A 55,686-nucleotide genomic window follows, 5' to 3' on the forward strand; every position below is an offset into this window, starting at 1 on the left:
ATGGTGGCAAGAAAGCCCAGGTTACGTTCAGCCTGAACAACAGCGAAATGAACGCCATCCACCTGGCCAAACTGTCGGACGCCAACACCAGCGCCGGCTGCCACGGCCGCTGCCGGCTGACGCAGATCGGCCACAAAGGTGCCGGCGCCCACCCGCCCCTCGATATAGCCCTCGGCGTAGAGCTGGTCGAAGGCGCGCGTCACGGTATTGCGCGAAATGCCCAGCAGGTCCGCCAGATCACGGCTGGCCGGCAGGCGCGTGCGCCCGGCCAGACGACCGTCGAGGATGCGCTCGCGCAGGGCCAGGTACAGCTGGCGCGACAGCCCCGCAGCAGGATCGAGGCGGATGCCGGACAGGTCGACCGGCAGTGGCGGCGTCTGGCGCATCAATTGGCACCCTTAAACTGGCTGAAAGTGGATCTTATAACAGACCAATCCTGCGCCTAGCATGGGGCCATTCCCAGCGAGGTAAACGCCATGTACCGACCCGCCGCCTTCCGGCAGGATGACCTGACCGCCCTGCACGACCAGATCGACAGCACCGGCCTGGCGCTGCTCACCAGCAACGGCCCCACCGACCTGCAGGCCAGCCATCTGCCGCTGCTGCTGGCGGCGGAAGAAGGAGAGTTTGGCACCCTCTACGGCCACTTCGCCCGCGCCAACCCGCACTGGCAGGACCTCGAAGGGCAGGAAGCGCTGGCGGTGTTCGCCGGCCCCGATGCCTACGTGCACCCCGGCTGGTACCCCGGCAAGGCCGAGCACGGGCAGGTGGTGCCGACCTGGAACTACATCGCCGTGCATGCCTGGGGGCAGGTCGAGACCTTCGACGATCCCGAGCGCCTGCGCGAACTGCTGACCCGCCTGACCGCCCGCCATGAAGCCGGCCGGCCCCGGCCCTGGGCGCTGGACGACGCCCCGGCCGAATACCTGGAGCGCATGCTGCGCGCCATCGTCGGTTTCGCCCTGCCCATCCGCCGCCTCGAAGGCCAGTGGAAGCTCTCGCAGAACCGCCAGCCCGCCGACCACGCCGGCGTGCGCGAAGGCCTGGCCGCCTCTGCCAACCCGCGCGACCGCGAGCTGGCCGCGCGGATGAACCCTCGATAATCAGTAAGGAGTAGTTGATGAACACTCTGGATATCCGCCCCATTTCCGCCGCCGACCACGCCGCCTGGCTGCCGCTGTGGCAGGGCTACCAGCGCTTCTATCAGGCCGAAATCCCGGCCGAAACCAGCGCCCTGACCTGGCAGCGTTTTCTCGACCCGGCCGAGCCCATGCACGCGGCGCTGGCCTGGCGCAACGGCGAGGCCGTGGGGCTGGTGCACTTCATCTACCACCGCAGCTGCTGGACACCGGGCAACTACTGCTACCTGCAGGACCTGTTCGTCGCCGAGGGCATTCGCGGCGGCAGCATCGGCCGCGCGCTGATCGAGCATGTGTATGCCGAGGCCGGCCGCGCCGGGGCCAGCCGCGTGCACTGGCTGACCCAGGAAACCAACTACCCGGGCCGCATGCTCTACGACCGCATCGCCGAGCGCTCCGGTTTTATCCAGTACCGCAAGCTGCTGCCATGAGCGCCGGGCTAAGCCAGTGGCAGCCACGCGATTTCCCGCCGCATGAGCCGCTGCAGGGCCGCTTTATCCGGCTGGAGCCGCTGGACGCCGCACGGCATGGCGACGACCTGTGGCCCGCGCTGCAGGGCCCGGACCCGGCCCTGTGGGACTATCTGCGCTACGGGCCCTTCACCACGCGCGCGGCCTTCGACGCCTGGCTGGCCGCCAATGCCGCCAGCCGTGATCCGCAGTTCTATGCCGTGGTGGATCAAAGCAGCGGTCGCGCCCTTGGCCTGCTCGCCTACCTGCGCATCACCCCGCAGGAAGGCTGTATCGAGATCGGCCATATCGCCTTCGGCGCCGCCCTGCAACGCACGCCGGGCGCCACCGAGGCGGTGTACCTGCTGGCACGCAATGCCTTCGACGGCCTCGGCTACCGCCGTCTGGAATGGAAATGCGATGCCCGCAATGCCCGCTCGCGGCGCGCCGCCGAGCGCTTCGGTTTCGCCTACGAAGGGCTGTTTCGTCAGCACATGATCGTCAAGGGCGAGAACCGTGACAGCGCCTGGTACTCCATCATCGACGGCGACTGGCCGGCCTGCCGCACGGCCTTCGAACGCTGGCTGGCGGTGGGCAACTTCGATGGCGAGGGGCGGCAGGTATGCAGGCTGGCGGCGCTGCGCGACTCAGCGGATTAGGCAGCGCCCCTCACTGAGCACCTCCAGCTCGCGCTCGCGCGGCCGGGTTTGTCCGTCGAAAACGGCCACCGGCGAACGCTCCGTGCGGGGCTGGAGGAAGTCCACCCGCACCAGCAACTGGTACTGCCGGTTGCGCGTGCGCACCTGCCGGGTGCCGGGGCAGTCGGGGAAGTAGTCGGTCACGTACACCGGCTCCTGCACGCAGTTGGCGTCGTCCAGATGCTCCTCGTAGCGTTCGGTGCCCGGGCGGTAGCTCTTGCGGTCGCACACCAGCCGCGCCACCTGTTTGCGGCAGTAGCCGGCCGTGGTGCAGTCCTCCCGGTTGTCGCGCTCGGTCAGCAGGCCACGCTCCTCGCGCCAGCTGGCACGGATGTCATAGGCCAGCCCGCTGTCCTGGCTGCGCAGGAGGAAGCCATTGCCGGCATAGGCTTCGCTCGCCACCGGGGTGCTGAAATCGACCCGCTCGTTGTACAGGCGCAGCCGCGACCACAGCCCGGGCTCGGCATCGAACACCAGATTCATATGCCCCTGGGTCAGGGTGACCTCTTCATTCAGGCGCAGAGCTTTGCCCCCCTCGGTGAACAGATAACCCTGCCCCTTGATCCCGCCGCAGCCGCCGAGCAGCAGCGCGGCCAGCAACAGAAGCGGCCCAGACAGAGCACGGAGAAGGGTTCGCTTGGGCATGTTCGGTATTCCAGTGGTGACAGCATTCATGTGGGGGTTACTCGATCTCGAACAGGCCGTTTTTCAGCGGCGCATCGGCCAGCCGCTGACGCACATCCTCGTCGATGCGCGGGTCGTCCGGGGCGTACAGGCGCACCTGGCGGTAGGCCTGCACGCGGTTGATCTCGGGCCCCAGGTACTCCCAGACCACGCGGGTGCAGGCCGGGTTGCGCCGGTCGCCGCTGGAGACGCCGGTCTTCAGGCCGTTGAGGCGGGTGATGACGCTCTTGTAGCTGGGAATGAGGATGGTCTGGCTCATCTCGTTGAGGGTGAGCGACTCGTAGTCGGTGAGGAACAGCCGGTCATGCAGAGCGAAGGCCGCGCCCAGGTAGCGGCAGCGCACCCAGTCCTCATCGGCACCCGACGCGGCCCGCTCCTGACGTTCCTGACGCTCGAAGAGGAATACCCCGTCTTCCTCCCACAGCTGGACCAGCGACAACAGCACGCAACCGGGCACAGACATGCAGTTGGAGTACTCGAAGTAGTAGCCGCAATAGCGGCGCAGGTCGCCGGTGTGCTCACGCAGCGGCTGCAGCAGCCGCTGCAGGGGGTCGCGTGCCGGCAGGCGGGCGGCTTCGCCGGCGCGGGCGCCGATCAGACGGGCAAACTGCTCCGGCGGCAGCGCCAGCTCGTAATCCTCAACGCCGAAGAAATCACCGATACGCTTGAGGTTGTAGGGCGTGGGCCGGCTCTGGCCGCTGAGGTATTTGTTGAACTGGGCGCGGTTGATCGCCAGTTGCCGGCACACCTCGGCAATCGAGCGGTAGTGGCTGCAGAGCAGCTTGAGGTTGTCGCCCAGGTGTTCCGTCATGGCACCGCTCCGGATGATGCGAGTGACGCGAGTCTAGCATCAACTCGCGCCAACTCGCCGCGACCTGCGAAATTGCCGGAACGCCGACCTTGTCCAACCATGCCAAGGTCACCCCGATCGGCACTGCCACCACTACAACAAGAGAGACATTCCGCCATGCTTGATCTACTCAATGACCTGCTCTGGAGCAAGGTCCTCATCGTCGCCCTGGTCGGTCTCGGCCTGTATTTCTCGATTGCCTCGCGCTTCGTGCAGTTCCGCTACTTCGGCAACATGTTCAGCATCTTCGCCGAGGCGTTCAAACGGCAGGATGGCCAGCTCAGCTCGTTCCAGGCGCTGATGCTTTCGGTGGCCGGGCGCGTGGGTGCCGGCAACATCGCCGGGGTGGCCGTGGCCATCATGCTCGGCGGGCCGGGCGCAGTGTTCTGGATGTGGCTGGTGGCACTGCTGGGCATGGCCACCAGCTATTTCGAGTGTTCGCTGGCGCAGCTGTTCAAGCGCCGTGAACCGGATGGCAGCTACCGCGGCGGTCCGGCCTTCTACATCCAGCACGGGCTGGGCCTGCGCTGGCTGGCGATCGTCTTCTCAATCCTGCTGCTGGTGACCTTCGGCTTCGGCTTCAACGCGGTTCAGTCCTACACCGTGGCCACCTCGCTGCATGACACCTTCGGCCTGCCCACCCATTTCAGCGGTATCGCTCTGGTAGTAGTCATCGGCCTGATCATCTTCGGCGGCATCAAGCGCATCGCCAGCATGGCCGACGTGCTGGTGCCGATCATGGCCTTCTCTTACATCGGCATGGCGCTGGTGGTGCTGGGCATGAATATCAGCGAAGTACCGGCGGCCCTCACTCTGATCGTCAAGAGCGCCTTCGGCCTGGAGCCGGCTTTCGCCGGCGGCATCGGCGCGGCCATCCTGATGGGCGTGAAGCGCGGCCTGTTCTCCAACGAGGCCGGCCTGGGCAGTGCGCCGAACGTGGCCGCCGTGGCCGAGGTGAAACACCCGGCGGCACAGGGCATCGTGCAATCGCTGAGTGTGTTCATCGACACCATTCTGGTGTGCACCAGCACCGCCCTGATCATTCTGCTGTCCGGTGTGTATCAGCCGGGTATGGAGCAGGCTGGCGTGGTGCTGACTCAGACGGCTCTGGCCGCCGAGGTGGGCGAGTGGGGGCGCGTGTTCGTCAGCATGGCCCTGCTGCTCTTCGTCTTCACCACCCTGGTGTACAACTACTACCTGGGCGAGAACGCGCTGGGCTTCTTCAGCAGCAAGCGCTGGCTGGTGCAGGTGTACCGCGTGCTGGTGATGGCCCTGGTGCTGTGGGGCTCGATGCAGGACCTGTCCACCGTGTTCGGTTTCGCCGATGTGACCATGGGCCTGCTGGCGCTGGTCAACCTGGTCGCCGTGTTCCTGCTGTTCAAGGTCGGCCTGCGCCTGATGCGCGATTACGACCGGCAGATCAGCGCCGGCGTGCAGAACCCGGTGCTGGACGCCAAGCAGTTTGCCGATCTCGACCTCGATCCACAGGTCTGGAATGGAGCCGCGGAGCAGACTCAACGCGAGCCGGCACCGGGCAACGCCCAGCTGCAACGCTGATAAGTCCAGCGTTATCAGAAGGGGGCCGAGCGCCCCCTTTTGTTCGTCCAATGCCCGCCGATTCCCCGTTACACTCGGCAAGCCACCGCTAACCCCTGGCGCCCGCGCCACACCGCCGATCAAGGACCCTTGTCATGCCCAGTCCGCATAAGCTGCTGATTCTCTACACCGGTGGCACCATCGGCATGCAGATGAGCGAGAACGGGCTGGTACCGGCCGGCGGTTTCGAAGCGCGCCTGCGTGCCGAGCAGCAGGCGAACCCCGAGCGTCCGGTGCCGCACTGGCTGTTCCGCGAGCTAAGCCCGCTGCTGGACAGCGCCAACATGACCCAGCGCCACTGGCTGGCCATGCGCACGGCCATCATCGAGGCGGTGGAGGAGGAAGGCTGCGATGCCGTCTTGCTGCTGCACGGCACCGATACCCTGGCCTACAGCGCGGCAGCCCTGAGCTTTCTCCTGCTTGGCCTGCAGATTCCGGTGGTGCTGACCGGTTCCATGCAGCCGGCGGGCGTGGCAGGCAGCGACGCCTGGCCCAATCTGTTCGGCGCCCTGGCTGCCCTGCAAGACGGGCTGCAGCCCGGTGTGCGGGTGTTCTTCAATGGTCAGCTGCTGCATGGCGCGCGGGTCAGCAAGGGCAAGAGCGAGGCCTTCGATGCCTTCAGCGAAGCCCTGCGACCACGTCATGGCCAGCACCTGGCTGCACTGCCGGCCAACCTTGACTACCTCCATCCGCGCCACGCGGTGAACCTCGCCGTGCTGCCGCTCTACCCCGGCCTGCAGGCCGCGCAACTGAACGCTCTGCTGACCAGTGGCGTGCAGGGGCTGCTGCTGGAGTGCTACGGCAGCGGCACCGGCCCTTCGGACAACTCCGAGATTCTCAACGCGCTGAGCGAAGCCCACGGGCGCGGCGTGGTGCTGGCGGCGATCAGTCAGTGTCCGCAGGGCCATGTGGAGTTCGGCGTGTATGCCGCCGGCAGCGCCCTGGCCCGGACCGGACTGGTCAGCGGCGGCGGCATGACCCGTGAGGCCGCGCTGGGCAAGCTGTTCGCCCTGCTCGGCGCCGGCCTCTGCCAGCAGGAATGCGAGCGCCTGTTCGCCCTCGACCTGTGCGGAGAGATGGCCGACATCATCCCCTGAGCACCACCCTGTGTGCGTGTAATTCCGGCCATTTCCAACCGGCTGAACCATCCTCCAGCACAAAGAATGGCCGGAATTATCCCTTTCTGGCCGCCTCTATCGTTCTCCTGAAGCACGTTGCAGCCCAAAAATGCGGCCACAGCAACGACGGAGAACCACCCGATGCTCACCTTCTACAGCGACGACCACCGCCTGCACCACGCTCAGGGCGAGATGGTCGGCGGTGAATTCAAACCCTGCTTCGAAATGCCTGCACGTGCCGATCATGTGCTTGCCCGGGTGCGCGAACGCAGCCTGGGCGAGGTGCTGGAGCCACAGGATTTCGGTCTGGCCCCCATCGCCCGTATCCACACTGCTGACTACCTGGACTCCTGCAGAAGGCCTGGGCCGGCTGGGCAGCTCAGGGCCACAGCGCCGACTTCGTGCCCGGCGTATTCCCGGCCCGTCACCTGCGCGCCAAGCGGCCGAACGACCTCTACGGCCAGTACGGTTTCCACAGCTTCGACTGCTTCGCCCCCATCACCGCGGGCACCTGGCAGGCGGCTTACACCTCGGCCCAGGTCGCCCTCAGCGGCCAACGTGAAATCGCCGCCGGCGCGCGCAGCGCGTTTGCCCTGTGCCGTCCGCCGGGCCACCATGCCAGCGCCGATGTCATGGGTGGCTACTGCTACCTGAACAACGTGGCCATCGTCGCCCAGGCCTGCCTCGATCAGGGCGCCAAGCGCGTGGCCATCCTCGATGTGGACTACCACCACGGCAACGGCACTCAGTCGATCTTCTACAACCGCGCCGACGTGCTGGTGGCCAACATCCACGGCTGCCCGAGCTTCGAGTACCCGCATTTCCTCGGCTATGCCGACGAAACCGGCGAAGGCGCTGGCGAGGGCTTCAACCTCAACCTGCCGCTGGCCGCCGGCAGCGCCTGGGATGTCTGGGGCGCCGCGCTGGAGACGGCCTGCCAGCGCATCGCCGCCTATGGTCCGGACGTGGTGCTGGTATCGCTCGGCGTCGACACCTACCAGAACGATCCGATCTCCAGTTTCAAACTGGACAGCCCCGACTACCTGCGCATGGGCGAACGCATCGCCACATTGGGCAAACCGACGTTGTTTGTGATGGAAGGCGGCTATGCGGTCGCAGAAATCGGCATCAATGCTGTGAACGTGCTCGAAGGTTTCCAGGGCCGCTAGGCCCTCACTCGGAGAACAACAAGATGAAGAAACTGCTTGCCACCACCCTCTGCGGACTCAGTCTTTACGGGGCCCTGGCCGGCGCCGTGCAGGCCGCCGACCATCCGCGCCAGCTGCGTGTGTACAACTGGGCCGACTACATGCTGCCCGAGGTGCCCAAGGCCTTTTCTGCCCGTACCGGCATTCAGGTGACCTGGGACGTGTTCGACACCAACGAAGCGCTGGAGGCCAAGCTGCTGACCGGCAACTCGGGCTATGACCTGGTGGTGCCCTCCAATACCTTCCTCGACACCCAGATCAAGGCCGGCGTGTTCCAGAAGCTGGACAAGTCCAAGCTGCCCAACTGGAAGAACCTCGACCCGGCGCTGCTCCAGCTGATGACCGCCAACGACCCCGGCAACCAGTACGCCGTGCCCTACATGTACGGCACCACCCTGATCGGCTTCAACCCGGACAAGGTCAAGGCGGCGCTGGGCGATAACGCCCCGGTGAACAGCTGGGACCTGATCTTCAAGGAAGAGAACATCGCCAAGCTGGCCCAGTGCGGGGTCACCCTGCTCGACTCACCCAACGAGATCCTGCCGATTGTGCTGGATTACCTGGGCCTCGATCCGAACAGCAAGAACCCGGCGGACTACAAGCAGGCCGAGGCGCTGCTGACCAAGATCCGCCCGCACATCCGCTACTTCCACTCGGCCAAGTACATGAACGACATCGCCAATGGCGAGATCTGTGTGGCGGTGGGCTACTCGGGCAGCTTCTACCAGTTCGCCAACCGCGCCAAGGAAGCGGGCAACGGCGTGGTGGTCGACTGGCGCCTGCCGAAAGAAGGCGCACCTCTGTGGTTCGACTCCTTCGTGATCCCGGCCAGCTCGCAGAACGTCGCCGAGGCCCATGAGTTCCTCGACAACCTGCTCGACCCCAAGGTCGTGGCACCGATCAGCGACTTCCTCGGCTACCCCAACCCCAACCTCGCGGCCATGCAGCAGGTCAGCCCGGCGATCCGTGATAACCCCAACCTGACCCCGACCGCCGAGGCGCGCCCCTCGCTCTATGTGCTGCAGCCGCTGCCGCGCAACATCGAGCGCATCCGCACCCGCCTGTGGACGGCCGTGCGCACCGGGACCTGAACCAGCCATCACATCGGGGCCGCAAAGGCCCCGATGCTGATCAGGCCGCGCCGCGGATGTACTGCTCCAGCGAGTGAATCAGGCCGTCCTGCTCGGCGAGGGTGGCCTTGATCAGGTCACCAATCGACAGCAGGCCAACCAGACGCTGCCCCTCTACCACCGGCAAATGACGCAGATGATGCTCAGTCATCAGCTCCATGCACTCGCGGATTCCCTGCCGGGCAACCACGGTCAGCACCGGCTTGCTCATCACCTCACGGACCAGGGTACCGATCGATGAACGCCCCATCAGGACACCTTTGCGGGCGTAGTCACGCTCGCTGAAGATGCCCACCAGGCGCCCCTGCTCATCGCACACCGGCAGGGCCCCGACGTTGTACTCGGCCATCAGCCACAGCGCATCGAGCACGGTAGCCTCCGGCGAGATGGTATGGACGGTCTGACTGGACTTGGTATGAAGCATCTGGGCTACGGTTTTCATCTGCGCTCCCCCGCGCAATAACAATCACGGGGCAAGCATTGGCCAGACTCAGTCTATTGAGCAAAGCAATCGATTAAATGAGGGCTATTGATAAAATCTTGATTCAGCGCTCGACAGGTACCTGACTGATTTCCTCAATCAGGCTGTCGGCGTAAGTGCCCCGGTAATGGCGAGCCAGGCTGCCATCACTCTTCATGACGTCCAGCGTGGCTTGCCAGCGGCGAACGGTGGCATCAGGCGTGGCCAGGGAAAAAGCGATATAGAGATCAAGACTGTCGATGGCGAGTACCTGCCGCAAGGTCAGGTCAGACCCGCTGACGATATTGTCCTTTTCAATGTCACTGGACAGCCACAGAGTTTCACGGCCCCGGCGCAGCATATCGAAGCATTGCTGCGACTTGGCAGGTCGGAACAGGTTGGTAAAACCGCGCTGCGCGAGCAGGTCGCCCTTGCCATCGCCAATATAGGTACAGATCGACTTGGCCTGCCGCGCCTGCGCAAGGTCGGCCAATGGCCTGGCCCGCTCCGCACGGTCATACAGCCCCCAGCGAATGCGCTTGATCGGCCCTACCCACTTGAACTGCGCCTCCCGCTCCGGGGTACGCGATGTCTCGAACAAGGCTACTGGCGACGAGGAGTTGCTGGCGATCTGATACGCGCGCATCCATGGCAGCAGCTCGATCTCGGCCGACTCGCCGGCACGCTGCAACAGCTAACGGACCATCTCAGCGGTAGGACCGGTAACGCGACCATCGGCAGCCAGATATTCACCCGGCGGCGAATGCTCGGTCAGCACACGCAAGGGTTCAGCCGCCTGCGCGCCCTGCAACAAAAGCCCTGCCAATACCGCCATCCAGCCAAGTTGCGCCATCCCGACACTCTCCCAGACTGCGGTCCCGTCTGCTGAGTGCAGACTAGCAGAGCGAGATCAGAAGCGCTCCGGCCGCAGCACCTCGACCTGCGCTAGGTAGCAGACCATGGCGTAGTTGGCGTAGTACTTGGCCTGCAGGTGCGAGGCAATGCGCTCGGCCACATCGCGGGCGCAGATGATCTCCACGCGGATATTGCCCTCGGTGTCCCAGCCGGCGCTGCGCACGCCGCGATTGCCGCGGCCACGGGCATCGGAAATGGTCCAGCCGGGCGCGCCCAGCTGTTCCAGATCGGCCACCAGTTTCTTCTCCAGCGCGGCCTCACAGATCACCGTGAGCAGGGTGCGTTGATGGATGCTCATGTCATAGCCCCCAGGCGATCAGTTGTTCGGCCAGCGCCAGATAGAGCGGGATGCCGACCAGAATGTTGAACGGAAAGGTGATGCCCAGCGAGGCGGTCAGCGACAGCGACGGATTGGCCTCGGGTACGGCCAGGCGCATGGCCGCCGGCACCGCGATATAGGAGGCCGAAGCCGCCAGGGTGGCGAGCATGGCGGTACCGCCCAGCGACAGCCCCATGGCCCGCGCCAGCAGCGCACCGATCAGGGCGCCGAGCAGCGGCATGCACAGGGCAAACACCGCCAGACGCACACCATGCTTTTTCAGCGCGCCCAGTTGCCCGGACGCAATCAGGCCCATCTCCAGCAGGAACAGCGCCAGCACCGGCTTGAACATGCTGGTGTACATGGGCTCGAGCGGTTTGATCGCCTCCTTGCCGGCAATGGCGCCGATCACCAGACCACCGAGCAGCAGCATGATCGACTTGCCGAGGAAGATCTCCCGGCCCAGCTCTTTCCAGTCGGTGTTGCGGCTCACGCCCTTGGCCAACAGGATGCCGACCAGAATCGCCGGAATTTCCAGAATGGCGACGAACAGCGGCATGTAGCTTTCGTATTCGATGGCCTTGCTGGCCATGTAGGCCACCACCACGGCGAAGGTACCGGCGCTCACCGAGCCATAGTGCGCCGCCACGGCAGCGGCGTTGACGCGGTCGAAGCGCAGGCCGCGCAGCAGGCCGAAGGCCAGCACCGGCAGCAGCACGCCAAGGCCCAGCACCAGCAGCGACTGGCCCAGCAGGGTCGGGCTGGCCTGCTCGGCCAGCTCCACACCGCCGTGCAGACCGATGGCCAGCAACAGGATGATCGACAGGGTTTCGTAGAGTGCCGGTGGCAGCTTCAGCTCACTTTTCATCAACCCGGCCAGCAAGCCGAAGATGAAGAACAGTACAACCGGATCAAGACCCATCACGCACTCCACAAAGAAATGAAAACCCTGCCCTCATGAGGCAGGGGCGGCGACCCGGATCGGTTCGATCCAGGCGTCGTGCAGCGGCGGTTGCCTATACACGCCCTCCGCCAGCCGGAGGGTGGGAAATGGCTTCACGATGCACGACGGGAAGATGCTGCAGCCGCTCCCTGGCGTCACATCGCAATGCTTACAAAACATGTCCGCCACCCTGACGGCGGCGGACATGGCTTTCATACCGGATCAGCCCTCGATCTCGATGAGCACTTCGCCCGGGTTGACGCGGTCGCCCTTAGCCACATGGATGGCCTTGACCTTACCGGCCAGCGGCGACGGCACTTCGGTTTCCATCTTCATCGCCTCGGTGACCAGCAGCGGCTGACCGGCCTTGACCACGTCGCCTTCCTTGACCAGCACATCGACGATATTGCCCGGCATGGTGGTGGCCACATCGCCCGGCGCGCTGGCCTGCTTGCGCTTGTTGCCGCCACCGGCGACGAACTGGTTGAGCGGCTCGAACACCACCTCTTCCGGCATGCCGTCGATGGCCAGGTAGAAGTGGCGCTTGCCGTCGGTCTTCACGCCCACGCCGGTAATGTCCACCCGGTAGGTTTCACCGTGCACGTCGATGACGAACTCGGTCGGCACACCTTCGCCCGGGGTCGGGCACATGCCGGCCACGTCGGGCACCGGCAGCAGGACTTCGGGCTTGAGGGTGCCGGCGGCACGCTCTTCGAGGAACTTGCGGCCGATGTCCGGGAACATGGCGTAGGTCAGCACGTCTTCTTCCGATTTGGCCAGCGCGCCGATTTCCTCGCGCAGCTTGGCCATTTCCGGCTTGAGCAGGTCGGCCGGGCGTACGTCGATCACTTCCTCGCTGCCGATGGCCTGAGCACGCAGCTGCTCATTGATGGTACCGGCGGCGCGGCCGTAGCGGCCCTGCAGATAGAGTTTCACCTCGTTGGTGATGGTCTTGTAGCGCTCGCCGGCCAGCACGTTGAACACGGCCTGGGTGCCGACGATCTGCGAGGTCGGCGTGACCAGCGGCGGGAAGCCGAGGTCTTCGCGCACCTTCGGAATCTCGGCGAACACTTCGTTGATGCGGTTGAGCGCGCCCTGCTCTTTGAGCTGGTTGGCCAGGTTGGACATCATGCCGCCCGGCACCTGATTGACCTGCACGCGGGTATCCACGCCGGTGAATTCGCTTTCGAACTGGTGGTACTTCTTGCGCACGTTGTAGAAGTACAGGCCGATCTCCTGAATCAGCTCCAGGTCCAGACCGGTGTCGTACTCACTGCCGCGCAGGGCGGCGACCATCGACTCGGTGCCGGCGTGGCTGGTGCCCCAGGCGAAGCTGGAGATGGCGGTGTCGATATGAGTCGCACCGGCCTCGATGGCCTTCATCTGGCACATGGACGCCAGACCGGCGGTGTCGTGGCTGTGGATGAAGATCGGCAGGCTCTGCTCAGCCTTCAGCGCCTTGACCAGCTCGAAGGTGGCGTAGGGGGTCAGCAGGCCGGCCATGTCCTTGATCGCCACCGAGTCGCAGCCCATGGCTTCCATCTGCTTGGCCTGATCAACGAAGGCCTGCACGGTGTGCACCGGGCTGGTGGTGTAGCAGAGCGTGCCCTGGGCGTGCTTGCCGGCGGCCTTCACCGCCTCGATGGACACGCGCAGGTTACGCACGTCGTTCATCGCGTCGAAGATGCGGAACACATCGATGCCATTGACCGCTGCCTTGGCTACAAAGGCGCGCACCACGTCGTCGCTGTAGTGACGGTAGCCGAGCAGGTTCTGCCCGCGCAGGAGCATCTGCAGGCGGGTGTTGGGCAGCGCCGCCTTGAGCAGACGCAGGCGCTCCCACGGGTCTTCCTTGAGGAAGCGCACGCAGGCGTCGAAGGTCGCGCCGCCCCAGACTTCCAGCGACCAGTAACCGACCTGATCGAGCTTGGGGCAGATCGGCAGCATGTCTTCGGTGCGCATGCGGGTGGCGATCAGCGACTGGTGGGCGTCACGCAGGATGGTGTCGGTCACATGAATCTTGTTCGGCATGGTTGTGCTCCTCACAGGCCGGCGTGGGCGGCAATGGCGGTGGCAATGGCCAGCGCCAGGTGGGACGGGTTGCGCTTGATCGAGTAGTCGAGCAGTTCCGGGTGGCTTTCAACGAAGCTGGTGTTGAACTCGCCGCTGCGGAACTCCGCGTTACGCAGGATTTCCTGGTAGTACGGCGCGGTGGTCTTCACGCCCTGCACGCGCATGTCGTCCAGCGCGCGCAGGCCACGGTCCAGCGCCTCTTCCCAGGTCAGCGCCCAGACGATCAGCTTCAGGCACATCGAGTCGTAGTACGGCGGGATGGTGTACCCGGTGTAGATCGCCGTGTCGGTACGCACGCCGGGGCCGCCGGGGGCGTAGTAGCGGGTGATCTTGCCGAACGAGGGCAGGAAGTTGTTCTTCGGGTCCTCGGCGTTGATGCGGAACTGCAGGGCATAGCCGCGGTGGATGATGTCTTCCTGCTTGACCGACAGCGGCAGGCCGGCGGCAATGCGGATCTGCTCACGGACGATATCCAGCCCGGTAATTTCCTCGGTGATGGTGTGCTCCACCTGCACCCGGGTGTTCATCTCCATGAAGTACACCTCGCCCTCGGCGAGCAGGAACTCCACAGTACCGGCGTTCTCGTAACCCACCGCCTTGGCCGCGCGCACGGCCAGATCGCCGATGTAGGCGCGCTGCTCGGGGGTCAGCTGCGGGCTGGGGGCGATCTCGATCAGCTTCTGGTTGCGGCGCTGGATCGAGCAGTCGCGCTCGAACAGGTGCACGGTATTGCCGAAGCTGTCGGCGAGAATCTGCGCCTCGATGTGCTTCGGATTGACGATGCATTTCTCCAGGAACACTTCCGCGCTGCCGAAGGCCTTGGTCGCCTCGGAGATCACCCGCGGGAAGGCCTGCTCCAGCTCCTCGCGGCTGTTGCAGCGGCGGATACCGCGACCGCCACCACCGGAGGTGGCCTTGAGCATCACCGGGTAGCCGATGCGGTCGCCTTCACGCAGGGCCTCGGCGATATCCGCCACATTGCCCTCGGTGCCCGGCGTCACCGGCACCCCGGCCTTGATCATGCTGCGCCGCGCCTCGGTCTTGTCGCCCATGCGGCGGATCACCTCGGCGCTCGGGCCGATGAACTTGATCCCGCGCTCGGCGCAGATCTCGGCCAGCTCGGCGTTTTCCGAGAGGAAGCCATAGCCCGGGTGCAGCGCGTCGCAGCCGGCTTCAACCGCCAGATTGACCAGCTTGCGCGGGTTCAGATAACCGGCCAGCGGCTCTTCGCTGATGCAATGCGCCTCGTCGGCACGCTTCACATGCAGGGCATGGCGGTCGGCTTCGGCATACACCGCCACCGAACGGATACCCATCTCGGCGCAGGCACGCACAATGCGCACCGCGATTTCGCCACGGTTGGCGATGAGGATTTTCTTGATCACGAGCTCTGGTCCTCGCTCATGTGAACAGAAGGCCGCCTGAAGGACGACACACGACCGCCGGGGCCCGGGCGGTACTGGTCATACCCTACTCCCGGCAGTGAGATAATCCAAAATCAATAATTATTGGGCTGGCCATTAGTAATGGCTAATATCCCAATCTTTCACACCGGTTGAGGATAGATGCTGATGCGCAAATCGCTGATGCGTATGACCCTGCGACAGCTTCAGGTATTCCGCGCTGTCTGCGACAGCCGCTCCTACAGCCGCGCCGCGGAGGAAATGGCCCTGACCCAGCCGGCCGTGAGCCTGCAGATCCGCCAGCTGGAAGAGCTGGTAGGGCAGCCGCTGTTCGACTACATCGGCAAGAAGCTCTACCTGACCCAGGCCGCCGAAGCCCTGCGGCGTGCCAGCAGCGATATCTTCCAGCGCCTGGAAAGCCTCGACATGCAGCTCTCCGAGATGCAGGGCTCGCTGCAGGGCCAGCTGACGCTGGCAGTGGAATCCAGCGCCAAGTACATCGTGCCGCACCTGTTCGCCGCCTTTCGCCAGCAGAACCCCGAGGTGATCCTCAACCTCAGCGTGGTCAACCGCGCTCAGGTGATCAAACGCCTGTCGGACAACCGCGACGATCTGGTGATCATGTCGCTGGTGCCACCGGACATGGCGCTGGAATTCCTGCCCTTTCTCAACAACCCGATTGTCGCCGTGGCGCCGCCCGGCCACCCGCTGGCACAGGCCGAAAGCCTGCGCCTGCAGGATCTGGAAAGCTATCCGCTGCTGGTGCGTGAGCGCGGCTCGGGCACGCGCAAGGCGTGCGAGGAATACTTCCAGCAGAAGCGCGTGCACTTTGCCGCCGCGCAGGAAGTCAGCTCACTGGAGGCGCTGCGCGAATGCGTGGTCGCCGGGCTGGGCATTGCCCTGCTGCCGCGTCACGCGGTGGGGCTGGAGCTGGCCGCCGGACTGCTCAGGGAGCTGCCGGTAGAAGAACTGCCGCTGTACCGCACCTGGTGCGCGGTACACGCCCGCGGCAAACGCCTGTCACCGGTGGCGCAGGCCTTCCTCGACTTCATCCGCACCGAACGGGCGCAGATCAGCGCCCTCAGCGAGCGCTTCGCGGGAAGGGCGCCAGAGCAATATTCAGGTAGTTAGCGGCGATCTGCTGCGGAATATCGTCGAACTCGCTCTCCAGACGACGCAGTTCGGCGCGGTCCTCGATGGCCCGGCGATACGCCATGCGGCGCTGGTCTTCCAGCTTGCGGCGGGTCTTGCTGTCGAGGATCGGTTCTTGATGATGCATGGACATCGCAGGTACTCCCCTTCGAGTGGCAGGAGCACCAGCATCCACCGCGCAGGTGACGCTTTGTCGACAGCGCCGTGAATAGCCCGTGACGCTGCGATGTCAGTCGTCGTGGCGCACGCTCTTGGGCGACAGACGCAGGCTGCGCAGGCTGCGCTTGACGCTCTTGAGGTGATTGACCAGATCCGGGCCACGGGCCATGGCCACACCCATGGCCAGCACGTCGATCACCACCAGATGGGCGATGCGCGAGCTGAGCGGGGTGTAGATATCGGTGTCTTCCTGCACATCGATGGCCAGATTGACCGTCGCCAGATCGGCCAGCGGGGTCTGCCCCGGACACAGGGTGATCAGCGTGGCACCGCTTTCACGCACCAGATTGGCGGTGATCAGCAGGTCCTTGGAGCGCCCCGACTGGGAGATGCAGATGGCCACATCGCCCGGCTGCAGGGTGACCGCCGACATCGCCTGCATGTGCGGGTCTGAGTAGGCCGCGGCCGACAGCAGCAGACGGAAGAACTTGTGCTGGGCATCGGCCGCCACCGCGCCGGAGGCACCGAAGCCATAGAAGTTGACCTGCTTGGCCGCCGCAATAGCCTGCACCGCGCACTCTACAGCGCTGGTGTCCAGATGCTCGCGCACCTCGATCAGGGTGTGCAGGGTGGCATCGAAGATCTTCAGGCTGACATCGGCCACCGAGTCGCCTTCGCTGATCGAGAACTGACCGAAGCTCGAACCCGAGGCCAGGCTCTGCGCCAGCTTGAGTTTGAGGTCCTGAAACCCGGCGCAGCCGATGGCACGGCAGAAGCGCACGATGGTCGGCTCGCTGACACCCACCTCGTGGGCCAGGTCGGCCATGGAGCTGTGCATCACCGCGGAAGGGTCGGCCAGCACATGCTCGGCGACCTTGAGTTCGGATTTGCGCAGCTCCTCACGGGACTGGGCGATATGCTGCAGAAGGTTCACGGGCGGGACTCGGTTATGATCGGCAAAGCCGGAATGTAGTTCTTATGTAGTTATACTACATGAAACCGTCAAGCAACCTCGAATTCCTTAGTACCGCGGGCCGGAAACGCGGTGGAGATGCTCGTGAATACGCCCCCTTGCGACATGCTGGTGCTCGGCGGCACCGGTGACCTGTCTCTGCACAAGCTGCTGCCGGCGCTCTATCACCTGCACCGCGAAGGTCGCCTGCCCGGCGACATGCGCATCCACACCGCCGCCCTCGACAGCCTCAGCCGTGACGCCTACCTGACCCTGGCCGAACGCAACTGCCGCGCCCAGGTGGCGCGCAGCGAATTCGACAACGACACCTGGCAGAGCTTTGCCGCGCGTATCGACTACTTCAGCATGGACCTCAGCCAGAGTGCCGACTTCAACCGTCTGGGCAAATGGCTGGGCGACGGCTGCCAGCGCGGACGCGTCTACTACCTGGCCACCGCGCCCGACCTCTTCGAGCCCATTGCCGAGCACCTGCACAACGCCGGCCTCGCCGGCCCGCACACGCGCATCGTGCTGGAAAAGCCGATCGGCCATTCGCTGGAATCCGCCCGCGAGATCAACCGCTCCATCGGCCGCGTGTTCGAGGAATCCCAGGTCTTCCGCATCGACCACTACCTGGGCAAGGAAACGGTGCAGAACCTCATGGCCCTGCGCTTTGCCAACGCCCTGTTCGAACCGGTCTGGCGCGCCGGCCACATCGATCACGTGCAGATCACCGTCAGCGAAACCCTCGGCGTGGAAAACCGTGGCGCCTACTACGACCACACCGGCGCCATGCGCGACATGCTGCAGAACCACCTGCTGCAACTGCTCTGCCTGGTGGCCATGGAAGCGCCGGTGCATTTCGACGCCGAATCGGTGCGCAACGAAAAGGTGAAGATCCTCCAGGCGCTCAAGCCGATCAGCGGCCTCGACGTGCAGGACAAGACCGTGCGCGGCCAGTACAGCGCCGGCCATATCGGCGGCCAGGAAGTGCCGGCCTACTACTTCGAGAAGAATGTCGATAACGACAGCGACACCGAAACCTTCGTCGCCGTGCAGGCCGAAATCGACAACTGGCGCTGGGCCGGCGTGCCCTTCTACCTGCGCACCGGCAAACGCATGGCGAGGAAATGCTCGGAAATCGTCATCCAGTTCAAGCCGGTGCCGCACCGCCTGTTCGACGGCAGCCAGGCCAACCGCCTGCTGATCCGCCTGCAGCCGGAGGAACGCATCAGCCTGCAGCTGATGGGCAAAAGCCCCGGCAAGGGCATGCGCCTGACACCCATGGAGCTGGACCTGAACCTGGCTCAGGTGTTCCCGCAGAAGCGCCGCTGGGATGCCTACGAGCGCCTGCTGCTGGACGTGATCGAGGGCGACTCGACCCTCTTTATGCGCCGCGACGAAGTGGAAGCCGCCTGGGCCTGGGTCGACCCCATTATCAAGGGCTGGGACAGCTACTACCCCAACTCGCGCCCCTACCCCGCCGGCAGCAACGGCCCGGAACAGGCCCAGAGCCTGCTGGAACTGGCCGGCCGCGAGTGGCATGACTGACGCCATGAACACTCAGCTACCGCTTCGCCACTTGCTACTGGCCCTGACTGTCGTAGCGGTATGGGGCACCAACTTCGTGGTGATCAAGCTAGCTCTCGGCCACCTGCCTCCACTGCTGTTCGCCGCCCTGCGCTTCACCCTCGCCGCCCTGCCGGCCGCGCTGTTCCTACCGCGCCCGGCGGTGTCCTGGGGCAATCTGGCCGCCTACGGACTGCTGATCGGTGTTGGCCAGTTCGGCGTGATGTTCATCGCCATGCACGGGCATATCTCACCCGGCCTGGCCTCGCTGGTGATCCAGTTGCAGGTGTTCTTCACCATCGGCTTGGCCATGTACTTCTCCGGTGAACGCCTGTTGCGCGCGCAGTGGCTGGCCCTGCTGCTGGCCAGCGGCGGCATCGGAATCATCGTCGCCCACACCGATGGCAGCACCAGCCTGCTGGGCCTGGGGCTGATGCTGCTGGCCGCACTATGCTGGGCTGGCGGCAATCTGGTGGCACGCCAGGCCGGGCGCATCAACATGCTGGCTTACGTCGTCTGGTCCAGTCTGTTTGCCGCTCCACCGCTGGCGCTGCTGTCTCTGCTGCTGGAGGGCGGGCCAGCAATCAGCCACGGCCTGCAGGCAGCAGATACCTGGACCTGGCTGGCGGTGGCCTGGCAGGCACTGGGCAATACCCTGTTCGGTTATGCAGCCTGGGCCTGGCTACTGGCCCGCCATCCGGCGGCCAGCATTACGCCGACTGCCCTGCTGGTGCCACTGTTCGGCATGGGCGGGGCAGCGCTGTGGCTGGGCGAGGCCCTGCCAGCCTGGAAGCTTGGCGCCGCAGCGCTGGTGATCGCGGGACTGGCGTTGAACCTGCTGTGGCCGCAGTTGCGCAACTATCTGCAGGCTCGTTGACGAGTTTGCCAGATAGGCTGAAAAAGCCTTGTAGGGCTGCTCATTTGACCCGCGCTGATCTGTGCTTACCTCTACAGGGTGCTGCTGATCAGCACGGCGGCACAGCCCCCGATGCGGGCCGCTATATTGCTCGGCGAGTTATGCCTCCGGCTAACCCGCCCTACGACCTTCACTCTGGGTAACGCCATGTCAGACGATTCGTTCAATGCCCGGCGGTTTTTCCTGAAGCTGGCCGCCAGCGCGGGGCTTACTGCGCTGGCGCTCCCCGGGTCAGCCCAGGCGTTCTTCGGCCGCGCCAAGGAGTTCGAGTGGCTGCCCTCCGAATGTGCGGACGAGCGCTACCCGATGCAGCTGATTAACGGCCTGCTCAAGAGCCCCGAGGGCGCGCTGATTGGGGTTCCTGCCGGCAAGATCATCAACAATGGCTGGGGCGAAATCGGTTCGCGGCGCCTGATCGGCCCCGCGCAGAAGCCGGTTCCGGAGAAGCTGGAACTGGCCTGGTTCTCCTACACCGAGGACAGGTTCTACGGAGGCGAGGTAGCGCTGCCCCATGCCCTGCTGACCCAGCTGTTCGAAGAGGGATTCACCATTCCGCTGACACAGGAACACGGCACCTGGCAGAAGATCATCGTGGGCATGGGGCTGGGTGGCTGGACCAGCATCTGGATGGCGGGCAGCGGCCTGGTGCGCGAGGTGGCCCGCGCCCGGCTTGAGCCGGTGGAAATGGACTGGTCAAGGGTTGTGGATAATCCGGCGATCCCGCGCCAGGAGTTCATCCGCTCGACCCTGACCAGGCGTCTCAGCCCGGATGCGCTCGCAACCCTCAGCAAAAACGGCCCGCCGGTGTCGTCGTGGCCGCGCTACACACAGCGCGAGCGCTGGCGCCTGGCCGTGGCAGAAGGCGTCACGCCTCAGTACCTGTTCTTGCGCGGCTTCAACGGTGAGCGCCAGTTCCATGATTTCACCCGCACGTCACCCGGCCTGTTCGACACGATCCCGAAGCACGTACAGATCGCCTACCGCAGCCCAAGCGGAAGTACCTTGCTGGCGGAGATCGGCTTCGATGAGAACGAAATATTCAGCGCCTTCGGGCAGGCCAAGGCTGCCGGAAGCACGCCCCCGACGCTGCACTTCAACCTGAAGTACCACTCGCGCATCGTCATCGCACTCGAAACGGCGGCGGGCCGGACTGCACTGCAGCATTCGCGGATACAGGTCGGGCGGTTAAGCCCGTAACGGCAAGAGAAATAAGAGCCTGCTGTGCACGCATTCAGGCTTAGTCATAAACCCATTGTTCATGCCCTACCAAATCCGTTAACGCTGCTAAGGCAATGGAGAATGCCCCGATGACCGTAACCCCTCACACTGAACCGGGCCTAGCCCGGCGATTCCTCCGCTCGCCGCCAGTACGCGTGCTGCTGCTCGGCTTCATCCTGCTACTCATGATGGGGATGAATCAGGATGTGATGACCAGCTATGCCAGCGAACCGGTGAAAGCGGTACAGCACATTGTCGCGCTGGCCATCGCCGGCTTTGCGGTGTATCTCGGCTATGCCCACTTCATCGAGCAACGAGCTGCCTCGGAGCTCGCCTTACCGGGCATGGGTCGTGAACTCGGTATCGGCCTGGTCATCGGTGCAGGTCTTTACGCCACCTGTGAACTTGTTCTGATGGCCATGGGCATCTACCGCATCGATGGCCTGAACCCCTTGAGCTTCATGATCCCGGCGATTGCCATGGCACTAGCCTCCGGCATCTTCGAAGAGTTGCTGTTCCGCGGAGTACTGTTCGGCGCGGTCGAGAGCTGGTTCGGCAGCTGGGCGGCTCTGGTGGTGTCTTCGCTGGTGTTTGGCCTGACCCATTTGATGAACCCTGAGGCCACGCTTGAGGGCGCGCTGTTTATCGCCGTGGAAGCGGGCATCCTGCTAGCCGCTGCTTACATGCTGACGCGCCGGCTGTGGCTGAGCATGGGTTTTCATGTCGCCTGGAACTACACCCAGTCGGCCATATTTTCCAGCATCGTCTCTGGCAATGAGGCCGCATCTGGCCTGATCAGATCGACCATTGATGGTCCCGACTATCTGACAGGGGGTAACTTTGGCGTTGAGTCGTCGGTACTCGCGCTGGTCGTATGCACCGCAACAGGCATCGCAATGGCGGTCATGGCAGCCAAGCGCGGAAAAATCGTACCGCCAATATGGAAACGCGCGATCTGACTCAGGGCCTCCAGCCTTGTGGGGCGTGGCTTGGCGCGGGCCGATAGATCGCTCGGCGGGTTACGCCTCCGGCTAACCCGCCCTACGATCTGGGTGCAACCTCGGCGCGAAACTGCAGCACCCTTTCTACAATCGCCTGCGCTGTTTGCTCGATATCCTGTTCGGTGGCCTGTTTGTCCAGAGCAAACTTGGCGACCGCAACATAGGGATTGCGGGTGACGATAGCGCCGGGCAATTTGCTCGGGTCCTTGGCCGTTCCGAGATACAGAAACGGACTGATGGGTGGCGCCAGGCTCAGGTCGCTCACCTGCAGCTGGATGTCCATGCGACTGGCATGACGACCAAAGCCAATCACCGCTCGGCCGATCCGGCTGCCCTCTCCCACTTCGGTGAACATACCCTGTACCAACCAACTCGGCTGTGGCATCGATATGCCCGGCTGCCAGCGTGAAGCAGGCAGTCCCTGCTGCGAGAACTGCCGGATCAGCTCATCGGTCATCTGCGTGACGATGCGGGCGGCCTGCTGCTGGGGCGAATCTTTGCCTGGCAAAGCCTTGACGCGTTCGGCCAATCGTCCGAGCACCGGTCTGTCGGCAGAGTCGGATGTCGCGGCAGCATCCAGAGAAAAATCAGCGATGTAGATACGTGACGGCTCAATGGCCAGCGCCGCGCCAGAGGACCGCTGAGTGCTGATATCCACACCACCCAGCAGCGACCGTTCGCCAGCAACCAGCACGCCACTGCCGAGTGCCAGCAACATCACCAGGCATTGCCTCAACGTACGGGTAACGCGGAGTGGTTCAACGCAATGGAACAGGCGATTGTGCTGGATCATCGATGGCTCACTCAGGGCAAACTACGACCGATTCTAGCGAACCCTCTGAGCAACCACGATCCGCAAGCGCAAGACACCCGGAAGGCAAGTAGATGCAATCAACCCTTAGTCGCCTCGCGGAACTCGCACTACCTTCAAATTTATGGCCTCGCCTTAAATGACGTATCAATCAAGCCATCCACTTTTCAGGTAGGAAAAGCCGATGTTGAAATTTCGTATCTTTCTCGCAGTTACCTGGCTGACGCTCATGGGCTACACCGCCGTCGTGATCTCACATCACGGTTTGGGACTACTCCCAATCTTCTTCGGTGATATGGCGGCTATGACCTGGCCTGGCCAGTTCAACCTTGATTTCTTGCTTATGCTGTCGCTGTCAGCATTATGGGTTTCTTGGCGACATCAGTTCTCAGCAGGCGGCTTGGCTCTGGGCATGCTCGCGTTCTTCGGCGGAGCCTCTTTCCTTATGGCCTATCTGTTCATTCTGAGCATTCAGACCAAAGGCGATATGAAGGGTGTCCTGCTTGGAGCACGCGCCTGACAAGCCATCCAAACGCCCAGTACAGAGAAACTGCGCATCTGCAGACCTGGCCTCTAGAGGACTGACCATGCACTATCTTGTGTCAACGATGCTGATCGTGGTCGCTGTGATTCACTTGCTGCCGCTGACCGGCGCACTCGGAAGCGAAAGGCTTGCAGCTCTGTATGGCCTGTCCTTCACCGAGCCAAATCTCGCCATTCTTATGCGCCATCGCGCAGTGCTCTTCGGTCTGCTCGGCGCGTTTCTGCTGCTCGCTGCTTTCCGTCCTGCGCTACAGGCAATTGCGTTCATAGCCGGATTTGTAAGTGTCTTGTCATTCCTTTGGCTTGCTTGGTCAACAGGCGGTTACAACGCTCAGATTGCACGCGTTTTTACCGCAGATATTGTTGCCCTGATCTGCCTGTTAATCGGTGGAGCGGCGTATCTGTATGTTCAATTCGGTGCTGAATCCTGAGCAGCAAACGAGGACCATTTGCGCGAGAAGATACGTATTGCCCCCAGATAAGGGATCGGACAGCCAATCTCCTTAACCACAACACAGAGATCCCCCCACACATGGACGTAACCGTGAACATCTTTGAAAACCGGATGGTTCTGACCACCGGCGGCAAGTCGATTACCGTTGAGCCATCAGCGCCGTTCACCAGCACACGCCTCTTGGTGGGTACCTTCGTGCCCGCCGTCGAATGCCTGAAGGATGGTCTTTCGAAGCTTGGAGCAACGGGGTTTCTCAAGGGCAGGCCAAGGCTGCTCATCCTCCCTCAAGCCATGACCGAGGGAGGGCTTTGTGAAATTGAAGAGCGCTGTTTGCGCGAGGTTGGGTTTTCCGCAGGGGCAGGGAAAGTCGAAGTCCGTATAGGCTAGCGTGCAAACAACCGACTCAAATACTCCCGGAACAGAGCATTCAAGGGCTCAGGCGGTGTTATCCGCCCAGCCACCTGCGTGGCCAACGTGTTTATCCGCACTCAGTCTGGCTGGGAGCCGTTGTTCGGAACAACGGCGGCCGCTGGCGGCACCGCCGGCTGCGCGGGTTTATCCGCCGCAGCCAAACGCGCCTGCAACTGGGCCAGCTGACTGTCCTTGAGCTGCACCAGACGCTGCAGCTTCTCCAGTTGCGACTGCAGGTCGGCGAGGCGGCTGTTCAGCTCCTCGCGCTCACGGCGGGCCTGGTCCAGGCCTTCCTGAGTCAGTGCCAGCTGCTGCTTGAGCGCCTCACTGGCAGCAGCCTTGTCTTTGCCCTGCGCGGCATCGGCTGCGCCCTTGCCAGTCGAAGCACCCACCAGACTGAGGGTGTCACCCTTGGCCACCGTTGCAGGGGCTGCCGCGGCAACAGGTCGCCGGGTCGCATCCATCTGCGCCTGAACCGGTGCGGCCGGCGCGCGCCAGCTCTGGTGCTGCTGTTCGACCTGCGCCAGCGCCTCGCTGGCCGAGTGCTGCTGTATCTGCTCGGCCGTCGGCAGCTGCAGGGTCTGGTTGCGTTTGAGGCGGTTGATGTTGCCGCCATCGAACGCCTGCGGATTCAGGCGCTGAATCGCCAGCATGGCCTGCTGTGGCGTGGACTGAGGACCACGAATGGCGCGGGCGATATCCCACAGGCGGTCGTTCTCGCGGGTCTGGTACTGGCCGCCCGGCTGCGGGCCGCTGCCGCTCGCCGGCGGAGTCTGAGGTGCGGCGGCCTGTGCCTGAGGGCGTGGGGCGCTGGCAACAGCAGGCGCGGCTACAGGCGACTGGAAACTGTAGCTGGGCGGGTCGAGCAGCAGATTGAATTCGCGCAGCTGGCGACCGTTGGGCCAGGTCACTTCCAGCAGCAGGTTGAGGTAGGGCTCGCGCACCGGCTGGCGCGAAGTCACGCGGATCACGCTGCCGCCCGTGGCGCGGAGTTCTGGGCTGAACTGCAGATCAGCGAGGAACTGACTGCGCTCCACACCTGCCTTCTGATACTCCTCGGCCGAGGCCAGCCGCACCAGCACCTCGCCGGCAGACAGGTCGCTGATATCACTCAGCGGGATCTGCGCGCGCAACGGCTGGCTCAGGGCCGACTGAACCTGAACTTCGCCCAGCCCCAGCGCCCACGCCGGAGCGCTCAGGGAGCTGGTGGATGCCACGGCCAGAGCCAGCAGCAGACGATGTGCCTGAATCATGGGAAACCTCTCGACAATCAGCGCTCTCCGGGGGGCTCACCCCGGCCTGCCACACGGCAGCATGGCGCCGATTATTCGCGGCCGCTGCGCCAGTCGACAGGCGCAAATGGCGCAAGCGCAGAACCCGTCACAGATGAATTGGCAGAACTGCCGATCAGTCGGCACTGCGCAGCGCCAGCGCCACCTCGTCGGCCCAGGCCAGCCAGGCCTGCTCGCCGAGAATGCCGCGGCGCAGGGTGAGGTAGGGCAGACGCCAGGCCAGGCGTTCAGCCTCGGGCAGGGCGAGCAGTTCGCGCTCGATGGCCAGCAGGCTGTCCAGGGTCTTGCGGTGGATGGCCACATGCCGGGCCATCTCCTCGCGCAGGTTGGCTTCATCCGTGAGCGAACCGCCATAGAGTTTGACCAGCAGGGCGTCGTTGATCTTGTTCGGCGCCACCGGCTCGCTCAGCCAGCGCAGCAGCTCGGCGTGGCCTGCCGGGGTCAGGCGGTAGATCTTCTTGTCCGGCCGGCTGTCCTGCGCCTCTTCCTCAAAGGCCAGCCAGCCGGCTTCACTCAGCTTCTTCAGCTCCAGATAGACCTGCTGGTGCTTGGCGTTCCAGAAGTAGCCAAGCCCGGCCTTGAAGCGCTTGACCAGGTCGTAGCCGCTGCCCGGTTCGCTTTCGAGAAGAATGAGGATGGCGTGCTTGAGGGACATGAGCGCAGATTCGGCATAAGGCGGGAAGTGCTTGGCAGTATACGGACTATGCAAGAAGTTGCATAAATCTCCCAAGCGCACCTAATATGCAAAACATTGCATAACAAGAACAACATCCGCCCGGAGACCCTTCCATGAAACGCACTGGCACCCGCTTCCGCCAACGCCTGGCCCAAGATAACTACGACGCCATCATCATCGGCTCGGGCATCGGTGGCCTGACCACCGCCGCCCTGCTGAGCAAGCTGGGAAAACGCGTCTGCGTGCTGGAGCAGCACTACACCGCCGGCGGCTACACCCACAGCTACGAGCGCGAAGGCTACGAGTGGGACGTGGGCGTGCACTACATCGGCGAGGTGCACAAACCCTGGTCGGTGATCCGCCGGGTGTTCGATGTGATCAGCGACGGCAACCTGCACTGGGCGCCGATGGACGACCATTACGACCGCATCGTCCTCGGCGAGCAGGTGATCGACTACGTCGCCGGCCGCGAGCAGTTCAAAGCCGAGATGAAGCGCCACTTCCCCACTGAAGCGGCCGCCATCGACCGGTATGTCGAGCTGCTCAGCGAGGTCAGCGCGCGGGTACCGAAGTTCTTCGCCGGTCAGGCCATGCCGCGCGCCCTCGGTCTGCTCTACGCCAAACTGCGCCGCTGGTGGCTGCCGGACTACTGCTTCAAGAGCACCCGCGAAGTGCTCGAAGGGCTGACCCGCAACGAGCAGCTGATCGGTGCACTCACCGCCCAGTGGGGCGACTACGGTCTGCCGCCCTGCGAGTCGTCCTTCCTCATGCATGCCATGGTCGCCAAGCACTACATCACCGGCGGCAACTACCCGGTGGGCGGCGCGGTGAGCATGGCCGAGACCATCATCCCGGTGATCGAAGCCGCCGGCGGCCAGGTGTTCACCTACGCCGGCGTGGACAAGATCCTGATCGAGAACGGCCGCGCCGTGGGCGTGCGCCTGCAGAAGGACGGCGTCGAACTGCGCGCGCCGCAAATCGTCAGCTGCGCCGGGCTGGTGCCGACCTATACCCGCCTGGTGCCGCGCGAAGCCGCCGAGTCGGCAGGCCTGCTGACCAACCTCAAGCAGGTGGAACTGTCCGCCGCGACGCTCTGCCTGTATGCCGGTTTCAAGGGCACCGCCAGTGAGCTGGGCCTGCCGAAGACCAACTACTGGGTCTACCCCTCGGCCGATCACGACGGCAACGTGCAGGCCTTCGAAAGCCGGCAGAGCGAGACGATGCCGCTGATCTACATCTCCTTCCCCTCGGCCAAGGATCCGTCCTGGGATGCGCGCTACCCGCACAAGGCCACGGTGGAGATCGTCGCAGCGACCCTGCCGGAATGGTTCGCCCAGTGGAAAGGCAGCACCTGGGGCAAACGCGGCGAGGACTACGAGGCGTTCAAGGCGAAGCTCACCGAGCAACTGCTGGAAACCCTCTACCGCTTCCAGCCGCAGCTGCGTGAGCACCTGGACTTCTGCGAGCTGGGCACGCCGCTGTCCACCGAATGGTTCCAGTGGAACGAACAGGGCGAGATCTACGGCATCGAGCACACGGTGCAGCGCTTCGACCAGCACTGGATCCACAGCCAGACGCCAATCAGGGGCCTCTACCTGACCGGCGCCGACACCGTCACCGCCGGCGTGGGTGGCGCGCTGATGGCCGGCGTGCTGACCGCCAGCTGCATGCTCGGCTGGCGCGGCTACAAGGTGGGGCAACTGCTGAAGAACTGGCGCGGCAAAGCCACCAGCGAGACGCCCGCCAGCACCGAACCCGCCTGATCCGGCTACTCGTCAGGACGGGTCGGCACCGAAGCCGGCCAGTCCTGAGCGGTCAGCCCCAGGTGCGGCAGCCAGTCAGCAGGGCTCTCCGGCACGCCCTCGCCCGGCCAGTGGCGGCCCGAACAGTCACGCTCAAAACGCTGGGATAGCGAGTACCAGCGGGCATAGGCGCTGTCGCTGGCCACGCCCGGAGTGTTCTCCCGGCGTTGCAGCTCAACCGCCGCCTGGTGCAGCACCTCCACCTGATCGAGGCAGTAGGTGAAGTAGCGGTCATCCATCACGGCATAGGGTGAGGGCTGCTCGTGCAGCCACTCCACCACCCGCGCCCCGCCCATAAACAGCAGGGTTGTGGCATACACCAGCAGAATGCTGCCAGCCACCAAGCCAACCACAACCAGATTGACCAACTGACCGCGCACCTCTCGCGGCAACTGGGCCCATACACGCTGCCAGCGCGGTACGGTCGACTCATCCATGATTCACACTCCCTGTGCAGTACCGATCAGCTTTCCAGCCAGACGTCCCGGCACCAGTGCCAGACTGAATCCCAGCTCTCATCGGTCAGCTCGCCCTCGCTGCCATCCCACAGCCAGACCTGACCCTCGACGTCCACCGCATAGTAGTCACGGCCATCCTGACACAGCGGCACCAGATCGCGCGGCAGGCCACGGTCCCAGGCCACCGAGGCGACTTCGGGCAGGTAGGTGTGCGACTGCGGATCGCTGGCGGTCACCGGCTCCAGCCGGCCATACACCACGTCGCTGACCTTGAGCAGAAACTCGCGCAGCTCGAATGGCAGGTGAATGAGGATTTCTTCCTGGATCTCCACCAGGGTTTCCTCGTCGGGCAGCTCCAGCGGAACCGGCACCGGCTCGTTCAGTTCGCGCAGTTGTTCGATGACTTCTTCCACGATAAGGCTCCTGTGCTGGGGGGATGGCTTTATACCCTAGCGCAGACGCGCTCGCGACGGGGCCGGTGGATAACTCTGCTATCGTCAATTAAAAGGCGCCGCCATTTTGCCAAAGGCCCGGAGCGAGCCATGAAAGAGCAGGAAGAAACCAGCGAAAGCAGCCTCAGCGAAGAAGAGCGCATCGAGCTGCTCGAGCATGAGGAAAAGTCCGACCGCATCTGGCTGTGGGTAGTGAGCCTGGTGGGCGGCTTTGCCTTGCTGGTCTGGCTGGTGATGAGCCTGATCAGCAGCCTGGGTGACGAAGGCGAAGTGCTGTCCGTGGATAATGTTCAAGCCATGGAGCAGCGTGTGGCGACGCTGGAAAAGAGCGTCGAACGTCTGGAAAGACTGGTGGCCATGCAGGACGAGCAGTTAGCCAGTCTGAAAGCCAACCAGTTCACTGGCCTACATGCGCCGATTGACGACAAGAGCACGGTCGGCCGCGTGGCCCTGGTGCTGCAGGAGCAGGAAAAGGATTACCAACAGGTGATGGACGGCCTCAAGATCGGCATGCGCGATCTGGCCAATATGCTGCCGGGCTCGCGCAGCTGGCTGAGCGATTACAGCGAAGCCATCGATCAGGCCAAGGCCAGCAGTCGCAAGCGTATAACCGAGTTGCAGAAATGGGCGCTGGAGGCAAAGGGCGAGTTGCCTGCCAGGCCTACGCCGTTGGCCCCGGCAACACCCTGATGCCTAGCAGAGCGTCTTCAGCTCATCCTGAAGGCGCTGCCACTGCTGCATGACCGGCACATTCTGAGCCGGTAACTGCAACACCTGAGGTGGCGACACCACACGCCCTCCCCGAAGAAACACTTCCTTGACCAAGCCCACGGCCATCAGCGTCTCCCCGCAACGCACCTCATGCGCGAAGTAGCAGTACTTCTCATCCCACCCCAGCAATCGGGTGCTGCAGGAAAAGCGCGCCAGAGGGGGAATCGGACGCAGATAGACCACGTCCTGAGCCGCAATCAGCCGCGTGCGGTAAAGGCGTCGAAATGGCAAGCGGCTGGCATGCCAGAAGTCGAAGCGACCCAGCTCGAAAAAGCTCATGAAACGGTAATTGGGCAAATGGTCGCGCCAGCCCAGATCATGCGGCCAGACACGGAAGTGCAGCCGCGAAACTGCGTGCACATCACGCGGCGCCCCACACCAGACGCGCAACGCCAGCCAAAACAGTCGAACCAGCAGATTCACCGACCCACCTCCTCCCCCCGAGCAGGCGCGCATCCTGCTGGCTGCAACGATCGCTGGCAATGACTGCAGCGCCCGTGGCAATTGCCGTAACGGTCAGTAGGCCGATCCAAAGTAGGGTTCCGGCCAGCGAACTGGCGTAGTCCAAATCATGCACTAGCGTGCCAGATGCGCCGCATATGAAGCGGTACAGCACAGGGCCGGCCGTCCTGCCTTCAGCCAGCCCTGCAGACAATAACAAGATGAGGGCTTCACCATGCAACGACTGCTACTTGCCTGCTGCATCAGCTCTGCCACGCTCGCCACCCCGCTGGCCCATGCGGAAACCGGGGACTACAGCTTCTGGAAAACCCTGCTCAATCTCAGCTCCCCACCACAGGCGGATAACCCGGTCCGCGCTGAACAACGCGTTGGCCCCTACCCGCTCCTGGGCAATCCCTCGGGTTTCAACAGCGGCTTCAAACCCGGCAACTATTACGCCTGGCAGAAGGTTGAACTGGCGCCGCAAACCGGTGCCGTGTGCGGCGATGGCTCGCCCTACAAGTTCTTCGTCAACCGCGTGCCCAACACCAGCAACACCATTTTTTACCTGGAGGGCGGCGGCGCCTGCTGGGACTACGAGAGCTGCAGCGGCCTCACGGGCATCCGCGGCGCACGCAACCCCAATGGCATACCGGACGATTACATGAGCCTGCTCAATCCCGGCGCCAGCCTGGCCAGTCCGTTTGTGGTACGCCTGCACCCCTGGACCCGCACCAAGAGCCAGAACTGGAACATGGTCTACGTGCCTTACTGCACCGGCGACATCTACTCCGGCGACAAGGTGGCGGTGTACAACGATCCGCAGAACCAGAAACCACCGCTGGTATGGCACCACAACGGCCTGCGTAACATGCGGGCAATAGTCGGCTGGATGAAGGACAACATGCCACGTCCCGGACAGATGCTGACCACCGGCTGCAGCGCCGGCGGCGCCGGCAGCCTGACCAACTACGCGGCCCTGCGCCAGGACATTGCCCCCACCCGCAGCTACATGATCAACGACTCCGGTCCGGTGTTCACCGCTCCCCGCGGAGGCGACAGTGCCAGCTACCCGTCACTGCCGCTGCAGAACCTGATCCGCAGTGCCTGGGGCCTGGACAACGGCCCGCTGCAGTACCTGCAGGCACGCGTGCCGGGTGTGGACCCGCAGAATCTGGGCACCCTGTACCCGGCGCTCTCCGCCACGCTGCCGGGAGACCGCATGGGGCACACCCACTTCTGGCAGGACCTCAACTACTCGTCCTACTCCTATGAGCGGTTCTACCCGGAAATCGCCAACGCACCGACCCAGGCCGCCAAGGAGGCGCTGATCCATGCCAAGTGGGGTGTGGATACCCAGCGCCTGCGCAACGAGCTGGCCAACCTGCCGAATGTGGGCAGCTATCTGCCGCAGTACCGGGCCGTGAACGAGAGCCACTGCACCAGCATCATCGAGTTCGCCAACTCGGATATTCAGGAGCAGAACCTGCAGCTTGATCACTTCATCAACAACGTCATGGAAGGCAGCGGCCCGGTCATGGACGCCTCGGAGTCCAGCGACGTCGCCGACCGCAACAAGCCGTTCAACCTGCTCTACTACGCACTCGACCAACTGCTCTGACAGCCGGTCAGCAAACAAGAAGGGGGCCCTGAGGCCCCCTTCTCTTGAATCACAGCGCTACTGATAACTCTGCTCGCGGGCCTCCTGCAGGCGTTGCCGCAGGTACTCATCCCGGCTCAACCCACCCGGAATGCTCTGCAGCGCCAGCACTTCGCTGACGATGGCCTTTTCCCGTTCCTTGTAGGCCACAAAGCGCTGATCCGCCTGCACAGGACGCTGAGCCTCACGCGCGGCACTGCGCGCCTGGTAACGTGCCACCAGCGCTTCGGCGGCCGCCTTCTGCGCCGTCTCATCCGGGTTGGTGGCCTTGATCAGGCCCAGCTGCAGCAACAATGCCTCACTGAGCGCCAGCTCGCCCTGCGCCTCACGCTCATCGATGGCCAGCGCCAGCGCCTGGGCCTGCTCGTCGCGCTGGGACGCAAGCAGTTGATCTGCCGTCGCCATGAACTGCCGGTACTGGTCGTGAAAGACCTGCCGGGCCTCATAGGCCCTGACCGCTGCCGGATCAGGCAGACCGGCCACCGGCGCAGTATCCGCCGGTTCCGCCGCAGAGGACGGAGGCAACGCAGTGGTTTGCCCCCCGGCAACCGTGGCAGTCGATGGCACGCTCGGCGTGTCCGGAGAAGTGGCGGTGAACCACAAGCTGGCGCCAACCGCCAGGACGGCGCTCACTGTGCCCAGCATCAGATACACACGTGTCTGCATGGAACCTCCGGCGTCAAATGGACCCGACCAGTAAAGGTCAAACTGAACGAACGTGCCAACAAACCAACGATAGCTGCGCTCTTGTGGACTGGTTAATTAACAGCCAGACGGCCGGAGCCTGCGCCTGGACTGGGCTGTAGCGTAGGCCGCACAGCTTATCCACAAGGAGCTGCACAGCCACTGTGTTTAACTATTCGGCAAGCTGCTGAAATCGTTCAAAAAAACAGCAGACGACGGGACCCCGCGGCGTTTCTGGGCTAGCCACAGGCATGGACAGCTTATCCACAGGGCCATCCACGCCTGTTGGGGGTAACACACTGGATCAGCGCATTTGGTACACCTGCCCGGTCTGCGCGCCCTCCACACTGCGCACATAACCCAGTGCCGCCTCGGCAGCCGGAATCGGCTTGAAGCCACGGAAATACGGGGCATAGCCCGGCATCGACTCGCTGACCACGGTAGGGCTGACGCTGTTCACTCGCAGACCCCGCGGCAACTCGATGGCCGCCCCACGGACAAAGCCGTCAATCGCCGCGTTGACCATGCTGGCCGAGCTGCCAAAGCGAATCGGTTCGTCGCTGAGGATGCCCGAGGTCAGGGTGAAGGAGCCGCCGTCCGTGATGAACTCACGGCCGATCAGCACCAGATTGACCTGACCCATCAGCTTGTCGCGCAGCCCGATCAGATATTCCGCCTCGGTCATTTCCGCGAGCGCGCCGAAGTGCAGATTGCCGGTCGCACTGACCAGCGCATCGAAGGATCCGACCTGTTCGAACAGCCGGCGGATCGAGCCGCTGTCGGTGATGTCGACCTGCAGGTCGCCGCTCTGCCGGCCAACCCGGATGATCTGGTGACGCTCGCTCAATGCCGCATCGATGGCCTGGCCCAGGGTGCCGCTGGCACCGATAAGAACAATCTTCATGACACTGACTCCATACGCTGGTGAGGACTGACAAGGCCAGTGTAGAGTCGGGCTTTGCACAGATAATCCACCCAATCACGAACCTTTGGTTTCCATATGGAAACAATCATACCCAGCCTCGATGACCTCGCCGCCTTTGCCCACCTGATCGAAGCCGGCAGCTTTACTGCTGCCGCCGAAGGGCTGGGCTGCAGCAAGGGCCAGTTATCCAAGCGCATCAGTTCGCTTGAGCAGCAGCTCGGCACGCGCCTGCTGCACCGCACCACACGCCGGCTGCATCTGACCGCCGCGGGGCAGGCGCTGCTGCCCGAGGCTCAGGCGCTGGCCCGTCAGGGGCAACTCGCCCTGCAGCGCATTGCCGAGGTGCAGGATCAGCCCAGCGGCACCCTGCGCCTGAGTGTGCCGGTGTCGCTGGGGGAAACCTTTTTCGACGGCCTGCTGCTGGAGTTCTGCCGGCAGTACCCGGGAATCCGCATCGAACTGGATCTGTTCAACGGCTATCGCGACCTGCTGCGTGACGGTTTCGATCTGGCGATCCGCTCGGGGCGTAATCTGGATGAGCGGCTGGTGGCCCGCCCGCTGTTCTCCATGGAGGAAATCACCTGCGCGACGCCAACCTACCTGGCGCAAAACGGTGAGCCGGCCGATCCGCAGGCGCTGGCCGGCCACAACTGCCTGCTCAACAGTCATTACAGCGGCTATGAGGAGTGGCTGTACCACCGGCAACACGATGTAGAGCGCATCCGGGTCAAGGGTCATCTGGCCAGCAACCACTACAGCCTGTTGAAGAAGGCCGCGCTCAACCACGCCGGCATCGCCCGCCTGCCCTCCTACATGCTGCATCAGGAGCTGGCCGCCGGAGAGCTGGTCTGGTTGCTACGCGACTACCGGACACAACAGACACCGGTTTTTCTGGTGCATCCCTGGCAGGGCCGCCTGCCACGGCGGGCCGAAGCGCTGGTGGACTATCTGCTCGACTGGTTCCGCCACAGCCAGGCGCTGCTCAACGGGCTGGAGCAGGTGAAACACCGCTGAGCGTTTTTTGTGCAACCTCCTGCACGCCCCGCCAACCGGGGCCTGTGCACAACTACCCCAAGCTTATGCACAGGCTGGCGCACAGCTGCTGTGTTTAACTCACAGGCTAACTCTCTGATATTGCTCAAAAACAAACGCCCCGCGGGAAGCCGCGGGGCGTCTGGGGTGTAGCCGGCTGTCCAGCGCTTATCCACAGAGCCATCCAGTGCTCACGGGGATAACCGCAGACCGCCTAAGAACCTGTTCAGAGTCTGCTGCGCGTCGGCCAGGCGTCGTTAAAAACAGGCTCAGACTGCTCATTTACCACTCGTAAACTCCGCATCCTCACCTGTTTTTGCCTAGCCTGACTCTAGCTCGCAAGACTTTGCACAGGCTCTTACAGCAAGCGTTTGCGGTCTTCGCGGGTGATGATCACCGTAGCCGAACGCGGGCGCTTGCCGGGGCCATCCGGCCAGGTGCTGAGTAGGTTGTTGGCCGTCGATCCTTCACCGGGGTGCTGCACGTTGATGAACAGCGTGCGGAAGTCCGGGGTGGCGGTAATGCCGGTGATCTCGGCGCCCAGCGGGCCGACCAGGAAGCGCTTCATCTCACCCGTGCGCGGATCGGCCACCAGCATCTGGTTGTTGCCGAACGGGCCGCTGGCCAGTTGGCTGCCACTCATGTCGGTCTGAATCCACAGCCGGCCATCCTCGTCGAACCACAGACCATCCGGGCTGGCGAGCATGTTGTCGGCGCCCAGCGCCTGGCCGTTCGGTCCACGGCTGTCGCTCTCCGGGCCGGCCAGCAGGAACAGGTCCCAGGCAAAACGCACACCGCTGTTGTCGCGGCGCTCTTCACGCCAGCGGATGATGTGGCCGTAGGCATTCTTCACCCGCGGGTTGGCGGCATCGGCCGTGGTCCGCGCGCTGTTGTTGGTCAGGGTGAAGTACACCTCGTTGCTGTCCGGGTGCACCGCGCCCCACTCCGGGCGGTCCATCTTGGTTGCACCGGCAATGTCGGCAGCCAGGCGGGTGTTGATCAGCACCTCGCCCTGATCGGCGAAGCTGACCCCGGCGGCCGCACAGGCCTGCTGGAATGCCGCATCCTGCAGGTCCAGCGCCAGCCAGTCGCCGCTGCCATCGGCATTGAAACGCGCCGCGTAGAGCACACCGTCGTCCAGCAGGCGGCCATCGCTGCGGCCGGGACGGTACTTGCCCCGGCTGACGTATTTGTAGATGTATTCGTTCTGCGCATCGTCGCCGGAATAGCAGACCACCGGTTTGCCGGCGCGTGGTTTGGCAAACACCAGGCCTTCGTGGGCGAAGCGGCCGAGGGCACTGCGCTTGACCGGCACCGAGTCCGGGTCGAACGGATCGATCTCGACGATCCAGCCGAAATGGTTGGGCTCGTTGCGGTAGTCAGCGCGGGCATCTGCGCCCTTGCGCGTGGCATCGAAGCGCTCGAATTCGTCGCCGCTCAGGGTGTCCCAGCCGAAGCGGCTGCTGTTGCGCAGGCCATAGCGCTTGAGTTCGCGCGGCAGGTCGCTGTCGCGGCTGGCGAAATAGCCCGCCCAGTTTTCCTCGCAGGTCACGTAGGTGCCCCAGGGCGTGAAGCCGCTGGCGCAGTTGTTCTGCGTACCGCGGCTGGCGGTGCCTTCCGGGCTGTAGCGGGTGCGCAGCAGCGCGTGACCGCGCGCCGGGCCGCTCATCTGCATCGGCGTGGCGGCGGTGATGCGGCGGTTGCGGGCGCTGGGCTGCACCTGCCATTCGCCACGCACATCGCGGCGGATCTCGACCACGGAGACGCCGTGGGCATTGATCTCCTTGCGCACCTCTTCGGCACTTACGCGCTTGCCGTCGACCACGCTCGGGCCGTTGGGGTGCAGCAGCGGCGCATCGATGTACTCGTGGTTGAGCACCAGCAGGCCGTGCCGCGAGTTCAGTCCGGCGCCATATTGGGCATCGATGGGGAAGAAGTGCATGCCGTCATGGTGCATGCCGATCTGCTCGGCCTGATCCTGAGCGCTGTTGCTGGCGTCCTCGAGGAACGCCGGATAGCCGCCGGTAATCGGTGTGCCCCATGGAATGAACGGCGTGGCACGGTAACCGGCCGGCACGCTGATGCCGTCGGCGCGGCTGACCGGCACGGCAGTGAACGGCAGGCGGTTGCGCCGGCCGAACGGCGGCAGATGGCGCTCACCGGCCTGGCTCTCAGCCGGCAGGCCGACGCCCAGAAAACCCAGCACGCCGAGCGCGGCGCCACCGGCGAGAATCTGCCGGCGGCGGCCGTCGATCAGCTCGTTGAAGTGCGGATTGTGCGAATGGTTGCTCGGTGCTTCGTCGCCGTTACCGAACAGCACAGCGTTGTTCTCATCATGGGACACGGTTGGCTCCTTGCAGAAGGTGGGTTGCAGGAACCTTGACGCTAATGGGCGAAAGCGACGACTTGGTGACGCTTTGGTTGCAGAGCCGGCGAATTTACCGGGGGTCAGGCACGCAGGGCGTATTGCTCAGCCATCAGCCGCGCGTCGAGCAGCGCATGGTGGGGAACCTGCGACTCCTCCAGCCCGGCAGCAGGCCGCGAATCTCGCGACTGAGGATGCCGGACGGCAGCGGCGCCGGAGCAAGCAGTTCCAGCAGCAGCGGCCAGTCCCAAGCCAGGGCGTCACTGATGATTTCGGCCCCGGCATAGCCTTCGAGAAAGCTCAGCAGCATGCTGCGCGCCTGCTCCCGCGACACCCCCTGGGCGGGCAGATCGAGCTGCGGCAGGACGATCTGCACGACAAACTCGGAGCAGTCCTCCAGAGCCCAGCCGTCGCGGAGCTCCACGTAGCACTCGGGCCCCGCCGGATCGACCAGCGCCAGACTGATCAGGCGCCGGTGCCGGCTGAGGGAGGTGAACTCGGTATCGAGGAAGAGGGTCGTCACGGGCCGGCATCAGCCCATATGGAAGAAGGCCAGCTTGTTGCCATCCGGGTCGCGGAAGTAACCGGCATAGAAGCCCGGCATGCGCTCGCCCGGCGCACCCTCATCACTGGCGCCCAGGCTGATGGCCTTGGCGTAGAGCTTGTCCACGCCCTCACGGGAGCCGCCGGGCAGGGCAATCATGTTGCCGTTACCGGGGCTGGCCGGCTGCTTGTCGAACGGCGTGCACACACCAAACATCGGCTGACCACGGGCCACACCGTAGAACACCGCGCGGCCGACATCCATCACCGGCTTGGCGCCCATTTCGGCGAACAGAGCACCGTAGAAGGCCTTGGCCTTGTCCAGGTCGGCGGTACCGACCATTGCGTATCCGATCATCGTGCAGTCCTCGTGTGGTGGTGTGGCAGGTCATTTGACGCCCGGTCGATTGACTCTAGCAGAGCACAGAAACGAAAAACCCGGGACAAGCCCGGGTTCTTCGTGGATGAAACGAACTCAGCCGTTCTGACGGATACCGGCCACCAGCCACGGCTGGTTGTCGCCCTGAGCACGCTCCAGACGCCAGCTTTCGCTGAAGGCTTCGCCCTGGTCGAAACGCGAGGTCTTGGCCAGACCGCTGAAGGTCAGGGTGGCTATGGTCTTGTCGGCCTGATCGTCCAGACCGTCCAGCTGCACCTGCAGGTTATCGATGTAGGTGGACTGGAAGCCGTCACCCAGATTGGCGCGCTCCTGGGTCAGGAAGGCGGTCATCTGCGGGGTGAAGAATTCGGCGATCTTGTCCATCTCGTTCGCGTCCCAGTGCTGCTGCAGGGCGAGGAAGTGCTCGCGGCCCTGCTCGATGAAACGCTCCTGGTTGAACCAGGCCGGCGCTTGCAGCGGCGCACGCGCCACGCTGGCGCCACCGAAGATCGGCGCGGCCGGGGCACTTTCGCGGGCGTAGGGCGCACCACCGGCCATGGCCGGCTGGGCCTGGCGGCGACGGGAAGCGATCAGCTTGAAGATGACGAAGGCGAGCAGGCCGAAGATCAGGATGTCGAAAATCTGCATGCCTTCGAAGCCATCACCCATGAACATCGAGGCGAGCAGACCGCCGGCGGCGATGCCGGCCAACGGGCCGAGCCAGCGCGAAGCGCCACTGGCCGGACGGGCAGCAGCGGCTGCGGTGGTAGCAGCCGGCGCCGGGGCAGCCTGCTGCTTGTTCATCTGGGTGGTCTGGTGGCTCGGCGCGCTACCGAGGCTCTTGCCGCCGCCCAGGCGCTTGGCCGCATCGGCGTTGAGGCTGAGGGTCAGACCCAGGCACATGGCCAGGGCGATGCTGAAAAAGCGTTGCATGGTCGGCACTCTTAATAGGAAGTTCACGCGCGCATGATGCCGCCCGGGGACCGTCAGGACCAGCGAGAGAGTGTTTCCGAATTTATGCCTTCATAGCTGGCGAGCCTTGAAGGTATCGCAACGCCCGGGCAGCCCCGAGTCGAAACCGTTGCGAAACCAGCGCACCCGCTGCGCCGAGGTGCCATGGGTAAAGGCGTCCGGCCGCACCTGACCACGCGCCTGGCGTTGCAGGTGGTCATCGCCGATGGCATTGGCAGCGTTCAGCGCCTCCTCCAGATCACCCGGTTCCAGCCACTGCAGACGCCGCTGGGCGTGATGCGCCCAGACCCCGGCCAGACAGTCGGCCTGCAGTTCCTGGCGCACCAGCAGACCATTGTCGCCCTCCAGGCGCTCGCCACGCTGGCGGGCCGCACTGATCCTGGCCGAGACGCCGAGCAAGGTCTGCACGTGATGACCGACCTCATGGGCGATCACATAGGCCTGGGCGAAGTCACCCGCTGCGGCGAAGCGGGTTTCCAGCTCGCGGAAAAAGCCCAGATCGAGATAGACCTGGCGATCGCCCGGGCAGTAGAACGGCCCCACGGCGGCATCGGCAAAGCCGCAGGCCGAACGGACACCGCCAGTAAACAGCACCAGTTTGGGTTCCTGATAGGACTTGCCAGCCTGCTGGAACAGGCTGTGCCAGGTGTCCTCGGTATCGCCCAGCACGGCGCGGACGAATTCGCGCTGCGGATCATCGGCGGCCGGACGCTGTGGCGGGGCGCTGGAGGGCGGTGCCTGCAGCGCCTGGTTGGCCAGGTTGCCGAGGATCTGCAGCGGGTCCTGACCCATCAACAGGCCAACCACCACGACCACCGCCACGCCGCCAAGGCTCAGGCGCTTGCCGCCACCAAAGCGGCCGCCACCGCGGGCATCCACCACATTGTCACTGCGTCGTCCCCGTTCCCAGCGCATGGCAGTGCTCCGACAAATCCTCGAGAGCCACAGTGTTGTCGCCACGGCCGACGAACGCCAGTCGGATGAGCAGGTCCGCTACAGCGCTTCCAGCTTGGCGTAGGCCAGCATCAGCCACTTGCTGCCTTCGCTGTCGAAGTTGACCTGCACCCGCGCTTGGGCGGCGGAGCCTTCGAAGTTGAGGATCACGCCCTCGCCGAACAGCGGATGATGCACGCGCTGGCCGAGGCTGAAGCCGGTGTCCGGCACTTCGGCGCCAGCGAACATCGAGCTGCCGGCCATATTGCGACCGCCGCCGTAGGGGCGGCTGAGGCTGTTGGACAGGCGCACTTCGTGGATCAGCGCCGAGGGAATCTCGCGGACGAAGCGCGAGACCTTGTTGTAGGTCTCGCTGCCGTACAGGCGACGGGTCTCGGCGTAGGTCATCACCAACTTGTGCATGGCGCGGGTGATGCCGACGTAGGCCAGACGGCGCTCCTCCTCCAGACGGCCGGACTCTTCCAGGCTCATCTTGTGCGGGAACAGCCCCTCCTCCATACCGACCAGAAACACCAGCGGGAACTCCAGGCCCTTGGCGCTGTGCAGGGTCATCAGCTGCACGCTGTCCTCGAACTCCTCGGCCTGGGTGTCGCCCGACTCCAGCGCGGCATGGTCGAGGAAGGCCGCCAGCGGCGAGACCGCCTCGTCATCGAACTCGAAGGCACGGGCGGCGCTGACCAGTTCCTGCAGGTTTTCCACCCGCGCCTGGCCCTTCTCGCCCTTCTCTTCCTTGTGGAAGGTGATCAGCCCGGTCTGCTCGATCACCGTCTGGGTCATCAGGTGCAGGGGGAAGTCCTGCACCTTGGCCGCCAGATTCTCGATCAGCTCGGCGAAGGCGCCGAGGGCGCTGGCCGCGCGGCCGGAAACGGCCTTGGTTGCCACCAGTTGCTGCAGCGCCCGCCACATGGAGGTGCCGGAAGCGCGCGCGGCTTCGCGCAGGCCCTCGACGGTCTTCTCGCCGATGCCACGGGCCGGTACGTTAATCACCCGCTCCAGCGCCGCGTCATCGTCGCGCAGGCGGATCAGGCGCAGGTAGGCCATGGCGTTCTTGATCTCGGCGCGCTCGAAGAAGCGCTGGCCGCCGTAGATGCGGTAGGGAATCTTCTCGCGCAGCAGCGCTTCCTCAAGCACGCGCGATTGCGCGTTGGAGCGGTAGAGGATGGCGATTTCGCTGCGCTTGAGGCCGTCCTTGCGCAGGGCGTCCTCGATCGACTCGACCACGTAGCGCGCTTCGTCGTGCTCGTTGAAGGCGGCGTAGAGGCCGATCAGCTCGCCATCGCCGCCCTCGGTCCACAGCTCCTTGCCCAGGCGCTCGCTGTTGTTGGCGATGACCGCGTTGGCGGCCTTGAGGATGCCGGCGGTGGAGCGGTAATTCTGCTCCAGGCGGATGGTTTCCACCGGGGCGAAGTCATCGGCGAAGCGCTGGATGTTCTCGATCCGCGCACCGCGCCAGCCGTAGATCGACTGATCGTCGTCACCCACCACCATCAGGCTGTCGCCACCGGTGGCGAGGAACTTCAGCCAGGCGTACTGCACGGCGTTGGTGTCCTGGAACTCGTCCACCAGGATGTGGCGGAAGCGCCGCCGGTAGTGGTCGAGCAGGCCGGGGTTATCGCGCCACAGCTCCAGCGAGCGCAGCAGCAGCTCGGCAAAATCGACCACCCCGGCGCGGGCGCAGGCGCCTCGTAGGCGGCGTAGATACTGACCATGGTGGCGAGGAAGTGATCGCCCGAGGCCTGGATATTGTGCGGGCGCAGACCTTCGTCCTTCTGCCCGTTGATGAACCACTGGGCCTGGCGCGCCGGCCAGCGCTGCTCGTCCAGGCCCAGCTCGCGGATCACCCGCTTGACCAGGCGCTGCTGGTCGTCGGAATCGAGAATCTGGAAGCTTTCCGGCAGTTTGGCCTCCTGCCAGTGGGCCCGCAGCAGGCGGTGGGCCAGGCCGTGGAAGGTGCCCACCCACATGCCCTGAGGGCTCATGCCGAGCATCTGTTCGATGCGCTGGCGCATCTCGGCGGCGGCCTTGTTGGTGAAGGTGACCGACAGCACGCTGTGCGGTGAGGCGCCCTCGACCTGGATCAGCCAGGCGATGCGGTGCACCAGCACACGGGTCTTGCCCGAACCGGCACCGGCCAGCACCAGCTGGCGGCCGAGCGGAGCCGCTACGGCCTGGCGTTGGGCGTCATTGAGAGAGTTCAGCAGGTAGGAGATATCGTCGCGCATGGGCCGGCATTCTACGCGGATGCGCCGCGCGGCGCTGCCGTCGAAGAAACGACAGCTGGTCGGCTGAGTAAAAGTATCAGGCTTTAGCCCATCGAAAGATGGGTGATAGCTCGCCACAGGGTGGACTTAATTCTTTGGCAATGCGTCTAGCTCGGGTATTCTCCCGCGACGCTCTAGGCAACCACTATAAGAATACCGCCTATGTCTGCCACACCCAGCGCTGCAGTTCCTGCGCCCAATCCGCTTGAGACTCAGGCGGTGCGTGAGCATTTCGCCACAGACCTCGCTCTTGAGCGAACCCGTCTGCTCTACCAGGGCTCACAGATTCCGACCCTGTTCATGCTGCTCAATGGCTTGGCCTGCGCTTGGCTGCTTTGGAGCTCGGCTAACACCTGGCTGCTCAGCGGCTGGCTGTTGTGGTTGGTCCTGCTGGCCGTGCTGCGTTTGGTACAGGTGGCGTCGTTCAAGGATGCCCTGCCATCGCAGCAGGCCGCTCCACACTGGCGACGCAACTTCCATTTAGGTGCCATGGTGTCCGGGGCCACCCTGGCCTTCGCGGTGATCATGCTGGTGCCCAGTCAGGCCTACCTGCAACAGGCGCTGGTCTACGGCCTGATTGCCGCTGCCGTGCTATCTGCGTGCGTCGCCTACGCAGTGAGTCTGCGCGCCTTTCTGGCCTTCGCCCTACCCTGCCTGATGCCTTCGATCATCTACCTGCTCAACAGTGACGCTGAATTGCTGCAGGGTTGGGGCGTACTCAGTCTGATCCTCAGTCTGGCGGTGATTGTGGTCGCCTGGCAGATCAGCCGCCTGGTGCAACACAGCCTGCTGCGGCGCTTTCAGAATCAGGCGCTGATCGACAACCTGGAGCACGCCCGCCAGCAAGCCGAGGGCCTGAATCTGGAGCTGGCCCGCGAGGTCGAACAGCGCCGACGTGCAGAGCGTGGCCTGCGACAGGCCCATAACCAGCTGGAAATGCGCGTGGCCGAGCGCACCCTGGAGCTGGATGAAACCGCCCATGCGCTGAGCAAGAGCGAGGCCCGTCTGTCGCTCGCGCTCGAGGCCAGCCATCTGGGCCTGTGGGACTGGAATCTGGTCACTGACGAAGTCCACCACAGCAACCTGCAAGAACTGTTCGGCCTCGGTCAGGATCAGGTGCGCGCCGTACTCACCGACCTCAAGCCACGCCTGCACCCGGATGATACCCAGCTGCTCAAACGCGCCCTGGTGGCCCACCTCAAGGGCGATAGCGAGGGCTATGCCGTGGAATACCGCTTCCGTCATGCCGACGGTCGCTGGATCTGGATCGAGGACCGTGGCCGTGCGGTCGAGCGGGATGCCAATGGCGCGGTGATCCGCATGATCGGTACGCGCAGCGATATCAGCCTGCGCAAGCGCCTGCAGGAACAGCAGCAACTGGCCGCCACCGTATTCGAGGCGGCCAGCGAAGGCATCGTTATCCTCGACGCCGACTACCGTTTCCTTTCGGTCAACGAGGCCTTCACTCGGGTTACCGGCTACCGCCAGGATGAAGTGCTGGGACAGAGCGTGGCGCGTCTGGTCAACAGCCGCGAAGCCCGGCGCCAGTACGAGCTGATCCGTGAAGAGCTGGAAACGGCCTCACACTGGCAGGGTGAGCTGATCGAGACGCGCAAGAACGGCGAGCTGTACCCCCAATGGCTGCGCCTGGATGTAGTGCGTGACTCCCGTGGAGCCATCAGCCATATCGTGGGCTTCTTTGCCGACCTCTCGGCCCGCCGCGAAGCCGAGGAGCGCCTGCGCTACCTGTCGCACTACGACGAACTGACCGGCCTGGCCAACCGCACGCTGTTCAAAGAGCGCCTGCACGAAGCAGCCCAGCGCTCGCGCCAGAGCGGACAAAGCCTGGCCCTGCTGCACATCGACCTGGACCGTTTCAAACTGCTCAACGACAGCCTCGGCCATGAAGTGGCCGACCAGCTACTGCGGCAAATGAGTCGGCGTCTGACCCAGGCCATCCCCGAGGCCGACACCCTTGCCCGCCTGTCCTCCGACGAATTCGCCGTGGTCCTGGACGACTACGGCAGCCTGTCCAGCCTGGCGCGCATCGCCAGCCGTCTGCTGGCCAAGCTGCGTACACCGATGGAGGTCGGCGGCCACGAGCTGGTGATCAGTGCTTCCCTCGGTATCAGTCTGATGCCGGACAACGCCCGCGAAATCAGCGCCCTGATCAGCCAGGCCAACATGGCCATGCAGCACGCCAAACATTTGGGGGGGAACACCTTCCAGTTCTTCACCGATAACCTGCAGGCCTGCACCCTGGAGCGGCTGCAGCTGGAGAACCAACTGCGCAAGGCGATCGGCGAGGGGCAACTGGAGGTGTACTACCAGCCCAAGCTCAGCCTGGCGGACGACAGTATCAATGCCGCCGAGGCACTGGTGCGCTGGCAGCATCCGCAGCTTGGCCTGGTATCCCCGGCGGACTTCATCAGCCTGGCCGAGGAAACCGGACTGATCGGAGCCATTGGCGAGTTCGTGCTGCGCGAGGCCTGTCGCCAGGCGCGCGAGTGGCAACGCAGCGGGCAGGCGGATATCCGCGTGTCAGTGAACCTGTCGATGCACCAGTTGCGTCAGGGCAACCTGACCAGCCTGGTGCGTCAGGTGCTCGACGAGACAGAACTGCCGGCCCGCCTGCTGGAGCTGGAGCTGACCGAGTCGCAACTGCTGGACAACGTGGAGAACGTCATCACCACCTTCCATCAGCTGCGCATGCTGGGCGTGAAGCTGTCGATAGACGACTTCGGCACTGGCTATTCCTCGCTCAGCTACCTCAAGCGCTTCCCGGTGGACTACGTAAAGATCGACCAGTCGTTTATCCGCGACCTGTCGGTGGGCAGCGAAGACGCCGCGATTACCCGGGCGATCATCGCCATGGCACATAGCCTGGAACTGCAGGTGGTGGCCGAGGGTGTGGAAAACGAAGCACAGCTGGAGTACCTGAAAAGCCAGCGTTGCGACGAGGTGCAGGGATACTTGATCAGTCCTGCGGTAACCGCCGCAGCTTTCGCCAAACTGCTTGAGGAGCAGGTGGCGGTGCTGTAGCGGCGATACCTGACGGACTGCTCGTTCATTGCGATTGAGGAGTGCGTCATGTCAAAACCGCCAGCGCTGCCGCTGCGTCTGAAACTCGTTCTGGCCTCCCAGGGCATGGCCCCATTGGCGGTCAAGGCTGCCGTGGTACAGCAACTGGGCGCGGCCAATGCCGCCCTGCTCGCCCCGCACATGCCGCCGGGGCAGCTCAAGGATCTGGTGCCCGAACTGCCCAGTGCCTTCGTTGCCCAGGTCATCAGCCATCTGCAACCGACGTGGATTCTCGATACCTACCTGGCCATGCCGGACAGCCTGCACCTGGCCGTGGCGCGTGAGCTGTGCATCCAGCACCTCTATCAGACGGCCGCCCAGTTCGCCGAATGCCTGCCACCGGCGCGCCTGCGTAACCTGATCTTCGGCCTGGAGCCCGACCATGTGCTGCAGATCGCCCGCCATATCACCAACCTGCCGCTGATCATCGAAAGCCTGCGCACCTTCTCCGCGGCCTTCCTCAGCAAGCTGGCCGATGCCGCCGTGCGCGACAACAACCCGGAGATTTCCCAGCAGGTGCTGGCCGGCCTCACCGTGCAGCGTCAGGCCGAAGTCTGCGCCGCGCTCAAGCCCGCCACCCTCAAGGCCGTGCTGCCGGGCCTGCTGGCGCAGAGCGGCGAGGCCCTGCGCGAACGGCTGCCGGAACGCCTGCAGTTGCAGTTTGCCGCCGAGGAAGCCTGAGACTCAGTCCCGCCAGAAGGGTTTGCGCAACTCTTCCTCGCGCGCGGCCAGGTCGATGCCGGCATCGCCCAGCAGGCGTAGGTCAAGCTGGGCGAGTTGGCGGCGGGTGCGGATGTTCTGCTGCCAGTGCAGCAGACGGGCCAGCAGGCGCAGCGGCCAGCCCGGGGTGAGCAGGGTCGGGCGACGGGTGGCGAGGGTATGCGGCAGGCTGCGCGGCATGGCGATCTCCTTGCGCGAAAGCGCGGGTTATGGAGAGCCATGATCGGGCAGCGCAATCGCGGGCGGCAGAGACAGCCGAATGAAACAGTGGCGGATCAGTGCCGCACAACGGGCAACTGTTATGCCCGCCGCGCCGCCAACTGTATCCGCCCGGCCTGATCAGCCGCGGGTGGTGCTGCCGTTGTCCAGATGGCGCATCAACAGGGCGTAGTTCAGGTCGATGTCTTCCGGCAGCGGCAGGTACAGGGTGTGGCCATCGCCCGGGGCCAGATCGGTGCGCTCGCCGTTGCCCTTCTCCAGGGCATCAAGGGTGAAATGCACGTTGCCCTGCGGGGTCATCAGCTCCAGGCGGTCGCCCACGGCGAAGCGGTTCTTCACCTTGACCTCGGCCAGAGCGCCACGGCGCTCACCAGTCAGTTCACCAACGAACTGCTGGCGTTCGGAGACCGAGTTGCCGCGCTCGTAGTTCTGGTACTCATCGTGCACGTGACGGCGCAGAAAGCCCTCGGTGTAGCCGCGGTGGGCCAGGGATTCGAGGGTGTCCATCAAGCTCATGTCGAACGGCCGGCCGGCCACCGCATCGTCGATGGCCTTGCGGTACACCTGCGCGGTGCGCGCGCAGTAGTAGTGGCTCTTGGTGCGGCCCTCGATCTTCAGCGAGTGCACGCCCATCTTCACCAGACGCTCGACGTGCTGCACAGCGCGCAGGTCCTTGGAGTTCATGATGTAGGTGCCGTGCTCGTCCTCGTAGGCGGACATGTACTCGCCCGGACGGCTGCTGTCTTCGAGGAGGAACACTTCCTTGGTCGGCGCGCCCACGCCCAGGGTCGGCTCGGCCGCCTGCACGGCAATCGGCTCGTAGACATGGACGATGTCGCCGACTTCGTTTTCCTTGGCCTCGTGGGTCTTGTATTCCCAGCGACAGGCGTTGGTGCAGGTGCCCTGATTGGGGTCGCGCTTGTTGATGTAGCCCGACAGCAGGCAGCGGCCGGAGTAGGCCATGCACAGCGCACCGTGGACGAACACCTCCAGCTCCATGCCCGGCACCTGCTCACGGATCTCGCCGATCTCTTCCAGCGACAGTTCGCGCGAAAGAATGGCGCGGGTCAGGCCCTGACGGCGCCAGAACTCGACGCTGGCCCAGTTCACCGCGTTGGCCTGCACCGACAGGTGGATGTGCATGTGCGGGAAGTGCTCGCGCACCATCATGATCAGCCCCGGGTCGGACATGATCAGCGCATCCGGCCCCATCGCCACCACCGGCTCCAGATCCTTGATGAAGGTCTTCAGCTTGGCGTTGTGCGGGGCGATGTTGACCACCACGTAGAACTGCTTGCCCTGGGCATGCGCCTCGTTGATCCCCAGCGCCAGGTTGGCGTGGTCGAACTCGTTGTTGCGCACCCGCAGGCTGTAGCGCGGCTGGCCGGCATACACCGCGTCGGCGCCGTAGGCGAAGGCATAGCGCATGTTGCGCAGGGTGCCGGCAGGGGAAAGCAATTCGGGTTTGAACGGGGCGGACATGCTGGTTACTCGGTTGACGCTCGGAAGGTGGGCGATTTTACGGCAAATGCGCGCCAACCGCAGGTTCGGCGACGGACGTGGACTATTCCAGTAGCGTAGGCCTACTGACCCCTCTCAAAGGAATGCCCCATGTTGTCTGGCTTATTGTGTGGAATGCGGCGTGGAATGCTGCTGTCGCTGCTGATCGCCCTTGCCGGCTGTGCGCAAAATCCGGCGGGCCTGCCGCTGTGGCAGGAACGCCAGGCCACCCCGCCAAGCCTGCAGTATCTCGGGGTGGGCGGTTATCTGCTGCGCTGGCAGGACGAAGCCCTGCTGTTCGCCCCCTCGTTCAGCAACCCCGCCACCCTGGGCCAGCCCCCACTGCTGGTGCAGGCCGACAACGCCAAGATCGACCAGCTGATGCCCAGAGCCGATGACGTCAGCATGCTGCTGGTCGGCCATGCCCACTATGACCATCTGATGGACGTGCCGCGCATCCTCGAAAAACATGCGCCCAAGGCCAAGGTGTATGGCTCCAAGACCATGGGCCACATCATGGCGGCCGTGCTGCCGCGCGAGCGCATTGTCGATGCCGAGCGCGTGATGGCCGATGGCGCCACGCCGGGTCAGTGGTTCTATTCGCCGGAAAAGCGCATCCGCGCCATGCCGATCAGGAGCATGCATGCGCCGCACATCTTCGGCATCAAGTTCCTCGGCGGCAGCTATGACCAGGACCTGATCGCACTGCCCAAGTCGGTGTGGGCATGGAAGGAGGGCCAGACCCTGTCCTGGCTGGTCGACCTGCTCGATGAACAGGGACGCCCGGTCTATCGCCTGCACTATCAGGATTCGGCCAGCACACCGCCACAGGGTCTGCCGCCACAACTGGATGACACCAAGGCGGTGGACGTGGCCATCCTCTGCGTCGGCTCCTGGCAGCAGGTGCCGGCCTACCCGGATGTACTGCTCAAGCGCCTGCAGCCGCGCCTGGCCATTCTCGGTCACTGGGAAGATTTCTTCGGCAATGATCCGCGCCAGCCCCAGGGCCTGCGCCTGCAGGACATCCAGGGCATGGTGCGGACCACCCGCGCCAATCTGCCGGCCGATGGAGAGCTGAAACTGCCCGTGCCATTCGCCCAGATAGCCCTGCCCGAACCACGCTGAAGCGTCTTGCCCGTGGCGATGGCGCCGGCTACTGTCGCGCCATCGCCACGGACGAGCCCACCATGCCCAACGCCGCACGCCCCGCCAACGCCACCCTGATCCTGCTGGCTGCGCTGTATTGCGCCCAGGGCCTGCCTTCCGGGCTGATCGCTCACTCGCTGCCCAGCCTGCTGCGCCAGCAGGGCGTCGACCTGGTCTGGATCGGCCTGCTCAAGCTGCTCGCCCTGCCCTGGCTGCTCAAGGTGCTGTGGGCGCCCTGGGTCGACCGCATGGCCTCGCCCCGTCTGGGCCATCACCGTGGCTGGATTCTGCCGCTGCAGGGTCTGGTGGTACTGTGTCTGGCCGGCCTGGCCCTGCTCGATCCGGCCGAGCTGTTCAGCAGCCAGTTCGTCCTGCTGCTCGGCGTGCTGCTGGTGGTGAACCTTGCCGCCGCCACTCAGGACGTCGCCACCGACGGTCTCACTGTGCGTCTGCTGCCCGAACGCTGGCGCGGCCTGGGCAACAGCCTGCAGGTGGGCGGCTACAAGGTTGGCATGCTGCTCAGTGGCAGCGGCCTGCTGCTGGTGGCCGACAGCCTTGGCTGGAACCTCAGCCTGGCGCTGCTGGCGCTGATCCTCGCCGCCCTCACCCTGCCCATCTGGCGCTTCGACGAACGCACGCAACTGCCCTTCCAGCCCGCCCGGGCCGAGCAGGCATTGGGCCCTCGCCTGCTGCTGGCCCACTACCGCGGCCTGCTGGCGCAGCCGGGTATGCTCGCCTGGCTGGCGGTTGTGCTGACCTTCAAGCTCGGTGATGCGCTGGGCTCGCCGATGATCAAGCCGATGCTGGTGGATCACGGCTGGAGCAATGCCGAACTCGGCCAGCTGACCCTGATCAGCAGCATCGCCGGCATCGGCGGCGCCCTGCTCGGCGGCCTGCTCTATGCGCGCCTCGGCGCCCTGAAATCGCTGCTGCTGTTCGGCACTCTGCAGGCCGCCGGCATCTGCAGCCTGGCCGTGCTGGCCAGCCACGGCGCCAGCGCCTGGGTGGTGTATCCCCTCGCGCTGTTCGAACAGGTGGCCGACGGCATGTCCACCGTCGCCCTGTTTGCCGTGATGATGCGTCAGTGCCGCGCCGAGCACGAAGGCGCCGACTTCACCCTGCAGGCCAGCGCCCAGCTCATCCTCGCCGGTCTGGTCGGCGCCAGCAGTGGCCTGCTGGCCAAATGGTTCGGCTACCAGAGCCTGTTTATCGGCGCCGGCGTGCTCGGGGTAATGGTGCTGGGCGTGGTGATCTACTACTTCGTACTGGTCCAGCCACGGCATGAGCAACCGGCAGCGGGCTGAGCTGTACGGCGCTCAGCGAACCGTAGGTTGGGTTGAGGAGCAAGGGGACGAAGCCCAACGAAAGATGCGCAGACTCAGGGCAGGTAGAGTCGAAACTCGCCGCCGCCCAGCGGGCCGCCGTTGCTGATCTCGATATGCCCGCGTACGCCATTGCGCTCGTGCAGCTCGGCGATACGGCCGGAGAAATACAGACCTAGCCCGGTGCTGCCGGTGCTGTGGTTGATGCCCAGTACATAGTCGGACTGCTTGGCCAGCATGGCCTCGGGGTAACCCTCACCGTCGTCGCAGACCGACAGCACCAGCGTGCCCTGCTCCTCCCAGGCGCGCAGCAGCAGTTGCCGGCGGGCATAACGGATCGAGTTGGTAATGATGTTGGCCACCACCGAGCCGATCAGGTTGTGGTCGAACACGCCCATCAGGCCGAACTCCTCTACCTCGCAACGGGCCTCGATATGACGGCTCTGCAGCACCTCGAAATGCCGCGCCAGCTGCTCCTCGAGAAAATCTTCTACCTCCAGGTAGGCCGGCTGCAGCGGCAGCTGATTAACGCCCAGTTTGTAAAGGCCGAGCAGCTGCACCAGCATGCCGTTGAGACGGGCGAACTCATACTCGATCACCCCATGTTCGCGGGTGTGCAGCAGAGCCTCAGGCATCTGCCGGATCCACTGATTATGGGTCTGGGTCAGCATCGCCAGAGAGTTCTTCATGTCGTGCACGGTGGAGGCGATCACCGTGGAGAAATCCAGCCCCTCGCGTGACCCGCTCATGCGCCAAATGCCCGCTGACGAAGCTGCTGATAACGCTCCTGGCGTGGGTCGCTGTCGGGAATCATGCGCACGGCGTCCAGACAGGCGCGACACTCGCCAAGCAATGCCTCATCACTTTGACCGGTGGCCAAACGCAGCAATGACTGAGCGGTATTGAGGGCAATACTGATGTTCTTGGGCTGTAGCGCCAGCGCCCGGCGGAACAGCATCAGCGCCTCGTCATGCTGGCCCTGCTGATAACAGCGCACACCCTGCCGATTGAGTTCTACCGCCTCCTTACCACCACCTAGAATGGCCGGATCACTGGTTTGTCCGGCGACCTTCTGCAACACAACAGGATCATCGCCGTAGATTTCCACGCAACTCTTCAACAGTTCGTCGCCAGCACCCGGCTGACCCAGTTCACGTAGCTGTCCAGCCACCTGCAGAGCCACATCGGCCGAGAAGAACTGCGGCAGGTCAGCCATGCGCGCCACGGCCTCCTCGGTGAGCTTTTTCGCCTGTGCTGCATCACCAGACTTCACCAGGCTCTGAGCATGGGCCAGACGAGCACGAACCTGTACGGCCGGATTGTCGCTGTAGCTCTTTTCCAGCTCGCCGAGAGTCTGACCGATCTCCAACTGCACGCGCTTATCCAGGCTGCCATCACCCGCCTGGGCGGTCAGCGCCTGACTGAGTCCGAGGTAGTTCTCCGGGTTCTTGAAGCGCGAGGTGCGGCCCTGTTCGACGGCATGTCGATACGCCTTGGAGGCTACGTCAAAATCGGCGTTATCCATCGCTAACTTGCCCAGTTGCATCTGCCGGCGAATGGCCATGGGCGATAGTTTTACCGCCTCCTCCAACAGCTGTTGCGCTCGCTTGCCGTCACCCAGGGCTTCCAGCACGGCCGCCAACCCGTCGTAGAGACCGGGCAGCATGGCAAAAAGCTCCAGTCCTTTCTCATAAACCTGGCGTGCACGCTGGAACTGATGACGACTGTGCAACAAGCTGCCCAGAGCCATGAAGGCCCAGGGCAGTGGCCGGTCGGCAAGCAATTGGGTCAGCAGTTGCTCCAGCTCGTCATGCCGCCCCAGCTCACGGAGTGCTCCGGCCTTGTAACGCTGGCACAGGGGGCCATAGCGTTTATCCTGACGGCTCAGCTCGTCGCAAGCGGTCAACACTGTGAGATAGTCGGCCTTGTCCAGTGCTTGCAGGACAGGCTTCAGCGCGGTCTTGCGCTCAATCAGCTTTTCCAGCCGCTGAAGCAAGCTGGCGCGATTGAACGGCTTGGTCAGGTAGGCGTCCGGCTCATGCTCCAAAGCACTGAGCACCATGGCATGACTACTCTCGGCAGTCACCATAATGAAAATGCACTGGTGGCTGATCAGTTTGCCGGCAATCAGCTCCTCCAACACCTGCTGGCCATTCTTGCCGGCCCCCAGGTTGTAGTCGTGAAGGATGATGTCGTAGCGCTTGTGCCGACACATCGCCAGGGTATCTTCGCCACGATCGGCGGTATCCACGTCCTTGGCGCCGAGGTCTCGCAACATGCTCTTGAGCGATGTGCGGAAATCGGAGAAGTCGTCGACGATCAGAAAACGGGTACGACTGTAATCCAGCATCGGGCAGCTCCTGGCGCGGCGCAAAGAACACGCCTGAGTGTAGTTACCCCTCGTCAGGCTGCCCGTTAGAGTCAGCGCGCCGGGCGCTCACCCGCCTCCAGATCCAGCAGGTTGAGTAGGAACTTGCCGAAGTAGGACAGGTCCGCCTCAATGGCGGCGCGGGCTCCTGCGGGCTCGCCGCGCTCAATGGCAGCCAGACAGTCCTCATGGAAATCGTTGAGGCGTAACGACAGATCAGCCTCGGTAAACAGGCGGTTGAAGAAGGGCCCGACCTGCAGCCACAGCGACTCAATGAGGCGCAGCAGTACCGGGTTGGCGCAGGCCTTGTAGAGCGTCAGGTGGAACTGGCTGTTGTGTGCGAGGTAACCCTGCACGTCACGCTGCTCCAGCGCACGCTCCATCTCGGCCACACAGTCGCGCAGGACATCCTGCTCACTGGTGCTCAGGCGCCGTGCGCCCTCTTCCGCCGCCAGGCCCTCCAGGCTCAGGCGCACCTGGAACAACTGCTGGAAACGCTCACGTGTCATCGCCGGCACGCGCACCGAGCGCTGCTGCTCACCCTCGAGCGCGCCCTCGGCCACCAGGCGCTGTAGTGCGGCACGCACCGGCATCGGGCTGGTCCCCCAGGCGGCTGCCAGATCACGGATTTTAAGTCGTTCGCCGGGCTTGAATGTGCCCGCCAGCAAAGCGGCGCGCAGGTTCTGGTACAACTGTTCCTGCAGGTTGTCGGCCATGGATCAGCGCTCCCGTGGCGGTGCAGGCAGTTGGGAAAGGGTCAGCAAACAATCGCGCATAAGGCTCTCCAAGTTAGGTCTGAATCTGAGCGAGCGAGCTAGAGCTGGGCAAGGCGAAAACGGGCGAGGACGCGGAGTTTACAAGGTGTAAATGAGCAGTCCGAGCCCGTTTTCAACGCAGACCGGCCGACGCGCAGCCGCTCAGCAGGGGGCTTTGTTTTCGATCAGGCAATTACCGCCGTCGACCACCAACACCTCGCCGGTGATGTAGCTCGACTCGGGCGAGGCCAGGAAGGCCACCGCGGCAGCCACCTCCTCGGGGCGCCCGGCACGGCCGATGGGCGTGTACTCGGCGGCATGCCGCTCTTCATCGGTGCTGGAGCCGGTGGCGATCCAGCCCGGCGCCACGCTGTTGACCGTGATGCCCTGCTTGGCCACTTCCAGAGCCAATCCCATGCTCATGCCGAGCATGGCCGCCTTGGCCGCGCTGTAGGCCGATTCGCCGATATTGCTGCCGCGGGTGCCGGTGGTGGAACTGATGTTGACGATGCGCCCGTAACCACGCGCCTGCATGCCCGGTAACACGGCGCGGGTGAGCAGGAAAGCCGTGGTCAGGTTGCGCGCGATCGACAGGTTCCAGGTCAGCAGGTCCATGTCCGCCAGTTCGGCGAAGGGTTCCGGGCTGCCCTGCATGGCCATGCCGGCGTTATTCACCAGTACATCGATACGTCCCCACAGAGCTTCGGCCCAGACCGCCAGCTCACGGACCTGTACCTCGTCAGTGAGATCAGCCGCACGGCCCTCTACCTCAAAGCCCTCGGCACGCAGTTCGGCCACCCGCTCATGGATGCGCGCACTACTGGCGCTGATCACCAGCCGGGCGCCGGCCTGGCCCAGGCGCCTGGCAATAGCTATACCGATACCGTCCGCGGCGCCAGCGCCGCTCACCAGGGCGACCCGTCCCTGCCATACTGAATGCGACATGAAAACCTCTTTGTGATCACAAATATGGGCATAGGCTAGCCTAAAACCCTTCATCTCACACCTATTGACATAAATGTGATCACAAATGCAGGATGTGCGGAAATCCGAACGAGGTGTTCAACAATGACTGCCAGTGGTATCAGCCAAGCCGCCGTGGAAACCTTTGCCGCCCGTGAGCGTGCCCGTTTCCTCGAGCGCAATCCGAAGTCCGTCGCCCTTGCCGAGCGCGCGCGCAATTCCCTGTACGCCGGCGTGCCGATGCACTGGATGGCCGACTGGTCGACCCCCTGCCCGCTGTTCGTCGAGCGCGCCAAGGGTGCGCGTTTCTATGACGTCGACGGCCACGAATACATCGACTTCTGCCTGGGCGACACCGGCACCATGTTCGGCCACTCGCCGGACCCGGTGGCCAAGGCCATCGCTGAGCAGGCCAACAATGGCCTGACCACCATGCTGCCGGGCGAAGACGCCGTGGTCTGCGGCGAGCTGCTGGCCGAGCGCTTCGGCCTGCCGTTCTGGCAGGTCACCGCCACCGCCACCGACTCCAACCGCTACGTGCTGCGCTGGGCCCGTGCCGTGACCGGCAAGAAAACCCTGCTGGTGTTCGACGGCTGCTACCACGGCACAGTCGACGACGTGATGGTGCGCTACCGCGACGGCGAAACCGTACACCGCTCCGGCCTGGTCGGCCAGGCCTATGACCTGACCCAGTACAGCCGCTCGATTCCGTTCAACGACGTCGAGGCGCTGGAAGCCACGCTGGCCAAGGGCGACGTCTGTGCCCTGCTGTGCGAGCCGGCCATGACCAACATAGGCATGGTCCTGCCCGACCCGGGCTTCATGCAGAAGTGCCGCGAGCTGACCCGCAAGTACGGCAGCCTGCTGATCATCGACGAGACCCACACCATCTCCACCAATATCGGTGGCTGCACCAAGCTGTGGAACCTCGACCCGGACTTCTTCGTGGTCGGCAAGCCGATCGCCGGCGGCGTGCCCTGCGGCATCTTCGGCTGCAGCGCCGAGATGGCCGAGAAAATGCTAGCCTCGCGCAAGCAGGCCCAGGAAGACAGCCATGGCCACGGCCACAGCGGCATGGGTACCACCCTGTCGGCCAACGCCCTGGCCATGCACTGCATGCGCGCCAACCTGGAACAGGTGATGACCCAGGCGGCCTACGACCACATGCTGCCGCTGGCCAAGCGTCTGGCCGATGGCTTCCGCAGCCTGATCGCCAAGCACGACCTGAAGTGGTCGGTGACCGAGCTGGGCGCGCGCAGCGAATTCCAGTTCTGCCCGGTATCGCCACGCACCGGCGCCGAAGCCGAGGCCGCCTTCCACGATGAGCTGCAGATGGCCATCCACCTGTACCTGATCAACCGCGGCATCCTGATCACCCCGTTCCACAACATGACCCTGTGCTGCCCGAGCACCACGGCGGAGGATGTGGACAAGCTGATCAGCATGCTGGACCAGGCCATCACCGAGCTGCTGGCCATTCCCGGCGCGCGCGAATAATCCGAACAGTCCCTGCCCCTCCGGGGGCAGGGAGAATCAAAGGACACCATGATGAAATTTGCCGACATCCAGGAAGCCCGCGACTTCCTCGCCCAGCACCCCGAGGTGCGCCTGATCGAGCTGATGCTGATCGACGCCAACGGCATCCCGCGCGGCAAGCTGCTGCACCGCGACGAGCTGCTGGCGATCTACGAAAACGGCCGCCCGCTGCCCAGCTCCATCCTCTCGCTGACCATCCAAGGCGAGGACGTCGAGGAAAGCGGCTTGGTCTGGGAAG

54 protein-coding genes and 4 pseudogenes (1 of these 58 only partly in view) are annotated in these 55,686 nt (G+C 64.3%); 26 read left to right on the top strand and 32 right to left on the bottom strand.

All coding sequences use genetic code 11. From position 1 onward, the window contains the following. A pseudogene (locus CK486_RS18345) lies at positions 1-95 on the top strand (hypothetical protein); the annotation flags it as partial. Here the strand turns inward: CK486_RS18345 and CK486_RS15505 are convergent. Then, positions 93-386: pseudogene (locus tag CK486_RS15505) on the bottom strand (GntR family transcriptional regulator); the annotation flags it as partial. The pseudogenes CK486_RS18345 and CK486_RS15505 sit on opposite strands and share 3 nt — an antisense overlap. A 90-nt stretch (positions 387-476) precedes the next feature. Here CK486_RS15505 and CK486_RS15510 point away from each other — a divergent pair. Genes CK486_RS15510 through CK486_RS15520 form a run of 3 tightly spaced genes read left to right on the top strand, consistent with a single transcriptional unit; the run spans position 477 to position 2,247 of the window. Then, entirely contained in the window at positions 477-1,103 is a 627-nt protein-coding gene (locus CK486_RS15510) for an FMN-binding negative transcriptional regulator (protein WP_095941220.1), read from the top strand. A gap of 17 nt (positions 1,104-1,120) precedes the next feature. Further along, positions 1,121-1,570, top strand: a complete 450-nt coding sequence (locus CK486_RS15515; RefSeq protein ID WP_095941221.1) for a GNAT family N-acetyltransferase — start codon at positions 1,121-1,123, stop codon at positions 1,568-1,570. After that, positions 1,567-2,247, top strand: coding sequence for a GNAT family N-acetyltransferase (locus tag CK486_RS15520; protein WP_095941222.1), 681 nt, complete (start codon positions 1,567-1,569; stop codon positions 2,245-2,247). The genes CK486_RS15515 and CK486_RS15520 overlap by 4 nt, the downstream gene beginning before the upstream one ends. Here the strand turns inward: CK486_RS15520 and CK486_RS15525 are convergent. Together CK486_RS15525 and CK486_RS15530 are read right to left on the bottom strand one after the other, a co-directional pair. After that, positions 2,236-2,931: a hypothetical protein gene (locus CK486_RS15525; RefSeq protein ID WP_095941223.1), complete on the bottom strand. Its 696-nt coding sequence runs from the start codon at positions 2,929-2,931 to the stop codon at positions 2,236-2,238. The genes CK486_RS15520 and CK486_RS15525 overlap by 12 nt on opposite strands. A 37-nt stretch (positions 2,932-2,968) precedes the next feature. Next, positions 2,969-3,781 (bottom strand): helix-turn-helix transcriptional regulator, encoded by an 813-nt coding sequence (locus CK486_RS15530; RefSeq protein WP_095941224.1) that lies wholly within the window; start codon positions 3,779-3,781, stop codon positions 2,969-2,971. Positions 3,782-3,937: 156 nt separating this feature from the next. On the opposite strand from CK486_RS15530, the gene CK486_RS15535 reads away from it, so the two are divergent. The 4 genes and pseudogenes from CK486_RS15535 to CK486_RS15550 all read left to right on the top strand — a co-directional run bounded on the left by CK486_RS15535 (position 3,938) and on the right by CK486_RS15550 (position 8,833). Then, positions 3,938-5,377, top strand: a complete 1,440-nt coding sequence (locus CK486_RS15535; RefSeq protein WP_095941225.1) for a sodium:alanine symporter family protein — start codon at positions 3,938-3,940, stop codon at positions 5,375-5,377. A 134-nt stretch (positions 5,378-5,511) separates the two neighbouring features. Then, the gene (locus tag CK486_RS15540) at positions 5,512-6,513 is read left to right on the top strand and encodes an asparaginase (protein ID WP_095941226.1); all 1,002 of its coding nucleotides are present in this window, start codon (positions 5,512-5,514) and stop codon (positions 6,511-6,513) included. Positions 6,514-6,675: 162 nt separating this feature from the next. Continuing rightward, positions 6,676-7,703 (top strand): annotated as a pseudogene (locus CK486_RS15545) (histone deacetylase family protein). A gap of 23 nt (positions 7,704-7,726) precedes the next feature. After that, complete coding sequence (locus CK486_RS15550; protein WP_095941227.1) at positions 7,727-8,833, top strand: polyamine ABC transporter substrate-binding protein; 1,107 nt, start codon at positions 7,727-7,729, stop codon at positions 8,831-8,833. 40 nt (positions 8,834-8,873) lie between these two features. Here CK486_RS15550 and CK486_RS15555 read toward each other — a convergent pair whose 3' ends face one another. The 7 genes from CK486_RS15555 to CK486_RS15585 all read right to left on the bottom strand — a co-directional run bounded on the left by CK486_RS15555 (position 8,874) and on the right by CK486_RS15585 (position 14,967). Continuing rightward, complete coding sequence (locus CK486_RS15555) at positions 8,874-9,314, bottom strand: CBS domain-containing protein (RefSeq protein WP_095941228.1); 441 nt, start codon at positions 9,312-9,314, stop codon at positions 8,874-8,876. 103 nt (positions 9,315-9,417) lie between these two features. Next, positions 9,418-10,023, bottom strand: a complete 606-nt coding sequence (locus CK486_RS15560; protein WP_095941229.1) for an ABC transporter substrate-binding protein — start codon at positions 10,021-10,023, stop codon at positions 9,418-9,420. A 3-nt stretch (positions 10,024-10,026) separates the two neighbouring features. Next, entirely contained in the window at positions 10,027-10,185 is a 159-nt protein-coding gene (locus CK486_RS18120) for a hypothetical protein (RefSeq protein ID WP_176481729.1), read from the bottom strand. Positions 10,186-10,242: 57 nt separating this feature from the next. After that, complete coding sequence (locus CK486_RS15565; RefSeq protein ID WP_095941230.1) at positions 10,243-10,545, bottom strand: DUF3240 family protein; 303 nt, start codon at positions 10,543-10,545, stop codon at positions 10,243-10,245. Between the two features lies 1 nt (position 10,546). Continuing rightward, a complete protein-coding gene (locus CK486_RS15570) occupies positions 10,547-11,488 on the bottom strand; it encodes a sodium-dependent bicarbonate transport family permease (RefSeq protein ID WP_095941231.1) in 942 nt (313 codons plus the stop codon). Positions 11,489-11,731: 243 nt separating this feature from the next. After that, positions 11,732-13,540 (bottom strand): sodium-extruding oxaloacetate decarboxylase subunit alpha, encoded by a 1,809-nt coding sequence (oadA, locus tag CK486_RS15580; protein ID WP_095941233.1) that lies wholly within the window; start codon positions 13,538-13,540, stop codon positions 11,732-11,734. Between the two features lie 11 nt (positions 13,541-13,551). Continuing rightward, positions 13,552-14,967, bottom strand: a complete 1,416-nt coding sequence (locus CK486_RS15585; protein ID WP_095941234.1) for an acetyl-CoA carboxylase biotin carboxylase subunit — start codon at positions 14,965-14,967, stop codon at positions 13,552-13,554. A gap of 201 nt (positions 14,968-15,168) precedes the next feature. Between CK486_RS15585 and CK486_RS15590 the strand changes: the two genes are divergently transcribed. Continuing rightward, on the top strand, positions 15,169-16,116 hold the full coding sequence (locus CK486_RS15590; RefSeq protein ID WP_176481732.1) for a LysR family transcriptional regulator: 948 nt from the start codon (positions 15,169-15,171) through the stop codon (positions 16,114-16,116). Here the strand turns inward: CK486_RS15590 and CK486_RS15595 are convergent. Together CK486_RS15595 and hexR are read right to left on the bottom strand one after the other, a co-directional pair. Further along, a complete protein-coding gene (locus CK486_RS15595) occupies positions 16,067-16,270 on the bottom strand; it encodes a PA3496 family putative envelope integrity protein (RefSeq protein WP_095941235.1) in 204 nt (67 codons plus the stop codon). The two genes, CK486_RS15590 and CK486_RS15595, sit on opposite strands and share 50 nt — an antisense overlap. Before the next feature lie 96 nt (positions 16,271-16,366). Further along, the gene (gene hexR / locus CK486_RS15600) at positions 16,367-17,230 is read right to left on the bottom strand and encodes a transcriptional regulator HexR (RefSeq protein ID WP_095941236.1); all 864 of its coding nucleotides are present in this window, start codon (positions 17,228-17,230) and stop codon (positions 16,367-16,369) included. Positions 17,231-17,374: 144 nt separating this feature from the next. Here hexR and zwf point away from each other — a divergent pair, with 144 nt between their 5' ends. From zwf to CK486_RS15620, 4 genes are all read left to right on the top strand, one after another. Next, positions 17,375-18,799 carry a glucose-6-phosphate dehydrogenase gene (gene zwf, locus CK486_RS15605; RefSeq protein WP_371915509.1) on the top strand — a complete coding sequence of 475 codons (1,425 nt, stop codon included), beginning with the start codon at positions 17,375-17,377 and terminating at the stop codon, positions 18,797-18,799. Positions 18,800-18,803: 4 nt separating this feature from the next. Then, complete coding sequence (locus tag CK486_RS15610) at positions 18,804-19,694, top strand: EamA family transporter (protein WP_095941271.1); 891 nt, start codon at positions 18,804-18,806, stop codon at positions 19,692-19,694. Between the two features lie 186 nt (positions 19,695-19,880). Continuing rightward, the gene (locus tag CK486_RS15615; protein WP_176481730.1) at positions 19,881-20,930 is read left to right on the top strand and encodes a DUF2931 family protein; all 1,050 of its coding nucleotides are present in this window, start codon (positions 19,881-19,883) and stop codon (positions 20,928-20,930) included. Positions 20,931-21,040: 110 nt separating this feature from the next. Further along, positions 21,041-21,910, top strand: coding sequence for a CPBP family intramembrane glutamic endopeptidase (locus CK486_RS15620; protein WP_095941239.1), 870 nt, complete (start codon positions 21,041-21,043; stop codon positions 21,908-21,910). Between the two features lie 82 nt (positions 21,911-21,992). Here the strand turns inward: CK486_RS15620 and CK486_RS15625 are convergent, their stop codons facing one another. Further along, the gene (locus CK486_RS15625; RefSeq protein ID WP_095941240.1) at positions 21,993-22,745 is read right to left on the bottom strand and encodes a DUF4410 domain-containing protein; all 753 of its coding nucleotides are present in this window, start codon (positions 22,743-22,745) and stop codon (positions 21,993-21,995) included. A 202-nt stretch (positions 22,746-22,947) separates the two neighbouring features. Between CK486_RS15625 and CK486_RS15630 the strand changes: the two genes are divergently transcribed. The 3 genes from CK486_RS15630 (at position 22,948) to CK486_RS15640 (ending at position 24,147) form a co-directional block, all read left to right on the top strand. Next, the gene (locus CK486_RS15630; protein ID WP_095941241.1) at positions 22,948-23,283 is read left to right on the top strand and encodes a hypothetical protein; all 336 of its coding nucleotides are present in this window, start codon (positions 22,948-22,950) and stop codon (positions 23,281-23,283) included. A gap of 67 nt (positions 23,284-23,350) precedes the next feature. Continuing rightward, complete coding sequence (locus tag CK486_RS15635; protein ID WP_095941242.1) at positions 23,351-23,737, top strand: phosphopantetheine adenylyltransferase; 387 nt, start codon at positions 23,351-23,353, stop codon at positions 23,735-23,737. Between the two features lie 113 nt (positions 23,738-23,850). Beyond that, positions 23,851-24,147, top strand: a complete 297-nt coding sequence (locus tag CK486_RS15640; RefSeq protein WP_256574440.1) for a hypothetical protein — start codon at positions 23,851-23,853, stop codon at positions 24,145-24,147. A gap of 101 nt (positions 24,148-24,248) precedes the next feature. On the opposite strand, the gene CK486_RS15645 is transcribed toward CK486_RS15640, so the two are convergent. After that, positions 24,249-25,424: a FimV family protein gene (locus tag CK486_RS15645; RefSeq protein ID WP_095941244.1), complete on the bottom strand. Its 1,176-nt coding sequence runs from the start codon at positions 25,422-25,424 to the stop codon at positions 24,249-24,251. Positions 25,425-25,578: 154 nt separating this feature from the next. Next, positions 25,579-26,118, bottom strand: a complete 540-nt coding sequence (locus CK486_RS15650; protein ID WP_095941245.1) for a PadR family transcriptional regulator — start codon at positions 26,116-26,118, stop codon at positions 25,579-25,581. 134 nt (positions 26,119-26,252) lie between these two features. Here CK486_RS15650 and CK486_RS15655 point away from each other — a divergent pair, with 134 nt between their 5' ends. Continuing rightward, complete coding sequence (locus tag CK486_RS15655; protein ID WP_095941246.1) at positions 26,253-27,902, top strand: NAD(P)/FAD-dependent oxidoreductase; 1,650 nt, start codon at positions 26,253-26,255, stop codon at positions 27,900-27,902. A gap of 5 nt (positions 27,903-27,907) precedes the next feature. Here the strand turns inward: CK486_RS15655 and CK486_RS15660 are convergent, their stop codons facing one another. Beyond that, entirely contained in the window at positions 27,908-28,378 is a 471-nt protein-coding gene (locus CK486_RS15660; RefSeq protein ID WP_095941247.1) for a hypothetical protein, read from the bottom strand. Positions 28,379-28,404: 26 nt separating this feature from the next. Further along, entirely contained in the window at positions 28,405-28,812 is a 408-nt protein-coding gene (locus CK486_RS15665) for an SMI1/KNR4 family protein (protein WP_095941248.1), read from the bottom strand. Positions 28,813-28,941: 129 nt separating this feature from the next. Here CK486_RS15665 and CK486_RS15670 point away from each other — a divergent pair, with 129 nt between their 5' ends. Then, complete coding sequence (locus CK486_RS15670; RefSeq protein WP_095941249.1) at positions 28,942-29,541, top strand: hypothetical protein; 600 nt, start codon at positions 28,942-28,944, stop codon at positions 29,539-29,541. Between the two features lie 3 nt (positions 29,542-29,544). Here the strand turns inward: CK486_RS15670 and CK486_RS15675 are convergent, their stop codons facing one another. Next, positions 29,545-30,045, bottom strand: coding sequence for a thioesterase family protein (locus CK486_RS15675; protein ID WP_176481731.1), 501 nt, complete (start codon positions 30,043-30,045; stop codon positions 29,545-29,547). A 253-nt stretch (positions 30,046-30,298) separates the two neighbouring features. Between CK486_RS15675 and CK486_RS15680 the strand changes: the two genes are divergently transcribed. Continuing rightward, the gene (locus CK486_RS15680; RefSeq protein ID WP_095941251.1) at positions 30,299-31,684 is read left to right on the top strand and encodes a pectin acetylesterase-family hydrolase; all 1,386 of its coding nucleotides are present in this window, start codon (positions 30,299-30,301) and stop codon (positions 31,682-31,684) included. Positions 31,685-31,741: 57 nt separating this feature from the next. On the opposite strand, the gene CK486_RS15685 is transcribed toward CK486_RS15680, so the two are convergent. Continuing rightward, on the bottom strand, positions 31,742-32,389 hold the full coding sequence (locus CK486_RS15685; RefSeq protein WP_095941252.1) for a hypothetical protein: 648 nt from the start codon (positions 32,387-32,389) through the stop codon (positions 31,742-31,744). A gap of 322 nt (positions 32,390-32,711) precedes the next feature. Then, positions 32,712-33,311, bottom strand: a complete 600-nt coding sequence (locus tag CK486_RS15690) for a short chain dehydrogenase (RefSeq protein WP_095941253.1) — start codon at positions 33,309-33,311, stop codon at positions 32,712-32,714. 108 nt (positions 33,312-33,419) lie between these two features. On the opposite strand from CK486_RS15690, the gene CK486_RS15695 reads away from it, so the two are divergent. Continuing rightward, a complete protein-coding gene (locus tag CK486_RS15695; RefSeq protein ID WP_095941272.1) occupies positions 33,420-34,346 on the top strand; it encodes a LysR family transcriptional regulator in 927 nt (308 codons plus the stop codon). A 376-nt stretch (positions 34,347-34,722) separates the two neighbouring features. Here the strand turns inward: CK486_RS15695 and CK486_RS15700 are convergent, their stop codons facing one another. The 6 genes and pseudogenes from CK486_RS15700 to uvrD all read right to left on the bottom strand — a co-directional run bounded on the left by CK486_RS15700 (position 34,723) and on the right by uvrD (position 41,799). Beyond that, positions 34,723-36,708: a PhoX family phosphatase gene (locus CK486_RS15700; RefSeq protein WP_095941254.1), complete on the bottom strand. Its 1,986-nt coding sequence runs from the start codon at positions 36,706-36,708 to the stop codon at positions 34,723-34,725. Positions 36,709-36,841: 133 nt separating this feature from the next. Next, positions 36,842-37,252 carry a hypothetical protein gene (locus tag CK486_RS15705; protein WP_256574441.1) on the bottom strand — a complete coding sequence of 137 codons (411 nt, stop codon included), beginning with the start codon at positions 37,250-37,252 and terminating at the stop codon, positions 36,842-36,844. 9 nt (positions 37,253-37,261) lie between these two features. Further along, positions 37,262-37,630, bottom strand: coding sequence for a VOC family protein (locus CK486_RS15710; protein WP_095941255.1), 369 nt, complete (start codon positions 37,628-37,630; stop codon positions 37,262-37,264). A gap of 117 nt (positions 37,631-37,747) precedes the next feature. Continuing rightward, positions 37,748-38,584, bottom strand: coding sequence for a Tim44 domain-containing protein (locus CK486_RS15715; RefSeq protein WP_095941256.1), 837 nt, complete (start codon positions 38,582-38,584; stop codon positions 37,748-37,750). 90 nt (positions 38,585-38,674) lie between these two features. Next, entirely contained in the window at positions 38,675-39,538 is an 864-nt protein-coding gene (locus CK486_RS15720; protein ID WP_095941257.1) for a neutral zinc metallopeptidase, read from the bottom strand. Between the two features lie 78 nt (positions 39,539-39,616). Further along, positions 39,617-41,799 (bottom strand): annotated as a pseudogene (gene uvrD, locus CK486_RS15725) (DNA helicase II). A gap of 201 nt (positions 41,800-42,000) precedes the next feature. On the opposite strand from uvrD, the gene CK486_RS15730 reads away from it, so the two are divergent. Beyond that, entirely contained in the window at positions 42,001-44,880 is a 2,880-nt protein-coding gene (locus CK486_RS15730; RefSeq protein ID WP_095941258.1) for a bifunctional diguanylate cyclase/phosphodiesterase, read from the top strand. A gap of 48 nt (positions 44,881-44,928) precedes the next feature. Next, on the top strand, positions 44,929-45,600 hold the full coding sequence (locus CK486_RS15735) for a hypothetical protein (protein ID WP_095941259.1): 672 nt from the start codon (positions 44,929-44,931) through the stop codon (positions 45,598-45,600). A 3-nt stretch (positions 45,601-45,603) separates the two neighbouring features. Here CK486_RS15735 and CK486_RS15740 read toward each other — a convergent pair whose 3' ends face one another. Both CK486_RS15740 and yegQ read right to left on the bottom strand, forming a co-directional pair. Beyond that, entirely contained in the window at positions 45,604-45,819 is a 216-nt protein-coding gene (locus CK486_RS15740; RefSeq protein ID WP_095941260.1) for a DUF1127 domain-containing protein, read from the bottom strand. Positions 45,820-45,978: 159 nt separating this feature from the next. Beyond that, positions 45,979-47,340 carry a tRNA 5-hydroxyuridine modification protein YegQ gene (gene yegQ / locus CK486_RS15745; RefSeq protein WP_095941261.1) on the bottom strand — a complete coding sequence of 454 codons (1,362 nt, stop codon included), beginning with the start codon at positions 47,338-47,340 and terminating at the stop codon, positions 45,979-45,981. 165 nt (positions 47,341-47,505) lie between these two features. Here yegQ and CK486_RS15750 point away from each other — a divergent pair, with 165 nt between their 5' ends. Together CK486_RS15750 and CK486_RS15755 are read left to right on the top strand one after the other, a co-directional pair. Beyond that, a complete protein-coding gene (locus CK486_RS15750; protein ID WP_256574442.1) occupies positions 47,506-48,483 on the top strand; it encodes an MBL fold metallo-hydrolase in 978 nt (325 codons plus the stop codon). A gap of 62 nt (positions 48,484-48,545) precedes the next feature. Continuing rightward, entirely contained in the window at positions 48,546-49,808 is a 1,263-nt protein-coding gene (locus tag CK486_RS15755) for an MFS transporter (protein WP_095941262.1), read from the top strand. Between the two features lie 74 nt (positions 49,809-49,882). On the opposite strand, the gene CK486_RS15760 is transcribed toward CK486_RS15755, so the two are convergent. The 4 genes from CK486_RS15760 to CK486_RS15775 all read right to left on the bottom strand — a co-directional run bounded on the left by CK486_RS15760 (position 49,883) and on the right by CK486_RS15775 (position 53,894). After that, entirely contained in the window at positions 49,883-50,575 is a 693-nt protein-coding gene (locus CK486_RS15760; RefSeq protein ID WP_095941263.1) for a sensor histidine kinase KdpD, read from the bottom strand. Further along, entirely contained in the window at positions 50,572-52,176 is a 1,605-nt protein-coding gene (locus CK486_RS15765) for a tetratricopeptide repeat-containing response regulator (protein WP_095941264.1), read from the bottom strand. The genes CK486_RS15760 and CK486_RS15765 overlap by 4 nt, the downstream gene beginning before the upstream one ends. Before the next feature lie 71 nt (positions 52,177-52,247). Further along, on the bottom strand, positions 52,248-52,910 hold the full coding sequence (locus CK486_RS15770; protein WP_095941265.1) for a GntR family transcriptional regulator: 663 nt from the start codon (positions 52,908-52,910) through the stop codon (positions 52,248-52,250). A gap of 201 nt (positions 52,911-53,111) precedes the next feature. Further along, positions 53,112-53,894 (bottom strand): SDR family NAD(P)-dependent oxidoreductase, encoded by a 783-nt coding sequence (locus tag CK486_RS15775; RefSeq protein WP_095941266.1) that lies wholly within the window; start codon positions 53,892-53,894, stop codon positions 53,112-53,114. A gap of 123 nt (positions 53,895-54,017) precedes the next feature. Here CK486_RS15775 and CK486_RS15780 point away from each other — a divergent pair, with 123 nt between their 5' ends. Then, positions 54,018-55,409, top strand: coding sequence for an aspartate aminotransferase family protein (locus CK486_RS15780; protein WP_095941267.1), 1,392 nt, complete (start codon positions 54,018-54,020; stop codon positions 55,407-55,409). A gap of 51 nt (positions 55,410-55,460) precedes the next feature. Next, a protein-coding gene (locus CK486_RS15785; RefSeq protein ID WP_095941268.1) for a glutamine synthetase family protein crosses the window boundary here: on the top strand, positions 55,461-55,686 show its start. 1,142 nt of this gene lie beyond the right edge of the window; 226 of the gene's 1,368 nt are visible here — the first part of the coding sequence; its start codon is at positions 55,461-55,463; its stop codon lies off the right edge, out of view.

It is taken from the genome of Pseudomonas sp. HAR-UPW-AIA-41 (assembly GCF_002304225.1).
In the GTDB taxonomy this organism is placed as follows: domain Bacteria; phylum Pseudomonadota; class Gammaproteobacteria; order Pseudomonadales; family Pseudomonadaceae; genus Aquipseudomonas.

Excerpts from the sequence above, each read along its gene's own strand:
- CK486_RS15730 (WP_095941258.1), top strand. The coding sequence starts at position 42,001 with ATGTCTGCCACACCCAGCGCTGCAGTTCCTGCGCCCAATCCGCTTGAG.
- CK486_RS15515 (WP_095941221.1), top strand. The coding sequence starts at position 1,121 with ATGAACACTCTGGATATCCGCCCCATTTCCGCCGCCGACCACGCCGCC.
- CK486_RS15660 (WP_095941247.1), bottom strand. The coding sequence starts at position 28,378 with ATGGATGAGTCGACCGTACCGCGCTGGCAGCGTGTATGGGCCCAGTTG.
- CK486_RS15755 (WP_095941262.1), top strand. The coding sequence starts at position 48,546 with ATGCCCAACGCCGCACGCCCCGCCAACGCCACCCTGATCCTGCTGGCT.
- CK486_RS15655 (WP_095941246.1), top strand. The coding sequence starts at position 26,253 with ATGAAACGCACTGGCACCCGCTTCCGCCAACGCCTGGCCCAAGATAAC.
- CK486_RS15670 (WP_095941249.1), top strand. The coding sequence starts at position 28,942 with ATGAAAGAGCAGGAAGAAACCAGCGAAAGCAGCCTCAGCGAAGAAGAG.
- CK486_RS18120 (WP_176481729.1), bottom strand. The coding sequence starts at position 10,185 with ATGGCGCAACTTGGCTGGATGGCGGTATTGGCAGGGCTTTTGTTGCAG.
- CK486_RS15555 (WP_095941228.1), bottom strand. The coding sequence starts at position 9,314 with ATGAAAACCGTAGCCCAGATGCTTCATACCAAGTCCAGTCAGACCGTC.
- CK486_RS15715 (WP_095941256.1), bottom strand. The coding sequence starts at position 38,584 with ATGCAACGCTTTTTCAGCATCGCCCTGGCCATGTGCCTGGGTCTGACC.
- CK486_RS15520 (WP_095941222.1), top strand. The coding sequence starts at position 1,567 with ATGAGCGCCGGGCTAAGCCAGTGGCAGCCACGCGATTTCCCGCCGCAT.
- CK486_RS15680 (WP_095941251.1), top strand. The coding sequence starts at position 30,299 with ATGCAACGACTGCTACTTGCCTGCTGCATCAGCTCTGCCACGCTCGCC.
- CK486_RS15510 (WP_095941220.1), top strand. The coding sequence starts at position 477 with ATGTACCGACCCGCCGCCTTCCGGCAGGATGACCTGACCGCCCTGCAC.
- CK486_RS15720 (WP_095941257.1), bottom strand. The coding sequence starts at position 39,538 with ATGCGCTGGGAACGGGGACGACGCAGTGACAATGTGGTGGATGCCCGC.
- CK486_RS15690 (WP_095941253.1), bottom strand. The coding sequence starts at position 33,311 with ATGAAGATTGTTCTTATCGGTGCCAGCGGCACCCTGGGCCAGGCCATC.
- CK486_RS15645 (WP_095941244.1), bottom strand. The coding sequence starts at position 25,424 with ATGATTCAGGCACATCGTCTGCTGCTGGCTCTGGCCGTGGCATCCACC.
- CK486_RS15565 (WP_095941230.1), bottom strand. The coding sequence starts at position 10,545 with ATGAGCATCCATCAACGCACCCTGCTCACGGTGATCTGTGAGGCCGCG.
- CK486_RS15550 (WP_095941227.1), top strand. The coding sequence starts at position 7,727 with ATGAAGAAACTGCTTGCCACCACCCTCTGCGGACTCAGTCTTTACGGG.
- CK486_RS15635 (WP_095941242.1), top strand. The coding sequence starts at position 23,351 with ATGCACTATCTTGTGTCAACGATGCTGATCGTGGTCGCTGTGATTCAC.
- CK486_RS15750 (WP_256574442.1), top strand. The coding sequence starts at position 47,506 with ATGCTGCTGTCGCTGCTGATCGCCCTTGCCGGCTGTGCGCAAAATCCG.
- CK486_RS15535 (WP_095941225.1), top strand. The coding sequence starts at position 3,938 with ATGCTTGATCTACTCAATGACCTGCTCTGGAGCAAGGTCCTCATCGTC.
- CK486_RS15685 (WP_095941252.1), bottom strand. The coding sequence starts at position 32,389 with ATGCAGACACGTGTGTATCTGATGCTGGGCACAGTGAGCGCCGTCCTG.
- CK486_RS15525 (WP_095941223.1), bottom strand. The coding sequence starts at position 2,931 with ATGCCCAAGCGAACCCTTCTCCGTGCTCTGTCTGGGCCGCTTCTGTTG.
- CK486_RS15740 (WP_095941260.1), bottom strand. The coding sequence starts at position 45,819 with ATGCCGCGCAGCCTGCCGCATACCCTCGCCACCCGTCGCCCGACCCTG.
- CK486_RS15540 (WP_095941226.1), top strand. The coding sequence starts at position 5,512 with ATGCCCAGTCCGCATAAGCTGCTGATTCTCTACACCGGTGGCACCATC.
- CK486_RS15760 (WP_095941263.1), bottom strand. The coding sequence starts at position 50,575 with ATGAGCGGGTCACGCGAGGGGCTGGATTTCTCCACGGTGATCGCCTCC.
- CK486_RS15595 (WP_095941235.1), bottom strand. The coding sequence starts at position 16,270 with ATGTCCATGCATCATCAAGAACCGATCCTCGACAGCAAGACCCGCCGC.
- CK486_RS15630 (WP_095941241.1), top strand. The coding sequence starts at position 22,948 with ATGTTGAAATTTCGTATCTTTCTCGCAGTTACCTGGCTGACGCTCATG.
- CK486_RS15530 (WP_095941224.1), bottom strand. The coding sequence starts at position 3,781 with ATGACGGAACACCTGGGCGACAACCTCAAGCTGCTCTGCAGCCACTAC.
- CK486_RS15780 (WP_095941267.1), top strand. The coding sequence starts at position 54,018 with ATGACTGCCAGTGGTATCAGCCAAGCCGCCGTGGAAACCTTTGCCGCC.
- yegQ (WP_095941261.1), bottom strand. The coding sequence starts at position 47,340 with ATGTCCGCCCCGTTCAAACCCGAATTGCTTTCCCCTGCCGGCACCCTG.
- CK486_RS15775 (WP_095941266.1), bottom strand. The coding sequence starts at position 53,894 with ATGTCGCATTCAGTATGGCAGGGACGGGTCGCCCTGGTGAGCGGCGCT.
- CK486_RS15570 (WP_095941231.1), bottom strand. The coding sequence starts at position 11,488 with ATGGGTCTTGATCCGGTTGTACTGTTCTTCATCTTCGGCTTGCTGGCC.
- CK486_RS15650 (WP_095941245.1), bottom strand. The coding sequence starts at position 26,118 with ATGTCCCTCAAGCACGCCATCCTCATTCTTCTCGAAAGCGAACCGGGC.
- CK486_RS15590 (WP_176481732.1), top strand. The coding sequence starts at position 15,169 with ATGCGTATGACCCTGCGACAGCTTCAGGTATTCCGCGCTGTCTGCGAC.
- oadA (WP_095941233.1), bottom strand. The coding sequence starts at position 13,540 with ATGCCGAACAAGATTCATGTGACCGACACCATCCTGCGTGACGCCCAC.
- CK486_RS15610 (WP_095941271.1), top strand. The coding sequence starts at position 18,804 with ATGAACACTCAGCTACCGCTTCGCCACTTGCTACTGGCCCTGACTGTC.
- CK486_RS15765 (WP_095941264.1), bottom strand. The coding sequence starts at position 52,176 with ATGCTGGATTACAGTCGTACCCGTTTTCTGATCGTCGACGACTTCTCC.
- zwf (WP_371915509.1), top strand. The coding sequence starts at position 17,375 with ATGCTGGTGCTCGGCGGCACCGGTGACCTGTCTCTGCACAAGCTGCTG.
- CK486_RS15735 (WP_095941259.1), top strand. The coding sequence starts at position 44,929 with ATGTCAAAACCGCCAGCGCTGCCGCTGCGTCTGAAACTCGTTCTGGCC.
- CK486_RS15620 (WP_095941239.1), top strand. The coding sequence starts at position 21,041 with ATGACCGTAACCCCTCACACTGAACCGGGCCTAGCCCGGCGATTCCTC.
- CK486_RS15710 (WP_095941255.1), bottom strand. The coding sequence starts at position 37,630 with ATGATCGGATACGCAATGGTCGGTACCGCCGACCTGGACAAGGCCAAG.
- CK486_RS15615 (WP_176481730.1), top strand. The coding sequence starts at position 19,881 with ATGTCAGACGATTCGTTCAATGCCCGGCGGTTTTTCCTGAAGCTGGCC.
- CK486_RS15770 (WP_095941265.1), bottom strand. The coding sequence starts at position 52,910 with ATGGCCGACAACCTGCAGGAACAGTTGTACCAGAACCTGCGCGCCGCT.
- CK486_RS15625 (WP_095941240.1), bottom strand. The coding sequence starts at position 22,745 with ATGATCCAGCACAATCGCCTGTTCCATTGCGTTGAACCACTCCGCGTT.